56 protein-coding genes, 1 tRNA gene, 4 pseudogenes and 1 riboswitch (1 of these 62 running past the window's edge) are annotated in these 57,671 nt (G+C 45.4%); of the genes and pseudogenes, 11 read left to right on the forward strand and 50 right to left on the reverse strand.

What is annotated here, in order from left to right; genetic code table 11:
- Positions 1 to 511 precede the first annotated feature (511 nt).
- The 11 genes from DW085_RS13995 to DW085_RS14035 form a co-directional block, all read right to left on the reverse strand.
- Positions 512 to 3,433 carry a molybdopterin cofactor-binding domain-containing protein gene (locus DW085_RS13995; protein WP_022359117.1) on the reverse strand — a complete coding sequence of 974 codons (2,922 nt, stop codon included), beginning with the start codon at positions 3,431 to 3,433 and terminating at the stop codon, positions 512 to 514.
- A gap of 85 nt (positions 3,434 to 3,518) precedes the next feature.
- A complete protein-coding gene (locus DW085_RS14000; RefSeq protein ID WP_107000907.1) occupies positions 3,519 to 3,959 on the reverse strand; it encodes a DVU_1555 family C-GCAxxG-C-C protein in 441 nt (146 codons plus the stop codon).
- A gap of 193 nt (positions 3,960 to 4,152) precedes the next feature.
- Positions 4,153 to 4,272: riboswitch (molybdenum cofactor riboswitch) on the reverse strand.
- Positions 4,273 to 4,909: 637 nt separating this feature from the next.
- The gene (locus DW085_RS14005; RefSeq protein WP_118493254.1) at positions 4,910 to 5,617 is read right to left on the reverse strand and encodes an FCD domain-containing protein; all 708 of its coding nucleotides are present in this window, start codon (positions 5,615 to 5,617) and stop codon (positions 4,910 to 4,912) included.
- Between the two features lie 257 nt (positions 5,618 to 5,874).
- Positions 5,875 to 7,563, reverse strand: a complete 1,689-nt coding sequence (locus tag DW085_RS14010; protein ID WP_243034037.1) for a peptide ABC transporter substrate-binding protein — start codon at positions 7,561 to 7,563, stop codon at positions 5,875 to 5,877.
- Positions 7,564 to 7,756: 193 nt separating this feature from the next.
- Positions 7,757 to 8,695 (reverse strand): ATP-binding cassette domain-containing protein, encoded by a 939-nt coding sequence (locus DW085_RS14015; protein WP_118493258.1) that lies wholly within the window; start codon positions 8,693 to 8,695, stop codon positions 7,757 to 7,759.
- Positions 8,692 to 9,771 (reverse strand): ABC transporter ATP-binding protein, encoded by a 1,080-nt coding sequence (locus tag DW085_RS14020; protein ID WP_022359122.1) that lies wholly within the window; start codon positions 9,769 to 9,771, stop codon positions 8,692 to 8,694. Before DW085_RS14020 ends, DW085_RS14015 begins: the two co-directional genes overlap by 4 nt.
- Before the next feature lie 11 nt (positions 9,772 to 9,782).
- Positions 9,783 to 10,907 (reverse strand): oligopeptide ABC transporter permease, encoded by a 1,125-nt coding sequence (gene opp3C, locus DW085_RS14025; RefSeq protein WP_227589457.1) that lies wholly within the window; start codon positions 10,905 to 10,907, stop codon positions 9,783 to 9,785.
- 11 nt (positions 10,908 to 10,918) lie between these two features.
- Positions 10,919 to 11,407: an ABC transporter permease gene (locus DW085_RS19910; RefSeq protein WP_243015327.1), complete on the reverse strand. Its 489-nt coding sequence runs from the start codon at positions 11,405 to 11,407 to the stop codon at positions 10,919 to 10,921.
- On the reverse strand, positions 11,296 to 11,853 hold the full coding sequence (locus tag DW085_RS19915) for an ABC transporter permease (protein WP_243015326.1): 558 nt from the start codon (positions 11,851 to 11,853) through the stop codon (positions 11,296 to 11,298). The genes DW085_RS19910 and DW085_RS19915 overlap by 112 nt, the downstream gene beginning before the upstream one ends.
- A gap of 105 nt (positions 11,854 to 11,958) precedes the next feature.
- Positions 11,959 to 12,120, reverse strand: a complete 162-nt coding sequence (locus DW085_RS19920) for a hypothetical protein (RefSeq protein ID WP_243034038.1) — start codon at positions 12,118 to 12,120, stop codon at positions 11,959 to 11,961.
- On the reverse strand, positions 12,105 to 13,901 hold the full coding sequence (locus DW085_RS14035; RefSeq protein WP_243034039.1) for a beta-L-arabinofuranosidase domain-containing protein: 1,797 nt from the start codon (positions 13,899 to 13,901) through the stop codon (positions 12,105 to 12,107). Before DW085_RS14035 ends, DW085_RS19920 begins: the two co-directional genes overlap by 16 nt.
- Positions 13,902 to 14,348: 447 nt before the next feature.
- On the opposite strand from DW085_RS14035, the gene DW085_RS14040 reads away from it, so the two are divergent.
- Entirely contained in the window at positions 14,349 to 15,266 is a 918-nt protein-coding gene (locus tag DW085_RS14040; protein ID WP_118493260.1) for an AraC family transcriptional regulator, read from the forward strand.
- Between the two features lie 217 nt (positions 15,267 to 15,483).
- Positions 15,484 to 15,723 carry a helix-turn-helix transcriptional regulator gene (locus DW085_RS14045; protein ID WP_022359127.1) on the forward strand — a complete coding sequence of 80 codons (240 nt, stop codon included), beginning with the start codon at positions 15,484 to 15,486 and terminating at the stop codon, positions 15,721 to 15,723.
- A 195-nt stretch (positions 15,724 to 15,918) separates the two neighbouring features.
- Here DW085_RS14045 and DW085_RS14050 read toward each other — a convergent pair whose 3' ends face one another.
- The 4 genes from DW085_RS14050 to nrdD form a co-directional block, all read right to left on the reverse strand.
- Positions 15,919 to 16,335, reverse strand: coding sequence for a hypothetical protein (locus DW085_RS14050; RefSeq protein WP_118493262.1), 417 nt, complete (start codon positions 16,333 to 16,335; stop codon positions 15,919 to 15,921).
- Positions 16,278 to 16,892: a hypothetical protein gene (locus DW085_RS14055; protein WP_118493264.1), complete on the reverse strand. Its 615-nt coding sequence runs from the start codon at positions 16,890 to 16,892 to the stop codon at positions 16,278 to 16,280. Before DW085_RS14055 ends, DW085_RS14050 begins: the two co-directional genes overlap by 58 nt.
- Positions 16,893 to 17,101: 209 nt before the next feature.
- Positions 17,102 to 17,599 carry an anaerobic ribonucleoside-triphosphate reductase activating protein gene (gene nrdG / locus DW085_RS14060; protein ID WP_117796799.1) on the reverse strand — a complete coding sequence of 166 codons (498 nt, stop codon included), beginning with the start codon at positions 17,597 to 17,599 and terminating at the stop codon, positions 17,102 to 17,104.
- Positions 17,600 to 17,646: 47 nt separating this feature from the next.
- The gene (nrdD, locus tag DW085_RS14065; RefSeq protein WP_117796798.1) at positions 17,647 to 19,836 is read right to left on the reverse strand and encodes an anaerobic ribonucleoside-triphosphate reductase; all 2,190 of its coding nucleotides are present in this window, start codon (positions 19,834 to 19,836) and stop codon (positions 17,647 to 17,649) included.
- A gap of 735 nt (positions 19,837 to 20,571) precedes the next feature.
- Here nrdD and DW085_RS14070 point away from each other — a divergent pair.
- Positions 20,572 to 20,644, forward strand: a tRNA-Lys gene (locus tag DW085_RS14070).
- Positions 20,645 to 20,865: 221 nt separating this feature from the next.
- Here the strand turns inward: DW085_RS14070 and trxA are convergent.
- The 4 genes from trxA to DW085_RS14085 all read right to left on the reverse strand — a co-directional run bounded on the left by trxA (position 20,866) and on the right by DW085_RS14085 (position 22,936).
- Complete coding sequence (gene trxA / locus DW085_RS14075; protein ID WP_117796797.1) at positions 20,866 to 21,183, reverse strand: thioredoxin; 318 nt, start codon at positions 21,181 to 21,183, stop codon at positions 20,866 to 20,868.
- 61 nt (positions 21,184 to 21,244) lie between these two features.
- Positions 21,245 to 21,388 (reverse strand): hypothetical protein, encoded by a 144-nt coding sequence (locus DW085_RS19200; RefSeq protein WP_181986257.1) that lies wholly within the window; start codon positions 21,386 to 21,388, stop codon positions 21,245 to 21,247.
- Between the two features lie 66 nt (positions 21,389 to 21,454).
- A complete protein-coding gene (gene trmB, locus DW085_RS14080) occupies positions 21,455 to 22,090 on the reverse strand; it encodes a tRNA (guanosine(46)-N7)-methyltransferase TrmB (protein ID WP_117796796.1) in 636 nt (211 codons plus the stop codon).
- 153 nt (positions 22,091 to 22,243) lie between these two features.
- Positions 22,244 to 22,936 carry an HNH endonuclease gene (locus DW085_RS14085; protein WP_117796795.1) on the reverse strand — a complete coding sequence of 231 codons (693 nt, stop codon included), beginning with the start codon at positions 22,934 to 22,936 and terminating at the stop codon, positions 22,244 to 22,246.
- Between the two features lie 413 nt (positions 22,937 to 23,349).
- Here DW085_RS14085 and DW085_RS14090 point away from each other — a divergent pair, with 413 nt between their 5' ends.
- A complete protein-coding gene (locus DW085_RS14090) occupies positions 23,350 to 24,252 on the forward strand; it encodes an SH3 domain-containing protein (RefSeq protein WP_118493266.1) in 903 nt (300 codons plus the stop codon).
- Positions 24,253 to 24,392: 140 nt separating this feature from the next.
- Here the strand turns inward: DW085_RS14090 and DW085_RS14095 are convergent, their stop codons facing one another.
- Entirely contained in the window at positions 24,393 to 25,055 is a 663-nt protein-coding gene (locus tag DW085_RS14095) for an HAD family phosphatase (protein WP_118493268.1), read from the reverse strand.
- Positions 25,056 to 25,495: 440 nt separating this feature from the next.
- On the opposite strand from DW085_RS14095, the gene DW085_RS20650 reads away from it, so the two are divergent.
- Entirely contained in the window at positions 25,496 to 27,865 is a 2,370-nt protein-coding gene (locus DW085_RS20650; protein ID WP_347475103.1) for a TIGR01906 family membrane protein, read from the forward strand.
- Between the two features lie 158 nt (positions 27,866 to 28,023).
- Here DW085_RS20650 and DW085_RS14110 read toward each other — a convergent pair whose 3' ends face one another.
- A complete protein-coding gene (locus DW085_RS14110) occupies positions 28,024 to 29,007 on the reverse strand; it encodes a 3'-5' exonuclease (RefSeq protein ID WP_022359138.1) in 984 nt (327 codons plus the stop codon).
- Positions 29,008 to 29,461: 454 nt separating this feature from the next.
- Here DW085_RS14110 and DW085_RS14115 point away from each other — a divergent pair, with 454 nt between their 5' ends.
- Positions 29,462 to 30,709, forward strand: a complete 1,248-nt coding sequence (locus tag DW085_RS14115; RefSeq protein ID WP_347475105.1) for a RelA/SpoT domain-containing protein — start codon at positions 29,462 to 29,464, stop codon at positions 30,707 to 30,709.
- A gap of 191 nt (positions 30,710 to 30,900) precedes the next feature.
- Here the strand turns inward: DW085_RS14115 and DW085_RS14120 are convergent, their stop codons facing one another.
- The gene (locus tag DW085_RS14120; protein ID WP_022359140.1) at positions 30,901 to 32,091 is read right to left on the reverse strand and encodes an iron-containing alcohol dehydrogenase; all 1,191 of its coding nucleotides are present in this window, start codon (positions 32,089 to 32,091) and stop codon (positions 30,901 to 30,903) included.
- A 488-nt stretch (positions 32,092 to 32,579) separates the two neighbouring features.
- Here DW085_RS14120 and DW085_RS14125 point away from each other — a divergent pair, with 488 nt between their 5' ends.
- Positions 32,580 to 34,388: a phosphatidylglycerol lysyltransferase domain-containing protein gene (locus tag DW085_RS14125; protein ID WP_118493270.1), complete on the forward strand. Its 1,809-nt coding sequence runs from the start codon at positions 32,580 to 32,582 to the stop codon at positions 34,386 to 34,388.
- Between the two features lie 33 nt (positions 34,389 to 34,421).
- Here the strand turns inward: DW085_RS14125 and DW085_RS19925 are convergent, their stop codons facing one another.
- On the reverse strand, positions 34,422 to 34,655 hold the full coding sequence (locus tag DW085_RS19925; protein ID WP_243034044.1) for a hypothetical protein: 234 nt from the start codon (positions 34,653 to 34,655) through the stop codon (positions 34,422 to 34,424).
- On the opposite strand from DW085_RS19925, the gene DW085_RS14130 reads away from it, so the two are divergent.
- Positions 34,578 to 35,408: an alpha/beta hydrolase gene (locus tag DW085_RS14130; RefSeq protein WP_243034043.1), complete on the forward strand. Its 831-nt coding sequence runs from the start codon at positions 34,578 to 34,580 to the stop codon at positions 35,406 to 35,408. The two genes, DW085_RS19925 and DW085_RS14130, sit on opposite strands and share 78 nt — an antisense overlap.
- A 130-nt stretch (positions 35,409 to 35,538) precedes the next feature.
- Here DW085_RS14130 and DW085_RS14135 read toward each other — a convergent pair whose 3' ends face one another.
- From DW085_RS14135 to DW085_RS14195, 13 genes and pseudogenes are all read right to left on the reverse strand, one after another.
- Positions 35,539 to 36,375 carry a Tim44-like domain-containing protein gene (locus DW085_RS14135; RefSeq protein ID WP_118493274.1) on the reverse strand — a complete coding sequence of 279 codons (837 nt, stop codon included), beginning with the start codon at positions 36,373 to 36,375 and terminating at the stop codon, positions 35,539 to 35,541.
- 26 nt (positions 36,376 to 36,401) lie between these two features.
- Positions 36,402 to 36,887: a YbaK/EbsC family protein gene (locus DW085_RS14140; protein ID WP_118493276.1), complete on the reverse strand. Its 486-nt coding sequence runs from the start codon at positions 36,885 to 36,887 to the stop codon at positions 36,402 to 36,404.
- Between the two features lie 382 nt (positions 36,888 to 37,269).
- Positions 37,270 to 38,910 carry a hydroxylamine reductase gene (gene hcp, locus DW085_RS14145; RefSeq protein WP_118493278.1) on the reverse strand — a complete coding sequence of 547 codons (1,641 nt, stop codon included), beginning with the start codon at positions 38,908 to 38,910 and terminating at the stop codon, positions 37,270 to 37,272.
- A 279-nt stretch (positions 38,911 to 39,189) separates the two neighbouring features.
- Positions 39,190 to 40,422, reverse strand: a complete 1,233-nt coding sequence (locus tag DW085_RS14150) for an ATP-binding protein (RefSeq protein ID WP_118493280.1) — start codon at positions 40,420 to 40,422, stop codon at positions 39,190 to 39,192.
- Positions 40,423 to 40,742: 320 nt separating this feature from the next.
- Positions 40,743 to 40,961, reverse strand: a pseudogene (locus DW085_RS14155) (transposase); the annotation flags it as partial.
- A gap of 334 nt (positions 40,962 to 41,295) precedes the next feature.
- Entirely contained in the window at positions 41,296 to 41,499 is a 204-nt protein-coding gene (locus tag DW085_RS19415; protein ID WP_118493282.1) for a hypothetical protein, read from the reverse strand.
- Complete coding sequence (locus tag DW085_RS14165) at positions 41,496 to 42,212, reverse strand: DUF2971 domain-containing protein (RefSeq protein WP_118493284.1); 717 nt, start codon at positions 42,210 to 42,212, stop codon at positions 41,496 to 41,498. The genes DW085_RS19415 and DW085_RS14165 overlap by 4 nt, the downstream gene beginning before the upstream one ends.
- A 379-nt stretch (positions 42,213 to 42,591) precedes the next feature.
- Positions 42,592 to 42,849, reverse strand: a complete 258-nt coding sequence (locus DW085_RS14170) for a hypothetical protein (RefSeq protein ID WP_118493285.1) — start codon at positions 42,847 to 42,849, stop codon at positions 42,592 to 42,594.
- Positions 42,850 to 42,900: 51 nt separating this feature from the next.
- Positions 42,901 to 43,170: a relaxase/mobilization nuclease domain-containing protein gene (locus DW085_RS14175; protein ID WP_147353958.1), complete on the reverse strand. Its 270-nt coding sequence runs from the start codon at positions 43,168 to 43,170 to the stop codon at positions 42,901 to 42,903.
- Positions 43,157 to 43,468, reverse strand: a pseudogene (locus tag DW085_RS14180) (toprim domain-containing protein); the annotation flags it as partial. The pseudogene DW085_RS14180 and the gene DW085_RS14175, both read right to left, overlap by 14 nt.
- 169 nt (positions 43,469 to 43,637) lie before the next feature.
- Positions 43,638 to 44,684: a Fic family protein gene (locus DW085_RS14185; RefSeq protein ID WP_347475106.1), complete on the reverse strand. Its 1,047-nt coding sequence runs from the start codon at positions 44,682 to 44,684 to the stop codon at positions 43,638 to 43,640.
- Between the two features lie 175 nt (positions 44,685 to 44,859).
- Positions 44,860 to 45,255, reverse strand: a complete 396-nt coding sequence (locus tag DW085_RS19930; protein WP_243034040.1) for a hypothetical protein — start codon at positions 45,253 to 45,255, stop codon at positions 44,860 to 44,862.
- Entirely contained in the window at positions 45,212 to 45,652 is a 441-nt protein-coding gene (locus DW085_RS14195) for a CHC2 zinc finger domain-containing protein (RefSeq protein WP_118493291.1), read from the reverse strand. Before DW085_RS14195 ends, DW085_RS19930 begins: the two co-directional genes overlap by 44 nt.
- Positions 45,653 to 46,026: 374 nt before the next feature.
- Between DW085_RS14195 and DW085_RS14200 the strand changes: the two genes are divergently transcribed.
- The 3 genes from DW085_RS14200 (at position 46,027) to DW085_RS14205 (ending at position 47,791) form a co-directional block, all read left to right on the forward strand.
- Positions 46,027 to 46,326: a restriction endonuclease gene (locus DW085_RS14200; protein ID WP_118493293.1), complete on the forward strand. Its 300-nt coding sequence runs from the start codon at positions 46,027 to 46,029 to the stop codon at positions 46,324 to 46,326.
- A 179-nt stretch (positions 46,327 to 46,505) separates the two neighbouring features.
- A complete protein-coding gene (locus tag DW085_RS18905; RefSeq protein WP_147353959.1) occupies positions 46,506 to 46,733 on the forward strand; it encodes a hypothetical protein in 228 nt (75 codons plus the stop codon).
- 68 nt (positions 46,734 to 46,801) lie between these two features.
- Positions 46,802 to 47,791 (forward strand): hypothetical protein, encoded by a 990-nt coding sequence (locus DW085_RS14205; RefSeq protein WP_118493295.1) that lies wholly within the window; start codon positions 46,802 to 46,804, stop codon positions 47,789 to 47,791.
- A 272-nt stretch (positions 47,792 to 48,063) separates the two neighbouring features.
- Here the strand turns inward: DW085_RS14205 and DW085_RS14210 are convergent, their stop codons facing one another.
- The 14 genes and pseudogenes from DW085_RS14210 to DW085_RS14280 all read right to left on the reverse strand — a co-directional run.
- On the reverse strand, positions 48,064 to 49,152 hold the full coding sequence (locus DW085_RS14210) for an FUSC family protein (RefSeq protein WP_118493297.1): 1,089 nt from the start codon (positions 49,150 to 49,152) through the stop codon (positions 48,064 to 48,066).
- Between the two features lie 31 nt (positions 49,153 to 49,183).
- On the reverse strand, positions 49,184 to 50,227 hold the full coding sequence (locus tag DW085_RS14215) for a HAMP domain-containing sensor histidine kinase (protein ID WP_118493299.1): 1,044 nt from the start codon (positions 50,225 to 50,227) through the stop codon (positions 49,184 to 49,186).
- Positions 50,227 to 50,898 carry a response regulator transcription factor gene (locus DW085_RS14220; RefSeq protein ID WP_107000933.1) on the reverse strand — a complete coding sequence of 224 codons (672 nt, stop codon included), beginning with the start codon at positions 50,896 to 50,898 and terminating at the stop codon, positions 50,227 to 50,229. The genes DW085_RS14215 and DW085_RS14220 overlap by 1 nt, the downstream gene beginning before the upstream one ends.
- Before the next feature lie 18 nt (positions 50,899 to 50,916).
- The gene (locus tag DW085_RS14225) at positions 50,917 to 52,350 is read right to left on the reverse strand and encodes a phospholipase D family protein (RefSeq protein ID WP_118493301.1); all 1,434 of its coding nucleotides are present in this window, start codon (positions 52,348 to 52,350) and stop codon (positions 50,917 to 50,919) included.
- 115 nt (positions 52,351 to 52,465) lie between these two features.
- Positions 52,466 to 52,738 (reverse strand): annotated as a pseudogene (locus tag DW085_RS14230) (antirestriction protein ArdA); the annotation flags it as partial.
- Positions 52,739 to 53,311: 573 nt separating this feature from the next.
- The gene (locus DW085_RS14240; protein ID WP_107000935.1) at positions 53,312 to 53,470 is read right to left on the reverse strand and encodes a rubredoxin; all 159 of its coding nucleotides are present in this window, start codon (positions 53,468 to 53,470) and stop codon (positions 53,312 to 53,314) included.
- A gap of 90 nt (positions 53,471 to 53,560) precedes the next feature.
- Complete coding sequence (locus DW085_RS14245) at positions 53,561 to 53,935, reverse strand: desulfoferrodoxin family protein (protein WP_107000936.1); 375 nt, start codon at positions 53,933 to 53,935, stop codon at positions 53,561 to 53,563.
- Positions 53,936 to 53,979: 44 nt separating this feature from the next.
- A complete protein-coding gene (locus DW085_RS14250) occupies positions 53,980 to 54,294 on the reverse strand; it encodes a hypothetical protein (RefSeq protein ID WP_347475107.1) in 315 nt (104 codons plus the stop codon).
- A complete protein-coding gene (gene rbr, locus DW085_RS20220; protein ID WP_107000937.1) occupies positions 54,278 to 55,459 on the reverse strand; it encodes a rubrerythrin in 1,182 nt (393 codons plus the stop codon). The genes DW085_RS14250 and rbr overlap by 17 nt, the downstream gene beginning before the upstream one ends.
- A complete protein-coding gene (locus DW085_RS14260) occupies positions 55,452 to 55,859 on the reverse strand; it encodes a transcriptional repressor (protein WP_107000938.1) in 408 nt (135 codons plus the stop codon). The genes rbr and DW085_RS14260 overlap by 8 nt, the downstream gene beginning before the upstream one ends.
- Positions 55,860 to 55,986: 127 nt before the next feature.
- Entirely contained in the window at positions 55,987 to 56,736 is a 750-nt protein-coding gene (yaaA, locus tag DW085_RS14265) for a peroxide stress protein YaaA (RefSeq protein WP_118493303.1), read from the reverse strand.
- Complete coding sequence (gene bcp, locus DW085_RS14270) at positions 56,736 to 57,191, reverse strand: thioredoxin-dependent thiol peroxidase (protein WP_107000940.1); 456 nt, start codon at positions 57,189 to 57,191, stop codon at positions 56,736 to 56,738. Before bcp ends, yaaA begins: the two co-directional genes overlap by 1 nt.
- Positions 57,192 to 57,194: 3 nt before the next feature.
- The gene (locus DW085_RS14275) at positions 57,195 to 57,404 is read right to left on the reverse strand and encodes a DUF6219 family protein (RefSeq protein WP_015516636.1); all 210 of its coding nucleotides are present in this window, start codon (positions 57,402 to 57,404) and stop codon (positions 57,195 to 57,197) included.
- Positions 57,405 to 57,668: 264 nt separating this feature from the next.
- A pseudogene (locus tag DW085_RS14280) lies at positions 57,669 to 57,671 on the reverse strand (NifB/NifX family molybdenum-iron cluster-binding protein); its annotated part runs 300 nt beyond the window's last position; the annotation flags it as partial.

Here is a 57,671-nt window from a genome sequence, read left to right on the forward strand (position 1 = left end):
GTTACTGTTCACGCATACGTGCCCAGTAACGGAATTTGCCGTGGCTTCGCATTTAAATACGGCAAATTCCTGCTGCCACCACGTTTTCTTACGGCACTTTCGGTTCCAAAAGTGCCTACCCGTGAACAGTAACCATTTATCCTCTCCCAGAATCATTTATCCCGTCCTCCATCGATAAGTAAAAATTCCAGGAGCCAATTTTAATACTTTTTATTATACACCATAACCAAAGAATATGTCTTGGCACATTCTCGCGTCGAACGCGGTCGCTTGCGACAACCTACATCTTCGCGCGAGTGCGCATCATTGGCACGTTAGTGCCTTTTTGCGTAATAGGGAATTCCAAGGAATTTCCTATTACACAAAAAAGCCGCTGCAAAACCTACCTCTCTAAACATAGATTCTGCAGGTTCGCAGCAGCTTTTATTTAATTCTTATTTACAATCACGCGATACGCCTTGCCGCAGCTGCCCGCTTCATGTGCAGCCACGCATTCCTCTTCCGAATCGGATTAGAACGGACGCTCAGCTGTCGGATCATCCAGGGATACGTAGAAGCTCTGGGTTCCTACCTGTACCGGATTCTCTTTGATGTTCTCCAGTTCCTCATACATATCGGAACCAAGGAAGTATTTCTTCGGCTCGTACGGTTTCTCGCCCTTTGCGATTGCATCCAGACCAGCTTTTACTTTCTCCGGAAGTGCCGGGATCTCATGGATACGTACGCCGCAGGCATTGTAGATACCATTCAGAACTGCACAGTGGCCAGATGCCTGGAATGCCTCAGAAGCACCTGAAGAACCGAACGGACCATCAGAGATAGCGCCATCGATATGAATCAGGTTGATATCATCCGGAACATCCTTGATGTAGGAAGTACCAGCGCCAAACATGTTCGCATGTTTCTTAACATCTGCGTAGTCCTCTTTCAGGGCAAAGCCGATACCATGCATGATACCGCTGTATGCCTGACCGTTAACAGCATCGATATTACCGATACGTCCAACGAAGTCAACACAGGTGAATTTCAGAACGGTAGTCTTACCGGTCTTAGTATCAACCTCAACCTCTGCCAGGTTCAGGCAGTATGTGAATGCCGGAGTCGGGTCGCCGATACCGGTATTCGGATCCAGACGGCACAGACCCGGAGTTGTGTTGGTCTCGTAACGGCCAAGATACTTGGTCTCGATGCCTTCTGCCTTCATCTCATCATAGGTACGAAGTGTACCATCTTCTTTTCTCATAGCTGCCAAAAGCTTGTTAGCTGCGATGATGGTTGCATTACCATCCATGTACAGGGAACGGCTGGCACCAGCCATACCGGTATCCGGACAGGTCTTGGTATCATTCTGAATCAGCTGGATATCTTCTGGTGTCAGATGCATTTCTTTCAGAGCTTCCAGTGTTACTACCAGAGAACCGGTTGTAGCACCCTGGCCCATTGCATGCCATGTGTCGTATTTGCGGATCTTGTTGCCCGGCATAAGCTCAAGAGCAACCTCAGCGCTGTCGCCGCCGCCCTCAGTAACGTTGAAGCCGCCCCATGCGATACCAACGCCTCTTCTCTTCTCCGGTGTGTCAGCCGCTTTCGCATCAGCCACCGCCTTCTCATAGATTGGACGCATGGTATCCATGATCTTCTCCATCGGATACTGCGGATATACATAGCTGTTGATATTCTTATCGCCTTCACGGCAGATATTCTTATAACGGAACTCGAACGGATCCATGCCCAGTTCTTCTGCCATCATATCCATCAGCGGCTCGCTGAGTGTATATGCCTGCGGAGAACCGTAGCTTCTGTAAGCAGTACCAAATGCATGGTTAACGTTCGCTACACGAACCAGACCTGCTACGTTCGGTACATTGTACGGGAAGAAGGTGAAACGTGCCGGTTTGGTCATAACGTCGTCACCGCCCCAGGAGTAAGCGCCGTGGTCCATACCGATATCAAATTCAGCAGCCAGGATCTTACCTTCATTATCACATGCCAGACGGCCATTGGAGTATGCCGGGCAGCGTTTGCCGCTGAAGTGCTGATGCTCTTCATAGGACATGGACAGGGATACCGGCTCGCCGGTAACTACGGTACAAGCTGCACACAGTGCGATATCGCCTGCGTTGGTAGACCATCCAAAGCTTGCGCCGGTCGGGTTCATGATGATACGGTATTTATCCTTCGGTACACCAAGGCAGTTACCCAGACGTCCGATCGAGGAGTATACACACTGGGATTTACACTGAATGGTCAGCAGGCCATCATCGCCCCAGTAAGACTGAAGTACACAACCCTCGATGGAAAGATGCGGCTCACGTGAGGAGGAGAAGCTTCCTTCTACTACATGCGGTGCTTTGTCGATTAAGTCTCTTACCTCTTCTGCATCTTCCAGACCTGCTCCCTTTAATACCGGCTGCTCGCAGAAGATGTTCGGAGTATCCTCATGGATACGGATAGCATCCGGCATAACTGCATCCAGATATGTCAGATACTCTGGCAACTGCTCGTATTCCATCGTAACCTTAGCGGCTGCTGCACGAGCCTGACGATGTGTATGAGCTACTACCATAGCGATAACATCACCGTAACGATAGATCTTCTCATCCTGAAGAACTTTACGGGATGGTGTCATAACAGTACTTCTCTCATGGAACTGACCCTCAGCCATGATGTTAGTTCCGCCTGCTGCGATGAGGTCTTTTGCTGTGATAACCTTAACAACGCCCGGCATCTTCTCAGCTTCCTCAGTATGGATAGCCAGAATCTTTGCATGATGGGTAACCTTCGGCTGAACGATAGCTGCATATAAAACGCCCTGCGGCATCTTAAGAGCCTGATCATCGCCGTAGTCGGTCAGACCACAAACCTTACCAAGTGCATCCTGACGAACAACCGGTTTTCCGTAGTAGTTGCCATCTTCCGGATTGTGGAACTTGATATCCTCGATGCTGCACTCGCCACGCATAACCTTAGCTGCAGCCATAACTGCATCTACAATCTGTTTGTATCCGGTACAACGGCATACGTTTCTTGTCTTCTGGAACCAGTCACGAACCTCTTCACGGGTCGGATCCGGGTTCTGCTCTAACAGAGCATATGCGGAAACGATGAAGCCTGGTACACAGAAACCACACTGTACAGCACCGCAGTTCATCCATGCAACCTGTAACGGATGCAGATGCTGCGGAGTACCGATACCCTCGATGGTGGTAATCTTGGAATACTCTTCTACCTGGCTGATTTTCTTGGTACAGGAACGGATTACCTGTCCGTTCAGAATGATGGAACATGAACCGCAGACACCGGTTCCACATCCAACCTTAACACCGGTCAGACCGATCCGGCGCAGAACATCTGACAGTTTATCGTTTTCCGGATCGCACATAAACATACGATCCACACCGTTGATGTTCAACATCATTTTTCTTAATTTCATGCTGTTTCGTCCTCCTTCTTTAAAATAAATAGAGCCCTGATGCTTCCGACTATCCTTCCGCATCATACCCAATACTTACGATTCCTTAGTCATCCGCGTTTTCCAGCATCTCTGCCAGATCCGCCAGATCCACGCCATAGTCCTCCAGAAGTTCTCTGGCCTTGCGGTAGGTATTCTCTACCACCTGGGGACACCGAAGTGCCTTGTTGGCCATGTTATCTCCTAAAATCGAATGACAATCACTTCCTCCATAGATTTCACCATAGTTTTCCTGAAACCAGTCTGCCAGTTCCGGTATCATCTCGCTGTATGCCGCTTCCGGCTCAAAGAGCGCCATCATCATCGCCGCACCGGTCAAAGCTCCGCAGGTCAGCCCGCTTCTGACTCCCAGACAGAGTGCTGCAGATGCCTTCAGAAGGCTCGGGTTCTCCTCGCCCTTAAGGGTAAGTCCCAGCGAAACAAGTGCCTGACTGCAGCAGCTTCCCGATAAAAGCAGCTGGTTCAGTTTTTTAATATCCGGCTCCATCCGCACCTCCTGTTCTTAGAAACACAAAAAGAAAAGCGGCACCGCCTCTGAAAAGACAGTACCGCTTAACGTATCCGAGTTTGTATATACATCTGCACCTATAGATATGGATACACCTATATCTATACCTATCTGTCAGCACATATATACCCTATCTATACAAGAAGCCTGACAGCTTCCCGTATCCATCGATGTAAAGCGAATCTCTCTTTCTTTTCAAATGCGGAAGGCACTTCCATTTCCAGATGTACCCATTGGCCTGACTGCATACGGTTTCCCGCTTAGCAATTTCGGCTCGAAAAACAGATTGTTTCTATTTTGGTTTTGATACCTCTATGGTACTCTGCTTTTCATCGAAAGTCAATCTCATTTTTCATAATTTTGAAATTTTTTACATCGACAGGACACTTGTTCGCCCCTTATTTTACCTCAATACGGGATTTTCAACATGCTATTTTACCCTTGTAATATCTGTTTACTTACAGAATTTCAGCATAACTTCCGTTCAAATGTTGTATTATTTGAAGATTTGTATTCTTCCTTTCTACTATTTGATCGAGTATTTTTTAAAAAAATAACGGTTCACACGCTTTCATAATTTTTCATTTTCATTTGTTTAAACGTGAATTTTGTTCACTTGGATTTCACTTATATGAAATTTATATCTTTTTGATTCATAATCAAACATGAATATCTGTTATTTATCCGCTATAAATCCTTTTTGATTCATAATCAAACATGAATATCTGTTATTTATCCGCTATAAATCCTCACATTTTTAAGTATCCTTTTTTCATTTTCTTTTTCTGTTTTAAATTTTATTCTGCAAACCATTATTTTTTATTTCAGATAACGCAAGCATATTTAAGAACAGAATTCTTGCACATACAAATTCCGCATCGAAGATGTGATTTGCATAAATTTTTTCTTATTTATAATCTGTACAAATCCTACTTTCTCCCCGCAAAATACGCCTGCAGGTTCTCCCCTACATGCTCCAGATGCCGCTCCATCTCCCGGCGCGCCAGTGCCCCGTCTCCGGCTTCAATCGCTGCCAGAAGGCTTTCGTGTTCATTTTCCCGGACTTCGTCAGAGCGGACTGCTGCCTGGTTGAAGCGCGCATAAGCGTCCTGGTCAGTCAGGATGAGCTTTAACATCCGCAGGATAGACGGGCTGCCTGAGAGATGCGCGATCTTCAGATGGAACGCCAGATCTTCCTCGCTTCCCGCCCTTCCATGGCGGATTGCATAGAGATAGTCTGCCTGCAGATCTTTTAATTTCTGAAGTTCCTTCGGCTCAATCCGCTCTGCACATGCCTCCGCCGCATATCCCTCCAGGAGTTTCCGCACCAAAAGAATATCCTCCAGCCCGCTTTCTGTCTCCATCGACGCCGCCTCGATAAGCTCATTCGCTGCCTTCATCTTCTCCCGGCGTGACCGTTCTTCTTCCAGAAAGCGTTCGCCCTGCGGCGTCAGGATTCGCCCCTTGTTCTGCACCTTAACAAGCAGCCCTGCTTTCTCCAGCTCCAGAAGCTCCCGCCCGATGCTGGCGGACGGAAGATGCAGGATCTGTGCCAGCTGGAGTGCTCCCGCCGGGGTGTTTAAGTCCTGCATGGCTGTCAGTATTTCAAAGCTGCTGTTTCGTTTTTTCCCTGCCATTTTTCCACCTCAATACTCTGTACTATTTCTATGATTGTATCATCATTTCCGATTCGTGTAAATCATCCCTTACTGTATCGTACGGAATTTTCAGTTCAGAAAATTCCCACCTGTGAACCGTTACAAGCAGGCTGCAGTTTGACAGCGAAAATGCCATAAAATAACAAAAAAAGCGAACCGCAGGGTACATTTTCTCACTCTGCGGTCCGCTTTGAATCTAAAATCATTTCAGATTTTGATCCATCTGTTTTTATTTATTACTTTTTATCTACATTGATGAACAGATAAGGAAGCCCTACGGAGTAGTACTGGATACCGCTTACATCCGGATTGGTCATAACGGCTACAGACTGTCCGTAAATCGGGAACAGAACACACTGATCTGCCAGCGTCTTCTCACAGCCAACTAAAGCTTCCCAACGAGCATCCTGGTCGAGTGCCAGATCGCCCTTCTTTGCGGACTGGATGGTTGCATCGTAGTCTGCATCGGAGAACTGGGAGTAGTTGGTGGAGCTGCCGGTTATCCACATATCCAGATCAGTCATCGGATCTGCGTAGTCCGGACCCCAGCGGGTAAGACCGATATCATATTCACCTTTCTGCATGTATTCCAGACGGGCTTTCTTCGGAAGTACCTGAAGTTCGATGGTCAGACCCGGCAGATTGTTCTGCCACTCGCTCTGCAGGAACTGTGCAACAGCCTGTGCAGAATCGGTATCTTCACACATTAAAGTGAAGGATAAGGAATCTTTGCCAAGCTCGCCAAGACCTGTCTTCCACAGCTCTTTTGCTGCCTCTACATCGTAGGTCCAGCTGTCGTATGCGCTGCCTGCTGCCTCACGGAAATCTTCGCCCCTTTCATTGGTTGCAAGGCCCTGCGGTACGAAGTAATCCATCGGTGTGGAACCATCTTTCAGAACACGGGTTGTGATCGCTTCTTTGTCATACGATTTTGCCAGTGCCTTACGGATATTTACATTGTCAAGCCCCTCTTTCTTCATGTTCGGGGTCAGATACCAGTTGTAACCGTCACTTCTGGTGGAGAATCTCGGATCATCCTCATACTGCTCTACCAGGTTACCGCTTAAGGTTACAACGTCCAGATCGCCATTTTCAAAAGAAAGGGCTGCTGTCTGGCTGTCGGTAATGATCGAGAACTCAACACCGTCCAGTTTGACATCGGATGCACCGAAGAACTGATCATTCTTTACTAATTCTACCTTCATGGCAGACGGCTCATAGGAAGATACCTTGAACGGACCATCTGCTAACAGGGTATCTGCGGAAGTTGCAAAGTTGCCGCCGCAGCTCTCTACAAATTTCTGATTTAAAGGCAGGAAGCATGCGCCGGATGCCATCAGGTAATCAAAGATAGCACACGGGGAGCTTAAAGTTACGACTAATGTCTTATCGTCCGCTGCCTCTACACCCAGTTCCTCAACCGGTTTTTCACCTGTTGTTACCTCTTCTGCATTTGCGATGCAGGCGGTTGTGATAAAGAACTGGTAATCACTTGCAGTTGCCGGATCGGCTACTCGTCTCCATGCGTAAACGAAATCGTTTGCCGTTACCGGATCGCCGTTGGACCATTTTGCGTCGTCACGGATCTTGAAGGTCAGGGTCAGACCATCCTCGGACTTCTCCTCACTCTCCGCCACGCCATAAACCGGAGCACCTGACTCATCCTTGGTCATCAGACCCATCATAAACTGGGAGATAACACCACTGGATGTGTAGTCGTTGGAAAGTGCCGGATCCAGGGAGTCTACCAGAGTGCTTGCCTGATAGCGAAGCACCTTGCCGCCCTCAGCCGAGCTGCCGCCCTCTTCGCTTCCAGATTCAGCCGCTGCTGTCTCTGTTGTCTGGGTCGAGCCGCCACAGCCTGCCAAAAGCCCAGCAAACATGGCAGAAGCCAGCGTCCACGCCATTACTTTTCTTAGCTTCATAATACTTCCTCCTTTTTTGTTTTTTTAATAAAACCAAACCATTCCCGTTTCATGCTGCATTTCCTGGTCCCGGCTGTCTATCCTCAGTTGTCTGCTGGTTCGGCTCATCTATAAAATCACCCGCTAAACAGGTCATTTTATCACATTTATTTTAGTTGATTTTGTGCCGGAATGCATCGGCTTTCTTTTAAATCTACACCCATTTTTCCAAATCCGCATCGGTTCCGCGCACAAAATGTGTGCCCTCAATCTGATGCATCGTACCTGCGCCGTAATCCAGACCGCTCGTCTTATAATCATAGTGCAGCGCAATCCGGCTTCGCTCTACCACCGGGTTCGGGTTCGGGATCGCCGAAATCAGGCTTCGGGTGTACGGATGTACCGGATGGGAGAAGATCTCCTCCGTCGTGCCCGTCTCCAGAAGGTAGCCCAGGTGGAGAACGCCGATGCGGTCGGAAATATATTTAACCATCGAGAGGTCATGGGCGATGAAGAGGTATGCAAGCCCCGTCTCGTCCTGGATGTCCTTCATCAGGTTGACAACCTGCGCCTGAATGGACATATCCAGCGCCGAGATACACTCATCGGCAATGATCAGCTTCGGGTTCATGACAAGCGCCCGGGCGATGCCGACACGCTGCCGCTGACCACCGGAAAACTGATGCGGATACCGGTTTGCATGTTCCGGTGCCAGACCTACCTTATGAAGAATATCTGCCACCATCTCCGTGCGTTCCTTTAAGGAATGGCAGCGGTGATGGATATCCAGTCCCTGTGCAATGATATCCGCTACCTTCTGGCGCGGATTTAAACATGCCATCGGATCCTGGAAAATCATCTGCATATCGCTCCGAAGCCTTGCCTCCGTCTGGCGGCTCATTTTTCCGGAAATATCCATCCCATCAAAGGTAATCTGTCCCGCCGTCGGATCGTATAGGCGGATCAGCGCCCGCCCGATCGTCGTCTTTCCCGATCCGGATTCCCCCACAAGACCATAGGTCTCGCCCGGATTGATATAAAAACTGACATCCTCAACCGCTTTTACGGTAAATTTCCGGCTGACCGGAAAGTACTGCTTGAGTCCTTTTACTTCCAGAAGGGGCTTTTTGTTTGTCTCTGTCACTGTACTCATGCGATTCCCCCCTCTTTCTTCATTCTCTCAATTCGATCCCGAAGCTCCGGCGGCATATCGACCTTCGGCGCCTTCGGATGCAGCAGCCATGTCGCGGCGCTGTGTGTCTCCGATATCTTGAACATCGGCGGCTCCAGACGACTGTCAATGTTTAACGCATATTTATTCCGCGGTGCAAACGCATCGCCCGTTACCTTGTGAAGCAGGTTTGGCGGGCTGCCCGGGATTGTGTAAAGACGTTCGTCGTCCGTTCCCAAATCTGGCATCGCGGAGAGAAGTCCCCATGTGTACGGGTGGCGCGGATCGTAGAATACATCCTCGACCGTGCCGCTCTCGACGATCTTGCCTGCATACATGACGTTGACATAATCGGCAACCTTCGCAACGACGCCCAGATCGTGCGTGATATAGATAACCGACAGCTGCCGTTTTTTCTGAATCTCCTGAATCAGCTCCAGAATCTTCGACTGAATCGTAACGTCCAGCGCCGTCGTCGGCTCGTCGCAGATTAAAAGTTCCGGATCGCACGCCAGTGCAATCGCAATGACGATTCTCTGGCGCATACCACCGGAGAGCTGGTGCGGATAGTTTTTGATTCGCTTCTCCGCGTCGGTGATGCCGACCAGCTTCATCAGCTCCAGCGCCTTCTTATATGCCTCTTCCTTCGGTGTATGGTAATGCCAGATCATGCCTTCCATGATCTGTTTCCCAACCGGCATCAGCGGGTTTAAGGAGGTCATCGGATCCTGGAAGACCATCGCGATCCGTTTTCCGTTGATATGGCGGCGGATTTCCTCTTTTTTCATCTGCAGAATTTCTCTGGTGACCCGTTCCTCCGGGTTACGGTAATATGAAAATGTGATCTGTCCGCGGTCGATTGTTCCGTTCTTTGCCAGGATTCCCATGATCGCCTTCGCAGAAACCGATTTACCGGAACCGGATTCCCCAACGATTGCAACCGTCTCGCCCCGGTTTACCGTCAGGTTGACGCCCCGGACGGCATTGACCACTCCGGCTGTCGTCTCGAAGGAAATGTCCAGATTCCGCACTCGTAAAATTTCTTCTTTTTTCTCCATGCCATTTCCTCCTACATATCCTTCATCTTCGGATCCAATGCATCACGCAGACCATCCGCCAGCATGTTAAAGCACAGCATCAGAAGTCCCATGACAATTAACGGGAACACGATCATGTACGGATGGCTTGTAAAGTTCTGATATCCACTCGAAATCAGGGAACCCAGCGAAGCCATCGGCTCCGGCACACCCAGGCCAATAAAGGCTAAGAATGCCTCGGTAAAGATCGCATGCGGGATCGAGAACATCGTCTGTGTAATCAGAGGACCAAAAATATTTGGTAAAATCTCTTTGAAAATAATGCGGAAACTCTTTGCTCCCAGCGTCCGGGAAGCAAGCACATATTCCTGCTCTTTCAGCTTTAAGACCTCCGCGCGGGCGATTCGGCTCATGCCCAGCCACCCGGAAAACATCAAGGCGAACGTGATGGACATAAGACCCGGTTTCATGACTAACAAAAGCAGGGTAACCGTAATCAGGTACGGAATACTGTTTAGTATCTCGACGATACGCTGCATGATCATATCGACTTTTCCACCAAAATATCCGGATACAAGTCCATACGTCAGACCAAACGCAAGGTCGATGAATACCGCCAGCACCGCTACATAGAGGCTGATCCGCGTTCCGCTCCAGGTTCTGGTCCAGAGGTCGCGTCCCAGCGAATCAGAACCAAACCAGTAGTAGGTATCGGTCAGATCGTTGCTCTCATAATAGTTGATTTCTTTACTTCCGGTGGATGTACGGATCGTCTCAGAACCATCTAAGATACCCATATTTTCCAGCCCCGGCACTCTCGGCGCCATGTTCTGGTTGGTAATAATCTGCTGATCGTAGGTAAACTGGTTCATGTGAGGTCCGACAAGCGCCATCACAATCAGAAACAGAATACAGACAAAGCTGAACATTGCGCCCTTATTTTTCTTAAACCGTGCAATTGCCTCTTTCCAGTAGCTCTGGCTTGCAAAGTTTGTATCGACATGTTCAAATCCGTCTTTGTGCTGGAATTCAAAATCATCGTCCAGAAATTCGATCTGGCTTAAATATTCTTCGGGTGATAACACATGCTCCCGAACGGAAGCCGCATCCCCGCCTGTCATTTTCTCATCTGTCTTTTCGTCACTCCGTTTTTTCATGCCATCACCTCTCAATCCGATTTCTTCGCCAGACGGATTCTCGGGTCGATAATTCCGTACAGGACGTCAACCACCAGCATCAGGACAATGTACATGACACTGTAGATAAATGCCAGCGAAATCGTCACGTTGTAATCGTTGGACTGAATCGCTGCAATCATTAAACTTCCGATGCCCGGAATCGAGAAGATCTTCTCGATAACCAGAGAACCAATCATCAGATCGACAACCAGCGGCGCCAGTACCGTAATGATCGGGATCAGCGCGTTTCGAAGTGCATGGCGCACCAGAAGCGGGCGTCCCGTGATTCCCTTGCTCTCCGCAAGCAGCATGTAGTCGCTGTCCAGCACCTCCAGAAGGGAGGTTCTCGTAAATCGAGCCACCGTCGCTACCGTAAACATCGACAGCGCCAGCATCGGCATGATCGACGATGCGAAGAACTTCTTGCCGTCAAACAGAAGCGGCAGCCACTGTGCCTTGTAGCCGATGAAATATGCCATAACCAATGCAAAAACATAGGACGGAAGCTGACGCCCAGAACTGAAATCACAGTACAGATGGTATCAAGCCAGCTATTTTTCTTGAGCGCTGCCAGAATACCTAAAATCAGTCCGACTACCGCACCGAAGGAAACTGCCTCCAGTCCGATTCCAAAGCTGACCGGCACACGGTTCTTTAACAGAACCGAGATGGAGGTATCCTTGGAGATAACATACGATACACCAAAATCGCCCTGCAGCAGGTTCTTCACATACGTGAAAAACTGTACGATCAACGGTTTGTCCAGTCCATATTTCTTCGACATCATCGCAATCTGATCCGCGGTCAGCTTTTCATCGTTGAACGGAGATCCCGGCATCAGCTGCAGCAGCATAAAAAGTACCAGGATGATGATCAGAAGCGTGACAAGAGAAATCATGATACGTTTTCCGATATATTTCTTCATGTCCGTACTCCCTTCTTTCTTATATAATACGTCTCTCTCCTTCTCTTATAGCCCGGATATTCTTTCAACTCCGAAGTATAAAATAAGACAAACGGTTTTATCTCTCTATTCCTGCATCCACACGCGCATATGCGTCATGCCGCGGTTACACCATGCATAGTACGGAATTGCCTGCAGGGTTACCACCTCTTCCGGTGCCGCATCTTCTGCATAAAGCGCCGGATTAACCGCCGCCTTCTTCCGGCAGCCCGTCACGCGCAGCGCCACGATGCCTCCCAGCAGATCCGCCTGATACGGAAGCGCTCAATCTTCGCCTCCCGCGGAATCTGCAGTGTCTGAAGCTCCTCTCCGTTATCCACGCCCTCAAAGGTGTAGATAATTGGTCCGCGTCTGAGTGCCACGCATCCGGCATCCGCCCGCACCATCGGGTGTGCATAGACCCGCTCCGGCTCCATCTCCATCTCGCAGGAAACAGTATCACCAGGCTGCCAGCTTCTCTGGATCATCCAGTAGCCCTTGTCTGTCTTGACTGCCCCGGGAACCGGTATGCCATTGACCTTCACCTGCATCTGATGGCACCAGCCCGGATAACGGACTGCCAAAGTAAATTCTGCTCCCGCCTTCTCCGGTTCTACCGTGTAGGTAACGGAGCCGTTCCACGGATATTTCGATGTAAGCGCTATCTTCACGCCGCCCGCTGTTTCAAAGGAAGCCGTTCCCCCGACAAACAGGTGGGAATAGATCGTATCTTCACTTGAAGACCATACATAAGAACCAAGTGAAGTCATCAGACGCGCCAGGTTCGGAGGGCAGCATGCACAGTCATACCAGCCGATCCGCTCCGGCGTGTACTCTTCCTCGCCGTATGCGTTGGTCGGCATGCCCGGATTGGCTTCAAGCTGATTGATATAAAAGAATTTCGTTCCGTCTAACTGCATGCCGCTGATGGTTCCGTTGTAAATCTCCCGCTCCAGAATATCTGCATACCGCGCGTCCGGATCCGCCTCCAGCATCTGTTTCGCGAAGAAGCAGACCCCCACCGCCGCACACGTTTCCGCGTAAGCGGTATCATTCGGCAAATCATAATCCACGGTAAATGCCTCGCCGTAATAGGTGGAACCGATTCCACCCGTTATGTACATCCGCCGGTCTACCATGTTGTCCCACATCTTCCGGCAGGCTGCCATCAGCGCCTCATCATGATTCTGCGCTGCCAGGTTTGCCGCCGCCGTCAGAAGATACATACAACGGACCGCGTGTCCTTCCACCGTATCCTGCTCACGCACCGGCTTGTGGTTCTGCATGTAGGACGGCGGCTGCTTGTCCATGTAATCGGTGCGGCTCCAGCTTCTAGCCGACGCTTCTTTATGGAAGAACTCCGGATCCCGTCCGCGCTCATCGATAAAATATGCCGCCAGCTTCCGGTATCTCTCTTCCCCGGTTGCCTGATAAAGCCGCATCAGTGCCAGCTCGATCTCCTCATGTCCCGGAATGCCGGTTACTTTGCCTGCTTCCCGTCCGAACCGCCGATCGATATGATCGCACAGCTTGCAGCAGATATCTAAAAGCTTCGTCTTTCCCGTCGCCTGATAGTACGCGACGCCTGCCTCCGTCATATGTCCGGCACAGTACATCTCATGGCAGTCCGTCAGGTTCTGCCACCTATGTTCCGGCTCCGCCGCAATGAAATAGGTATCCAGGTAGCCATCCGGCTGCTGCGCCCGCCCGATCAGGTCGATGATCGCATCGGCACGCGCCTCCAGCTCTGGATTTGCCTCGACGGTCAGTGAGTACGCCACCGCCTCCAGCCATTTCGCCAGGTCGCTGTCCTGAAATACACGCCCGTAATACGTTCCTTTCTCATCTCCCGCTGCAATGCGGAAGTTTTTAATCACATGGCTCTTTCGGATTCCGGACACCTCATCGTGAAGCACCCGTTCCTGATACGGAAGCATCGTGTGAATTACCACATTCTGTACCCGCGAAAAGAACGGGTCGTCTATCTTTACCTGTTTCAAATCAATGAAACTTGTCTCCTTTTTTATCATTCACAGAAAACCTCCTGATTTATTATTCACTTATCCGTAAGCGCCTATCAATAATCTGAAAAAGACTTCTTTTTTTGTATGTTTTCTTATAAGTATACCATTCAAATAGTGGAAAAGCGATCTAACACATTTTGCATATTATAGAAAAGAATACGCGTATTTTTATAGAACAAAATCAGCCTGATTTCATTCCTTCTTTTTCTCTGATTTTTCTTTATTCTTCATTCATCCCCTCTTATTTTCCCAAGTAGAGTGTTTTGTTTCTGCAAATATAAGAGATTTTCCAAACAGATTCTTGCTGTTTTTCTCTCTATTTGATATAATAAAATTGATATTTTAAATTTGTTTAACAACCTGACAAAGTTGTCCTGTTTTTCGTTTGCTTCTCTGCGGTTCAGACAGGATTCCTGTTACGTGGCTGTTTTTTTTAACGGGAGTACATACATCATGAATTTTATTAATTTAAACTGTCCGCCCCTTCCTTATTTTATCGTCGGAGGCGGATGTGTTTACCGCCCCGGCGATATCCATGAGCGCCGGACGATCCGAAATGTCTTTGATCTTATCTATGTTCACAGCGGAACTTTATATCTCGAACAGGATCCGTTCCGCGTTGAACTGAATGCCGGGCAGTTTTTTATCATTACCCCCGATACCCCGCACCGCGGCAGCCGCGTCTGCCAGGAAAAGACCACGACGAGCTGGGTGCATTTCTATACCAACGGCAAATACAGCCTGTCCGATGAATTTTACCCGGACAACATAACCCGGCGCGCCGCGCCGAAATTTTACTATTCGCCGCAGAATTTCATTCTCTCCCTGCCGCGCACCGGCACCGTGCCGGAAGCCAACCGGGAGAAGCTGGAAAAGTATCTGCAGCGGATGAACCTGGTTTCTTTCAGCAAATACACACAGAAAAAGAGCTTTCCATCCTCCGTGCGGACACCGTTTGAGATCCAGAATGATTTCATTGAATTTCTCCAGGTTCTCTATGCGCCGTACTGCTACAGCCGCGAGAAGGAAAGCATCGCCCGGACGCTGCGCGACTATCTGGATGCCCACTACACGGAGGAGATCTCCTTAAACGATCTGGCGCGCCAGTATTCCTACAGCCCGTCCCACTTAATCCGCAGTTTCCACCAGGCATACGGCGCCAGCCCGATGCAGTACCTGAAAAAACTACGCATCGAACACGCCTCCCAGCTTCTCCTCCACTCCGACGCGGCGATCCAGTCGGTCGGTGAGATGGTAGGACTGCGGATCCCCTCCTATTTTATCCGCGTATTTAAGCAGGAGATCGGCATCACCCCGGCGCAGTACCGGATGTTTTACGCAGAAGAGAATGGGGGGAGTGAGACGCCTTAGAGGCGATTCACCGCTGATGTTTTTTTACTATACTATTTGTTTTCGTAAGAACTGTCATGAGCGTGGCAGTTCTTTTTTTATACCCAAACCAGTGAATCGTTTCTAATGTATCTATCAGTTCCTCTACATCAGCTATTGTTTAAGCCAGTTATCCGCACATTGAAAATCCTTTATATTTAAGGTAACACTGTGTGTATACAAAGGAGGAAATTCCGAATTGAAAACTGTCACGATTAAACTTCGCATTCATAAACTTTTGGCTGAAAAGCGTCTGACGAAATACCGTTTTATCGCCATGACCGGGCTTGGCTATAAAAATGCCAGCCGAATTCTGGACAATGAAACTGAATCCATCCGCTTCAGCACCATCGCCCGCATCTGCTCCGCACTGGACTGTACGCCCGGCGATCTATTTGAAGTTCATGAGGAAGAAGATCCTTACGATGGAATGTATTAAACATTCGGAAACAAGTGATTTCATGTGCGGATCGCACGCCAAAAAAGAGCTGTCAACCGACGGTTTGCACCGGCTTTTGTGACAGCTCTTTTTGGTGATCCTATTTTTAAAAACAGAAGCGGTACCGCCTCTGAAAAGACAGTACCGCTTAACCTATCCGAATATTATATATAAGGTGTCCACCAGCAAGATACCTTACCAGTCATCCCGTCCATACTCTTCCCGCTCATCCAGGGCATCATCTACACCATCGGCATATTCTGAATCCCGGCGGTAGCGATCCCAGTCATAATCATCGCCTTCCATAACATCATCATATCCCGCATCATACGCTGCATATGGATTCTGGAGCTTCTTTTGCACCGGTGGTATTCCCCTCTGCGCAGGTGTGTTTTTACGACTCCGTTGTTTCAGTTCCCACAAGGGATCCTCTTCTATCCGTTTAAGATATTCCTCATGGCTTCTGGATTCCTCTTCTTCTTTTTTCTTCTGTAATTCTATCAGCTCAGCCCGTTCTCTTTTTTTACGTTCCTCTTCTTCCCGTTTACTTTCTTCTATCTTCTCTGCCCAGTGCTGTTCACAGTATAAGTCATCGAGGCCAGATTGTAACATCCTTCCTCCCGGCACTTATACGGATATAGCAGAACCACGAGAAGTCCACAGCCCATCGCACAGATAAGCAGCGTACAGAGAGTCTGGCGATGCTTTCCAAACCAGTTTTTCATTCCTGCTGCCAGACGGTTTTCTTTTTTCTCTGTTTCCTTCTCAGATTCAGGACTCTCTTCTTTCTTTTTCTTCCGGGACTCCATCCACCAGGTCAGTTCGGCATCCAGCAAAAACAACGGTATCAGACATGTAAAGGTGCCAACAAACAGCATCAAAGCATTGCCCGAATCTCCATGCACGCTTCTCGCATACTGGTAATGGCACTCTTCGTCATACCAACTATACAGACTCCAGGCATATGCCCCCAGAATGCCGATCAGAACTATCCATTTTATCTGCTTTTCTTTCCGCAGGATTCTCATGACGAGAAGTGCTCCTGCCATCGCAAACAGGAAACCTATCTTTAGATACACCGGTGCCGCCACCAGAGAAATCCAGGCTGTATATACCGGATAAAAGACACCAATAACCACTATCACAATCATCAGAATTCCAGACTCCATAGCTATACCCCCTATTAAGTCCATCTTACCACAAATGCGGATGCTTAGGTGGGTTATTTATGCCCCTTGAAGAAAATATCCACTTATGATAGCCTGCCCCGGATTACAAAGGCACGTATATGCTTGCTGTATCTCCCTTGTAATGCAAAAAGCTGCCGCAGATCAGAAAGTTTTTTTCCGATCTGCAGCAGCTTTTTATCTCATTCTTATTATTTTCTTCCTATTCTCTTAAGCTCCAGAATCCTCTGGTTCCGGCTTCCGCGAAACTGCAGGGTCAGATCCTTCTCCGCTTCCACGAACTCTCCGTCCACCAGCACATCCACATAGGACAGCATCTCGTCTGTCACCTCTGTATGGACCACGCCGCCGGCTGCCAGATCCCGATCCCACAGATAGCCGCTGTAGCACCAGATATCCTTCTCCGGATACGTCTCGCGCACCTTCTGAAGTAAATGTACCAGCTCCACCTGGTTTTCCGGCTCAAACGGTTCTCCGCCGAGCAGCGTAAAGCCCTGTATATATCCCGGCTCCAATGCCGCTAAAATCTCTTTCTCCGTCTCTTCTGTATATAACTGTCCATATCGGAAATCCCACGTCTCCGCATTGAAACAGCCCTTGCAGTGATGGCGGCAGCCCGACACAAACAAGCTGACGCGCACGCCAGGACCGTTGGCAATATCATACTTTTTGATGGTTCCGTAATACATATCTTCCTCCCCTAGACCAATGTACTCTCGGAGGCTTTCACCACATCCTACAGATGCAGCACCCGATCGCGGATCTCCTGGGTACGTCCCTGGTTCCAGAACTGGGTTCCGATGTAGCCGCAGGTACGGCGTGCGACAAAGAGCTTGTTCTGGTCGCGGTTGCCGCAGTTCGGGCACTCCCACACCAGCTTGCCAGCCTCATCCTCAACAATCTTGATCTCGCCGTCATAGCCACACTTCTCACAGAAATCACTCTTGGTGTTCAGCTCCGCATACATAATATTATTGTAGATAAACTGCATCACAGAGAGAACTGCCGGAATATTAGTCTGCATATTCGGCACCTCGATGTAGCTGATCGCACCGCCCGGGGAGAGCTTCTGGAACTCTGCCTCAAATTTCAGCTTACTGAACGCGTCAATCTTCTCGGATACGTGTACATGGTAGCTGTTCGTGATATAGTTCTTATCCGTAACGCCTGGAATGATACCGAAGCGCTTCTGCAGGCATTTTGCAAATTTATAAGTCGTAGACTCCATCGGCGTGCCGTATACAGAATAGCTGATGTTCTCCGCCTCTCTCCACTCTTTGCATTTATCATTCAGACGCTGCATAACTTTCAGTGCAAATGGCTTCGCCTCCGGATCGGTGTGGGATTTTCCTAACATCCGCATACACATCTCATACAGACCTGCATATCCCAGAGAAATCGTAGAATAGCCGTTGTACAGGAGTTTGTCGATCGTCTCACCCTTTTTCAGGCGGGCAAGCGCACCATTCTGCCACAGAATCGGCGCCACATCGGAGATCGTGCCGAGCAGCCTCTCATGACGGCAGCGGAGCGCACGATGGCACAGTTCCAGTCTCTCATCGAGAATCTGCCAGAAACGGTCCATATCTCCCTCCGAAGAACAAGCCACATCGACCAGGTTAATCGTGACAACACCCTGGTTGAAACGTCCATAGAATTTATGCTTGCCGTTCGGCAGCATCTGGGAATCCTCTACCGTCAGGAAAGAACGGCAGCCCATGCACGGGTAAACCTCGCCCTTCTTTAATTCTTTCATAATCTTAGCAGAAATGTAGTCCGGAACCATCCGTTTCGCGGTACATTTCGCTGCCAGCTCAGTCAGGTGCCAATATTTCGAACCTTCCGTAATATTGTCCTCATCCAGCACATAGATAAGCTTCGGGAACGCCGGTGTGATCCAGACGCCCTTTTCATTCTTGACGCCCTGCATTCTCTGCAGCATCACTTCCTCGATGATCATCGCAAGGTCATCTCTGGTCCGTCCCTCCGGAACCTCGTCCAGATACATAAATACCGTGACAAACGGAGCCTGTCCGTTACAGGTCATCAGGGTGATAAGCTGGTACTGGATCGTCTGGATGCCGCTCTTAACCTCCTCGCGCAGACGGCGTTCGGTCACGCGGTTGATGATATCCTCATCCAGTGCCTCGCCGCACTCGGTGCGCTCTGCAATCACGTTCTTGCGCAGCTTCTGACGGCTGATGTCCACAAACGGTGCCAGATGCGCCAGAGTAAAGGACTGTCCGCCATACTGGTTGCTGGCTACCTGCGCCACGATCTGGGTAGTCACGTTGCAGGCCGTAAAGAAACTGTGCGGCTTCTCGATCATCGTCTCACTGATCACAGTGCCATTCTGCAGCATATCCTCCAGATTGATCAGGTCGCAGTTGTGCTCCTTCTGTGCAAAATAGTCGGTATCATGGAAATGGATGATGCCTTCCTCATGCGCGCGGACGATCTCCTCCGGCAGCAGCACACGCTTGGATAAGTCCTTGCTGACCTCGCCCGCCATGTAGTCACGCTGGGTCGAGTTGATGACCGGGTTCTTGTTGGAGTTTTCCTGATTCACTTCTTCATTAATATGGTCCAAAAGTGCCAGGATGCCGTTATCGGTCGTGTTGGACTTGCGTTTTAACTCCCTGCGGTAGCGGTAGCGCACATATTTCTGTGCAACCTCATAACCACGCATCTCCATAATGCTGGTCTCTACCATATCCTGGATATCTTCCACATTCACCGCGTGCGGCATCTCCTGCACCTGCTCGGCGATCGTATCTGCAATCGCTTCAATCTGGTACGGGTTCATCTGGTGAATACGCTCCACATTGCCGTTCGCTTTCGTGATCGCATTTACGATCTTCGCCCGGTCAAAATGTACTTCTTCTCCATTTCGTTTGATTACATTGGTTGTTACTGTGTCTTCCATCCCTGTTCCCTCTCCTTACCCTTAAGCCCGTTTTATGACTTGTCTTCTATAATCTATAAATTGACTCGCCGGTTCCTGTTTCTGTGATTTCTCTTTCTACTTTTATGGCATACATCGAACATCCATCTGTATCCATTTCCCGTCCCCCAGCTTACTCTCATTTCCTCATTCATGAGAGCTGCGCCTTCTTCTGACAGGCTATTGTTCATGTCCGGATGCCTTCACTGACAGGATTCTTTTCCGTTCCGACTTGTCTTACGATTGGCTTTATTTTTGATTTGTATTTAGGTAATTTTTAGAATTACACACAAAATATTGAACTCGTTTTCTTTCATAACACAATATATAGTGTGTTCGTCGTGACGTATTTAAGCATACACCAATTAGATTAAAAATGGAAGAGGATTCCCCTATATTTTTTCGAATCAGAATTTTGCACAAAAATCATTTTCTCCCTTTACAAACACCCAAATCTGTGATCCCCTTTCCACGACGTTCTTTCCAGACTTATCCACCGTCCCATGTGCAAAACCCACCTCGTCATTTCTCCCATGGCTGCATCCCATATACCCTCTGCGTCTCCTTCGCCCATACCCTTATCTGTTTTAAAAATACCGAAAATAATGCTTTTTAAAATATTTTTAAAAATATTTAAAAAACTGTTGACATTTTATTCTGGATGGAGTAGAATAACACATGTCTTACGGATGAGGCATCCGCAAGAAAACAAAATAAGCGCCTTTAGCTCAGTTGGTAGAGCAGTAGACTCTTAATCTATTTGTCCAGGGTTCGAGTCCCTGAAGGCGCACTATCAAGTGCTTGTTTCGCAGACCGAGAGCTGTGGGGCAGGCACTTTGTGCGTTAGCAATGAGGCGTACAAAGAAAAAAAGAGATGGCGGATGACGCGTTGTGCTTGCACATAAGCAGCATCCGTTATCTCTTTTTTTCTTTATAGGGCGAATGCCCGACAGCGAGGAAAAGCGCCAGCTTTTTCGAGCTGCCGCACGCCGGACTCCAAAGACGCAGCTTTTACAGCGCCCGCCCAATCGCCTTCTCCACTTCCTTCTTTGAACTAGCGCCGACTTCCTTGCTGAACACTTCCCCATTCCGGAAAATAATCATCGTCGGGATCGACATGATTTTATATTCAGCCATAACCTCCGGGTTCTCATCGACATTCAGCTTTCCGATCTTCACTCTTCCCTCATACTCGCTCGCCAGCTGCCCGATCACCGGCGCCATCATCTGGCACGGACCGCACCAGTCTGCGTAAAAATCAACCAGTACCGGAATCTCCGATTTCAGTACCTCCTCCTCAAAATTCGCGGTCGTAAACTTCATCTCCATCACTCATTTCCTCCTTTCGTTCTATCCATATAGGCAGTCAACAGAAATGCCCTGTTTCTCTTTACGACGGCTTCTTTTTACCGCCTCCCAGTGCCTTTGCTGCCTCTTCCATCGATTTTTTCCATTTTAATGCCTGTTTATTCAATTCCACTTTATCGCTGGTCGCCTGAATGAGTTTCCGTGTAATCTGCTTTTTAATATCCATTCCGCTATCCAATTTTTTCATTATAACTAATATATACAGCGAAATGCCTTTGCAGCACTCTTTTCCCTACCGCACCGCCACCAGCTTGCAGATCGGCTTGCCCTGCGCCGAGAACTTTGCCTCGTACTCGGTCATGACATTGCCCTCTGCCATCTTGCTGTGGTGCAGGTCACGAGTATATTCTGTGATGCGCCAGCCCGCCTCCGGAATCGCCTCCAGGGAATAGGAAAATAAATCCTGGTTGTCTGTCTTGAACTCGACTCTTCCATCCTTCTGGAGAATCTGATCGTACACTGCCATAAATGGCGGCGAGGTCAGTCTCCGTCTCGCATGGCGGTCTTTCGGCCACGGATCCGAAAAATTCAAATAAATCCGCTCTACTTCCCCCGGTCCAAAAATCTCTGCCAGTTCTCTGGCATCCTCACATAAGAAATAGACATTGGACAGTTCCATCTGTTCTCTCTTGCGGATCGCCTTTAAAAGAACCGTCGAATATTTCTCAATACCCACAAAATTCACATCCGGGTTGCGGGACGCCTGCTCCAAAATAAACTGACCTTTTCCCATTCCCACCTCGATACGGATCGGATGGTCATTTCCAAAAATCTGCTGCCAGGTTCCCTTCTTCTCCTTCGCCTCGTGAACCACGTGCGGGTTTTCTTCTATCATCTGCTCTGCGCCCGGTATATGGCGTAATCTCATCTTCGTTCCTCCTAGTTATCTGTATAAATTAATTTTTTTCATCTATTATCTAAATGAAATATCCTATATTTTTTAGCTTTTCTCTAATATCTAATCTTAGCATTCATATGTTGTTTTCGCAAGATAAATCCTCCTATTCTCACATCTATAAAATTAACACCTATTTGATTTTTTTCCATTACATTTTGAACAAAGGACCTGTAAATTAGATACTATTGTCTTTCCGCCTTTAGAAACAGGAATAATATGATCTATATGCAAACCAACCTCATCAGGCATATATTTTCCGCATATTTGACATGTATAATTATCTCGAAGCATAATTTCCTTTCGCAATGCTTTTGTCATAAGTTTTCTTTGATTTTTACAATGATACTCATTTAAGGTACATTGAAAATCGATTTTTTGTAGCATTATATACCTGTCTATTAACGACTGATAATCGCAACTATACTCTTTATCTTGCACATTTAATTTATATGAAAATTTTTGGTAATTAACCTGTTTATATCGTGTCTGTTGACGAATAAACGTAAAACAAAACATATGCTCATCGTCAATGCATTCAAAAAACTGTTTTTGTCGCAAATCTTTAAATATTGCCCTATCTACTATTTGTTGACTACTATCCTTCCATTGCTGAACCTTTCGATAATGTGTTTCAAAAGCTCCTATTCCATTATTATTTATATATGCATCTATAAAATCTTCAATATTGGGTTTTCTTTTACCCGAAACATCAAAGCAATATTCAAAATACGGATAGCGAAATGGAGATTCCCTAACCTTAGATATTATGTAAAACACCAAACCAATCAATAATATTAAAATTAACAGCTCTCCCATAATTCCTTTCAACCTTTTCTAAATAACACTTTCTTGACAAAATCCTCAAAAAACATTCGTGTTTAAATAAATACTATATTTCTATGATACCACACAAAATACTCTTTCGTATGACTTTTATTATACTTATTTTCGCATCTTTTGCCCCTTACCCATACCATAAAGCTCCCATCCGTCCGACTTTGTGTCCTTTTCTTACGAATTTCATAACTTTTCCAATTTTTATCATTTTATAGATGAATAATTCAAGCGATTATATTATAATAATTTTAGAACAAAACCAAACATACGGTCACGAAATGACTGCCGTCTTTTCACCCGTTCGCCGGACATCCAAAAGTCAGTATCCGTCCGGGAACAGCCGCCGGCACGCCGGTTTCGGACCTGCATCATATACACAGGAGGATATGCCTATGGGAACAACAGCTAACACAGGTCAGAGCACCTGGGAACAGATCCACGGCGGGGTCCGCGAGACCGAGCGCCTGATCGGACAGAAGAATTATAACCTGGCGATGGTGAAAGCCCGCCAGACCCTTGAATACATGGTCAAATGCCTCTGCGAGCGGTATGGCATTCTGGAAACCGGTCTTCTGGAGATGATCGACGCCCTCTACAGCGCCGGAAAAATCAGCAAGACCACCTGCGAACATTACCACAAGATCCGCACGATCGGCAACAAGGCGATCCATGAGGGAGACAACAGCGCCTACAACGCCAATCAGGCGCATCACCTTCTGTCGCAGGAGGTCTACACCTTCGCAAATGACTACAATAACACAAAAAAATCCACCCGGGCTTCCCGAAGTGCAGCTCCAACCCCCGCTTCTTCCCGCCTTCGCGGGAACAGCCGACATTCCTCTGCCAGCTCTGGAAACGGAAAACCTGCCGGCACACGTTCCGGCAGCTCCGAGGGACGCCGTCCGCGCGCCTATGCAGGCGGTCCGTCTTTTGAATTTCGAAGCATTATTAAACCAGTGCTTCTGATTATTATTATCATCCTGCTGCTTTTGATCATCAAGATGATACGCCCTGCGACGGATGCCAAACCGGATTCTACTGCAGCCGTCAGCACCGAATCGCTGGCTCCAGAAACCGAGGCAGAGACCGTTGCCGCAGAATCGACCGTTTACCGGACCACCGACACAGTCAATGTCCGTCCGGAACCATCCACCGACACCGACAGGATTGGCGTTCTAGCACCAGATACCGATGTGGAATATCTCCGTGATTACGACGAAAAATGGGCAGTAATCAGCTACAACGGACAGGAAGCCTACGTTTCCAGAGACTTTATCCGGCAGGTTTCGCAGTAATCAGCCAAAAAAGGAACCATACATGCAGTGATTCTTCTCCCTGACATACATGGTTCCTTTTCATTTTCTTTGTACAATGGTTCATCACTTTCGCAATTATACTTTCCGCAATGAATCCCTGAATTTACTCAACTCAAATTTTACTTCAAATCCCGAATTTTCTCCGCCAGCGGCACAATCTCCTCCAGCGAATTTAACTCATAGTCCGCCAGACTCCGGTCAAAGGAAAAACGGTTATCGATGAGCGCCGCCACTGTCATTCCCGCGCAGTGCCCCGCCGTGATGCCGACCGTCGAATCCTCAATCACAAGGCACTCCTCCGGCTGCAGGTCCATCTGCTCCGCCGTATAGAGGTAAACCGCCGGATCCGGCTTGCTGCGCTTGAACGTACTCGCACTGATCATCCGCTCCAGACGGGACGCCACGCCATTTTCCTTTAAAATGCGCTCCACCTGCTCAATATTCGTCGCGGATGCGACCGCCAGCCGGAAGCCCTCTGCTTTCAGGCGATCCATCACATCCAGAATCTCCGGGCGGAAGATCGAGAGATAATCAATCGAATTAAAAATGTCCGTCCAGCGCCCCAGATACTCGTCATGCAGCTCCTGCCAGGTCTGACCATTGTGGATCGCCTTCTCCACAACCATCCAGCAGTCCTGCTTCGTCGTCCCCACCGTTCCGTGCAGACTCTCCAGAGTCACCTCCGGATTTTTCGTTTTTGCATATTCATACAAATAATTCAGATAAATTCCTTCACTGTCAATGATGACCCCATCCATATCAAAGATGACTGCCTTTATCATATTCGTATCCTCTCTCTTTCTGCTCCAGATTATAACATCTTCCCCCAGTATACAGGAATCCCCCGCCAGCTGACAAGCCCCTATTTCATCCTCCCGCCATTCTTTCGAAAAATTTATTACTGTTCACGCATCGTGCCCAGTAACGGAATTTGCCGTGGCTTCGCATTCAAATACGGCAAACTCCTGCTGCCACCATGTTTTCTTACGGCACTTTCGATTCCAAAAGTGCCTACCCGTAAACAGTAACAAAAATTTCACATATTTTTCCATTTCGCGCCTTTTCATGCTTCCCCGAAACTGTTATACTGGATAACGAAACGGAAACTTTAACATACAGAGCCGTTTCAAGGAAAATAGAACAAACGACCTCTTTACAAATTTATCACATAAAATGAAAGGCTGCAGCTGTACCACAACCCGACAGCCGCGAAAGGTTTTATATGACACAGAAAAAAACATATTTAAGCTGGCTTCTGGGGCTTATCTGTGCTTTCAGTCTGATGATCGTGTTTCTGATCACTTCGGTGGAAGCCGTCGCCTACTGGACGCCGCATTATTATGAAAATGAATACACCCGCTACCAGGTTGCCGATGATGTCCATATGGAGATGGACGACCTGCTTTACGTGACGGACGAGATGATGGCGTATCTGCGCGGCAGCCGCGACGATCTGAACATTGACACCGTCGTAGACGGGACGCCGCGCGAATTTTTCAACGCCAGGGAGAAGGCGCACATGGCGGATGTCCGTAACCTCTTTCTCGGAGGACTGGCGCTGCGCCGCCTCTGCCTGTTTCTGGCAGCGGCATCGGTTGCACTGCTGGCACTTTTCAAGGTTCCGTTAAAACACCTGCTGCCACGGATGCTCTGCGCCGGGACGGTTTTATTTCTGGGCGTGACCGCCCTGCTTGCCGGGATCATTTCCACTGATTTTACGAAATATTTTATTATTTTCCACAAAATCTTCTTTACCAATGATCTCTGGCAGCTCGATCCGCGGACCGATCTTCTGATCAACATCGTGCCGGAACCATTTTTCATGGACACCGCCGCCCGGATCGGCATCACCTTCTGCCTGATGACCGGCGCCCTGTTTCTTCTCTGCCTTGCATGTATCCTGCGGGAACACCGCAGGGGCAAATCAGGGGCAGAAAATTCCGGAAATTCCGGAGGCGTCAGCTCTCCAGGTAGTTCCAGCCACCCGGCTGCTCCGGATTTGAAGACGAAAATAGCTGGCAGCACAGGCAGCAAGTTGTCCTTGTTTTTAATTGGTACACTTTTGCTGTCCCTGCTCGCCGCCCCGATGCAGGCGCTTGCCTCCACTGAATGGCCGTCGGACATTTCGATTGACTCCGATGCCGGGATCGTCATGGACGCCAACACCGGAGTCGTTTTATATGGAAAAAACATCCACGAAACCTACTCTCCTGCCAGTATCACGAAGGTTCTGACCTCCCTCATCGTTCTGGAGCACTGTTCCCTCGATGAGACAGTCACCTTTTCCGAGAGCGCGGTCTACAACGTGGAATCCAACAGCAGCAGCGCCGGATACGATACAGGCGATACTGCCAGCGTCAAGGACTGCCTCTACGCCCTGCTTTTAAAATCAGCCAATGAGGCTGCCAACTCACTCGCCGAGCACGTAGCTGGCTCCGCTGATGCATTTGCTGTTTTGATGAATGAAAAAGCCGCCGAGCTTGGGTGCCAGGATTCGCATTTTGCAAATCCGAGCGGTCTGAATAACGAGGAACACTATGTCAGCGCCTACGACATGGCGCTCATCACGCGGGCGGCATTTGAAAATCCTACGTTTGCCAAGATCGTCGAGACAACCTACTATAAACTGCCGCCGAACCAGAAAAATCCCGAGGGACAGGGCATCTCCCCGGGCAATAAGCTGGTCAAAAAGAACTGGCCGCAGTACTACCGTCCGGACGTCCTCGGCGGCAAAACCGGTTATACCTCCATCGCCCTAAACACACTGGTCAATGGTGCCAGACAGGGCGATACGACACTGATTACCGTCATCCTGCACAGCAACAACACGCAGTATGAGGATACCAGCCGGCTGCTCGACTTTGGATTTAACAATTTCCAGTCGGTCAAAATTGCAGATTATGATCAAACTTTTTCAAATATCGGAAAAGATTTGAAAATTGCAGATGTGTCTACCGCCGGAGGCGAATCCCTGTCCATCGACCCAGATAGCCGCGTGGTACTTCCAAAAACAGCGGATTTCTCGGAAACAACGACCTCCTTCGACTATGAGATCCCGGCTGGCGCACCGGACGGCACGATCGCCTGTGTCACTTATTCGCTCGGCGATCACAAGGTTGGCCAGGCATATCTGACCCTCACCGACAGCAGCCAGACAGCGGCAGATATTCCTGAAAAGCTCGTATCCCAGGCGGCAACAGCTACCGCGCAGGACAGCTCCGACACTGCCCTCTCAAACGGCTCCTCGGAGGCCTTGCCGCTCTCCAATCCGCCCGAATCGGCTGCTAATCAGGAAAATAGTTCCACCGGTAAATCCTTTGGACAGCTGTTTCATATTTCCGTCCGCGTTCCACCGGCATTCATCGCCGCACTGACCGCCATTCTTGTCGTGATCGGCGCGGTCACCGCCGGCATCCGTTTTCTCCAGATGCAGCGCCGCCAGGAGGAGGACGCCCTCGCAGAACGCCGCAGACGGCGCGCGGAACGTCTGCGCGACAGCGGAATGTCCGAAGCAGATTTCGACCTGATGATGCAGGACCGCCGAACGGCGCTGGCGAAAAAAAGGAAGAAACGATCGCATAAAATCCCATAACTGACACAAAAAGAGTTACCAGATGTGGAAATTCTCTTCTTTTACCTTACTCTAAACAGGCAGGAGAAACATTTCCATATCCAGTAACTCTTTTCTATGAATTTTTTCTTTTCTCTAATTTCTATTTCATACGCTCCATCCGCTCGGCTGCCTTCACCCTACTCGGCTGCTTCTGCCGCCTTTCCAGACTTCTTCGCCTTGTTGCGTTCCGCGCGCTTCTTCTTCGTTTCCTCCTTCTTCTGCTCCACGTAGGCCGCTCCCTCTTCACCGACCAGCTTCGTCGTCTTAACAGCAAAGAACGAGCCGTCCTCCGACTTCTTCATCCGGATCTTTCCCTTCATATAACCGTGCTCCGGGCAGACCGCCAGACAGAAGTAAAATTTCTGGTTTGAGGAAAACCAGCGGATCTTTTTCCGCAAGGTCCGGCGGCATTTGTAACAAACCATCTCCGCCACACGCCGTTCCTCCAAAATCTCTTCCTTCGTCTCATGCTCACGCGACACAAATTTCGCATATTCTGGAAATTCCAGGTAGATCTCTTCCTCCTCCGTCAGCGGCGGCTGGTAATAATCCACTGAAACATACTCCATCATGCTGTAAAAGTCCATCTCACTCATGACACGCCCCGTGTAGTACGCATCATCCAGCGCCCGGTGGAACGGGCGGTCTTCCGTGAGGTGCAATTCCTCTACCACGGTATCTAACGACTCCTTTTGCTTGGTGCCGTGGATCAGAGCATAGATTTTCTGCAAATCATAATAGAGAAGCGGCGATGGAAACTGCAGCTCCATCCCGTGATATACCATATTCCGCTGCAATTCGGTCAGATCCATCGAGCCCCACGTACAGAACCGGTAATCATCCCCGCACCATTCTAAAAATTCGGTCATCGCACGCACAAAATCCTCGCCTTCTGTGTCAAGCTGCTCGATCGACATATGCGTCACTTCTGATATCTTATAATGCATCTGCCGGTACACCCGCGGGCGGATCAGACGGCGAAATTCCGAAATGATTTGAAGATTTTTATTTAATTTTACCGCGCCTATCTCAATAATCTCAAATGGAAGCCGGTTCATCGAGCCTTCCTTGCCCGCCGGACTCTGGTTCCATTCCAGATCCAATACTATAAACTGTCCCATAATTCTCGTCTCTTTGTAACGGTTCCGTTTTCTCCGCGTTACCTCTTACTTTTCTTTCTTCACGTTGTCACTGTCCATAACTTTACCACAAATCTGTGTATAAGTCCATATTAGGTTACCGGGCACACATGCGGGGACAGTAATATTTTTGTTACTATACACGGGTAGGCACTTTTGGAACCGAAAGTGCCGTAAGAAAACGTGGTGGTAGCAGGAATTTGCCGTATTTAAATGCGAAGCCACGGCAAATTCCGTTACTGGACACGTATGCGTGTACAGTAACATATTTTTTACATAGAACCACTGGCAGAGTGCCTCCATCTTTGCTATACTTCATGATAGAACGAAGAAGCATTTCTTTTATCAGAATGCTTTCTTCTAAGCTTTATTATGCACCTTGGGAGGGGCTGCTTATGGATTTAATACAACAATTTATCGATACATACAAGATGAAATGGACATTCTACGACGCAGCCGGGCGCTCGCGGCAGAGAAACTCCAGCTCGCCCTGCAAAATGCCGGTATCCGGGCGATCGTGACCTCTCGCGCCAAGAATCCCGCCAGACTCCGCACAAAAGTGCAGCGGCGCAATTCCAGACGTGAAGAACCATACCAGACACTCGAGGAAATCTACGACGACATTGCCGATCTGTCCGGTGTACGCGTCTCCCTGTATTTCCCCGGTGACCGCGGCAAAGTAGATGCGATCATCTCGGAGCTTTTCAACATCCTGGAATTTAAACAGTTCCCGGAACAGTCGAAACCCCCGACTTACCACAAACGGTTTTCTGGCTATTGGGCGAACCATTACCGCGCGCGGATGCGCGATGAAATTTTGAATGAATCACAGAAAAAATACGGATCGGCGCGCATCGAGATCCAGGTGGCGTCCCTGATCATGCACGCCTGGTCCGAGGTTGAACATGATCTGATTTACAAGCCAATGCAGGGAACTTTATCCGAGGAAGAGCTGTCGATCTTAGATGAGTTAAATGGTCTGGTCCTTGCCGGCGAGATCGCGCTGGAACGCCTACAGGCAGCCGGAAATGAGCGGCTCCGCAGCCGCAATGCCGCGTTTGGAAGCCAGTACGAGCTGGCGTCCTATCTCTATAATTTCCTGAGCAGCCATCTCAAAACCGAGGACATCGAGCTTCGAATGGGAAATATTGCCCTGCTCTACCGGCTTTTGCAGCGTTTACAGCTCACTGGTCTCAAAGATATTACCCCGATTCTGCGGTCTGTCAAATTTGAAAAGGATCGGCGCACCATTTCCCAGCAGATCATCGATCAGATTATCTCCGGCAATGAAAAGCGCTACCAGTGCTATCAGGAGCTGCGGACGGAACCGGAGACCGCCTCACCGGAAACCCTGCAGGCAGTCAACCAGTTCCTCGAGGAGTGGGTACCATTAGAGCGCCTGCTCAACAAAACTGCACGGCGCACCTCGACGCGTTCCCGCGGTGCCTTCAATATCAATACACTCAAGCGGATGGATCTCTTTGACAAAGAAATGATCAACCAGATTGTCCAGCTCCGCAAGCTGCGGAATGTCCTGATCCACGACATCGAGCTGCCGGACCAGGCACAGATTCTCCGCTGTACGGAGGAAGCGAAAGCACTTCTGGCACAGCTGACCGGACAGCATGACGCAATGGCAGACGGAGAAAACGGTGAGAAAAACAGCCACGCAGAAAACACATAGGACACAAACGCGCCATTCACCAAAAATGCAAAACACCAGATAACAAAAAAACACAACGATAAAAGCCATCCAGTTTTTAGCCGGATGGCTTCTTTACTTTACATATTTGATTCTTTTCAGAACCGCTTCCAACATCGAAACACGATGTTTTACATTCTAATTTTGCATTCTAAATTCAGAAGCTTCTTAAATTAGAAATCAACCTCTGTATCATAGAAGCAGCAGGTCAGAAGTTTCGCCATCTGCTCCGGATTGATCGAACGCGGGTTGGAACCGGTACATGCATCGCCAACTGCCAGCTCTGCTACGGTTGCCAGTTTGTCATTGAATTCTTTCTCGTCAATGATTCCGCCCTCATAGAGCTTAATGCTCGGAGCGATATTTAACTGCTTGTTCATCTCTTTGATCTCGGCGATCAGAGCGTCAACCAGAGCCTCGTCGCTGTCTCCCTGTAAACCGATGAACTTCGCGATATCTGCATAACGGGAAGCTGCCTCTGGTTCCTTGGAGTTAAATTTAATAACCTTCGGAAGATACATCGCATTTGCTGCACCGTGAACGATATGTCCGCCGGAGTAAGCTGCACCTGTCTTGTGTGCCATGGAATGGACGATACCAAGCAGTGCATTGGAGAATGCCATACCTGCCAGGCATTGTGCGTTGTGCATACGTGCTCTCGCTTCTTTGTCGCCATTGTAAGATTTAACCAGATAGGTATGAATCATCTTGATTGCGTGAAGTGCCAGCGGATCGGTGTAATCACAATGAAGTGTGGATACATACGCCTCGATCGCATGGGTCATCGCATCCATACCGGTGTTTGCGGTCAGCTTCTGCGGCATGGTCTCAGCCAGCTCCGGATCCACGATCGCTACATCTGGTGTGATATTGAAATCTGCTAACGGATATTTGATACCCTTATGATAATCGGTAATAACGCTGAATGCCGTAACCTCAGTTGCTGTACCAGAAGTAGACGGAATCGCGCAGAATTTTGCTTTTGTACGCAGTGTCGGGAAATTGAACGGAGTGATCAGATCCTCAAACTTGGTATCTGGATACTCGTAGAATGCCCACATCGCTTTCGCTGCATCAATTGGAGAACCACCGCCGATCGCTACGATCCAGTCCGGACCAAATTCCTGCATAAGCTTTGCGCCCTTCATAACGGTCTCAACGCTCGGATCTGGCTCTACTCCCTCAAACAGAGCCACTTCCATGCCAGCTTCTTTCAGATAATCTTCTACTTTCTGAAGGAAACCGAAGCGTTTCATGGAACCACCGCCAACGACAACGACTGCCTTTTTGCCTTTCAGATTTTTCAATTCCGCTAAAGATCCTTCTCCATGATAGAGATCCCTCGGTAATGTAAATCTAGCCATATTGATACTACCTCCTGTTAATTTTTTAACCACCCTATGTCCAGATTATAGCACGCATTCTGGTGGATTTCAACTGTTTTAACTATTCACTTTTGATATATTTGTGTATTTTTCAAAAATTTTACATTTTATTACTTTGATTTCCATAGAACTGCGTTCTTCGCTTGTCAATCATCCAACAAACTGCTTCTTTTCTCCATTTTGAACCGTTCCTTTTCTGTCTGCATAATACCCCTGTGCCTTTGCCTCTATCATAAAGAATTCCTGCTGCCACCATGTTTTCTTACGGCACCTTCGGTTCCAAAAGTGCCTACCCGTAAACAGTAACGGAATTTCTCCACACCTATTTCCATGCAAAATCTTATCTTGACATCCCTGTTTTTCCGTACTATAACAAGGGCAAGCATAAGCCGCCTGTGCGCTTATGCCCGTTTCATAGCACCTTACAGATTATATCTGTACAAGACTGACACGGAGGACATTATAATATGAAACAGAACTCACGAATCCAACTGGAAAACACCTTGATCGGCGCACTTGGCGTTCTTTCCCTTGTACTTTTTATTCTCAGCTTCCTGCCAGGGCTGGGACTGGCAAACCGCGTCGGTATCCTTCTGGAAATGGGTCACATGGTACAGCGTGCTTTTTCTGTCGTGCTCTTCATCCTGACCTTCCAGCTTTGGAAACGGAAGCGCGCCGCCTGGAACATTGCTGTTATCCTGCTGTTTTTAAGCTTTTTACGCGGGCTGACAGCACTTTCTTCGCCTTTGTATCTTCCGTTCCACCTGGCAGAAGCCGTATTATTTCTGCTTCTCCTGTGTTTTCGGAAGGACTTCTGCTGCCCGTCTGACCGGCGCAGCCTCGGACGCTCTCTCCTGTTTCTGCTGCTGGCACTGGCAGGCATCATCGTCAATGCCGGTATCAGCTATCATTTTTCGGTAAAACCGCTGGGAGAAACCTCTCTTGACTCGCTGATGGATAGTCTCATTCAGGGAACTGCCATGATTTTCGGCATGGGAAATCCGAGCAATGTTTCACGTGAAACACATGTAGTCGAACTGGTTACATTCTGGTTCAGCTGGGGCTGCATCCTCGCCTCCATTCTGTATGCGGTCCGCCCATGGCTGCTGCATCCAGTCAGCCATGCTTCGGATTTGATGCATGCCCGCACCCTCGTCAACCTGTACAGCCAGAATCCCAGCGCCTACCTGACGCTGGAGGATGACAAACTCCTATATTTCGGTCAGAAGGTAGACGGCGTCATCCCCTACGGAGTCGTCGGCAGCACCATCGTCATCAACGGCGATCCCATCTGCGCGGACAGCGATTTTCCGGTTCTCCTGGCAGAATTTAAAGAATTTTGCCAGCGCAGCGCTCACAACTTGTTTTTTATCAGCGTCACTGACCATTTTCTGGAAGAATATAAAAAGCAGGGCTTTGGATGGGTCAAAAACGGGGAGGAAGCCCGTTTCCACCTTGCGGACTATGAGATCTCTGGCAAGAAGGGTGCCAAGATGCGGATGAACATCAACCACGCCCGGAAAGCCGGGGTCGTCGTCCATGAATACTGCCCGCTGAAACAGCGGAATGCACAGATTGAGACCGATCTGAACCGCATCACGAACGAATGGCTGCAGCAGAAAAAGAGTTCGATGCTGACTTTCGTTATGGGAACTGTCGGGCTGGAAAATCCGATGGACAAGCGATATTTCTACGCCACCGACGCCGACGGAAAAATCGTGGCATTCATCGTGTTTGTCCCATTTCTCGGCAAAAGAGGCTACATGGCGGATGTCACCCGCCACGGAACCGGTGCACCGAGCGGCGTGATGGAGACTATCCTTTACGACGCGTTTCAGGTTTTCAAAGACGAGGGCATTGAGTACGGCAGCCTCGGTGTTGCCCCGCTCGCTGGTCTGGAAAATGACAGCTCTAACCCGGTCGAAAAGCTGCTCTGCTTCGCTTACGACCACCTGAATGACTGTTATGGATTCCGCGACCTCTACCGTGCCAAGGAAAAATACAGCCCGACCGAATGGGTTCCGTCCTACTATATTTACCTGCCGAAGATTCCAACACCAGACATGTTTTATGCCCTTGTGACGATTCAGAATCCGCATCAGATCCGCGAGGCAGCGGAGGATCTGGTAAAAGGATGGGCGCAGCGACTGAGAAACAAGAGGACTTCCCCGACACATCAGAGTAAACCATCTCGCCAGGTAAGTTGGGCTGCTTCTTCCAGAACGAAGCAGCCCGACACAAGAAAGCAGACAGATGCAGATAAAAAGGCAGACTAAACTCAGCTTTTATCATGCTGGATGCAGTAAAGTTCATTTTTTTACCAGAAAAGAGGCGCTCTTACGATGAAACATTCCGGCTATCTCACCACCTCCGGCGCAGAAATCTACTATGAACAGTACGGCAGCGGCACACCGCTCCTTATCCTGCATGGAAACAGCCAGTCCCTTGCCGTCTTTTACCCATTTCTGCGCACGTTTCTGCCCGATTTTCAGGTGATTCTGATGGACAGCCGGGGACATGGGCGTTCCCGGCTGTCTGTCCACACAGCGCTCCACGGGTTCTCTACAGAGGATATGGCAGACGACGTTATCGCCCTGCTTAACCACTTACATCTTTCCTCCGTCCACCTGCTGGGATTCAGCGATGGTGCCAATATCGGGCTAGAGATTGCATGCAAATACCCGGAGCGGCTGAAAAAGCTCATCTGTATCAGCGCCAACGCCTCACCGGACGGGCTGCTCACGCCGCTGCACCTTGCCGCCCAAATGCTGCACAGCATTTTAAATCTCCTGGGGAATCTCCTGCTGCCTGTTTTAAAATGCAGCTTCTCTTCTGCCTCTGCATCCTCCGGGTCCTCTGTGGTCTCTGCACTGTCCACCCCGAAAGTTTCCCTGCCATTTCAGAAGAATTTCTCTGTTTCCGCCACATCCGCAGTTTGTGCCGACAAAGAAAGGCAATGCCATTTCGGGTCAATTTTCCCCCGGATTCCGGCAGAACAAAAAAAGAAGCCTGACTTTCTTACCCGGCTGACGCACCGCGTCCTCCGCCGCCGAAATCTGACTTCTCTTTTACTTCACTCGCCCCGTTTAAGTGCCCGGAAATTGCAAACCATCTCCGTTCCTGTGCTGCTGATCGCCGGAACCCGGGATCTCATTAAGCCCTCACACTCCCGCTGGTTAGCAAGGCAGATTCCAACCAGTCGGCTTCTTTTAATGACCGGGGGACGGCATACTTCCATATTCCGTACACCGGCACCTTATCTGCGCGCAATTCTGGCATTTCTGCGCCGCAGTTAAAGTCTCCTCACTCTTCCTGCTGCTCCGCCTTCCTTGCTCCATTCACTTTTAGGTTCTATACTTTTCCTCTTCAAACATCTCTACCGGACAGCATCCGCAGCTGCCGTGTTTCGAGCACTCAAAGCACCTCTCAGCACAACTTCCGCCCATTATCCACTTCTTCCTTCTGGCAGATCTCATCCAGCACCCAGTTTCCATCTTCCAGAACAAACCTCCAATATTCAAAGAAATCTTCCATTTTCCGGGATCCCTTCAAAAGTTCTCCGGTTTCTTCGTGATACACATAGTCGATCATCTTTCCATGGATCAAATACCAGATATAGTCGCGGTCGTCGCCGTCCTCATTCTCCGCTTCCACCAAAATCGCATCCAGAAGCTGGATCCCTTCCATGACAAACACCTCATGGCGCATCCTGCTCCACTCAAATTTCGTCTGAAACTCCTGCTGCATCTTCTGGCTCAGGTAAGGATGCCCTTTTTCCAGATCTCGATCCCGCCAGCATTCCTGAATCCGGTAATATGATTCCCGCACCCGCTCCTGTATCTCACTCCGATCCCAATGATCTTCTCCGATGGAAAATTCTTTCAATTTTTCACGGGCTGCCGCCTGTTTCTTTTTTGCCCGGTGCAGGTATGTAATAGTTCCGGCACTTCCCAGAATCACAAAGGTTCCCGTAAGCAAAAGCGCCTGAAACGCACCCGCCCGTCCGCCTTGTCCCCGGCTGCTGCTTGTATGATGATGGGAAGAACCACCTCCGCCACCTCCGCCGCCTCCGCCGCCGGAAGCACCTCCCGCTCTGGCAAAGGCGGTAAAAGATCCAAGAACCATCATAGCTGCTGTCAGGCAAAGCAGGCGGACGAACGTTTTCCGGCACAGGCGACCTTTCTTTCCCAATCTGGAACCCACCCCGATTCCGCCGTTTTCATTTTCTCCCCTGCTTCTCCCCGTTGCTTTCACATCTCTCATATGAATTCTCCTAAAATCTCCCACACCTACTCGCGCTGCTGATCCTCCGGCTCCCTGCAGACATCCACCCAGCCTTTCGCTCCGGACACTTCTTCCAACTCCGGGATCGTGAGACGTACCGCACTGTGGTCGTCTCCCGCTGCCGGATAAACCGTCTCAAAACGCTTCAGGCTTTCATCCAGATACACTTCAATTCCATCCTTGATACCAAACGGGCAGACCCCACCCGGCGCATGACCGGTAACCTCCTCCACCTGCTCAAACGGGATCATCTTTGCTTTCACGTGAAACATATCTTTATATTTCCGGTTATCCACTTTCGCAGTACCTTCTGTCAAAATCAATACCGGCTGTTCTCCCTGCAAAAAAGACATCGTTTTCGCAATCATCCCCGGCTCCACGCCTAATGCCTCCGCTGCCAGCGCAACCGTCGCTGTGGACTCTTTTAACTCAATAACATGATCCAAAAATCCGGCTTCCTTTAAGTAACTTTCTGCTTTTTCCAGTGACATGATTGTTTTCCTCCCGCATCCTCTATCGATTGATCTGCCGTATCAATTTCTTTTATATTTTAGAACTCATTCATCTTTCCCATCATATCACACTTTCATTTTCCATATCAATATTTCTATAAATAAAAAAGAATGCTCATCATTGGCACGTTAGTGTCTTTTTGTGTAATAGGGAATTCCAAGGAATTTCCTATTACACGAAAAAGGCAGTTCCCTGCATTTGCCAGAGAACCGCCCCCTATTTCACTAACTGCCATTTTCAAGATCGTTCCGACCGCTTTTTGTAAAACCAACACAGATTTTTTGCAAATCTATCTCCAGATTTCAGATCCAAATTCCGACTTTGTTCGATTCCCTCTTATCCAGTTCCGTCCTGTATTTATCACTTCTCCCCGAAAAATAATTCCACATCGCTCTCCACGCTGTCAATTCCCGCGATTCCAAACTTTTCCACCAATACATTTACCACGTTCGGACTTAAAAATGCCGGAAGCGTCGGTCCAAGATGGATATTCTTGATACCGAGTGAGAGAAGCGCCAGAAGAACAATGACCGCCTTCTGCTCATACCAGGCAATGTTGTAAATAATCGGCAGGTCGTTGATGTCATCCAGCCCAAAAATATCCTGCAGCTTCATCGCAATGACCGCCAGGGAATATGAATCATTGCACTGCCCCGCATCCAGGACACGCGGAATTCCTTCAATATCGCCCAGATTCAGCTTATTATAGCGGTATTTCGCACAGCCAGCCGTCAGAATTACCGTGTCCTCCGGCAGCGCCTTTGCAAAATCGGTGTAGTAAGTGCGGCTCTTAGCACGCCCATCACACCCCGCCATGACGACAAACTTTCGGATTTTTCCCGCTTTGACCGCATCCACTACCTTATCTGCCAGCGCCAGCACCTGTGCATGGGCGAAGCCGCCGACAATCTGCCCCTGCTCAATCCCGGTCGGCGGTTCACAGCGCTTCGCATGCTGGATGATCACTGAAAAATCCTTCTTTCCTCCGATTCCACCGTTGATATACGTGCAGCCCGGATATCCCGCCGCACCGGTTGTGTAGAGGCGATCCTTGTAGCTGTCCTTCGGCGGCACGATGCAGTTCGTTGTCATCAGGATCGGTCCGTTGAACGTCTCAAATTCCTCCCTCTGGCACCACCACGCATTGCCGTAATTACCCTTAAAATTCGGATATTTCTTAAATGCCGGATAATACTGCGCCGGAAGCATCTCCGAGTGCGTATATACATCGACGCCGGTTCCCTGCGTCTGCTCCAGAAGCATTTCCATATCGCGCAGATCGTGTCCCGAAACCAGAATACCCGGATTACTTCCGACACCGATATCAACCGTAGTAATCTCCGGATTTCCATAAGTCTCTGTGTTTGCTCGATCCAAAAGCGCCATTCCCCGGACACCATATTCGCCAGTTTCCAGCGTCAGGTGAATCAAATCATCCACACTCAGGCTGTCATCCAGCGTCGCCGCAAGCGCCCGCTGTAAAAATGCATCCGCCTCCCGGTCCTCCTGCAGCAGGACGTTCGCATGCCGGGTATAGGCAGACAAACCTTTCAAGCCATACGTAATCAAGCTGCGAAGGGAAATAATATCCTCGTTCTGCCCGATCAGAACGCCCGCTTCCGACGCTTTTTTTATAAATTCAGACGGCTCACCTGTCCAGCCAGCCGCCTCCGGCAGATTGTCCCGACGTTCCAGCTGCTCCCACAGTGCCGTCTTCATTTCCAGCGTCTTTTCAATTCTTTTTTCAATCGCCGCCTTATCAAAATTGGCATTCGTGATCGTCGTAAACAGATTTTCGGTAACCAGATGATTGACCTCATCTGCCACCGCACGTCCCTCCTCGCGAAGCCGTGTCGTCACCGCGCTGATACCCTTCGTCACCCACACAAGCAAATCCTGCATTGCCGCCACATCCGGCTGCTTACCGCAGACACCGACCACCGTACAGCCCTTGCATCCGGCCGTTTCCTGACATTGATAACAAAACATTTTCTGATCCATTGTTCACTCCTCCTATCGCATCTATCGTGTCTTATATAATCTGCATTTCTCGTGATTTATATTCTTGATAGGGATAGATAACGAAGCTGCCTTCCATATTATCAGCGCCATGATTAGCGCCATCAGCATCAAGAATAGCATCATCCGTGGTGCTATTTGTCATCTGATTTAAAAGTTCCGGAAGGATTTTTGCAGCCTAATACAATTTTCTGTAATCTCCGCCATAATAAAAATATCTCCATCATTTCAAAAGAGAATGACGGAGATATTTCGCCCTGCTTATTCTTGTAGCAACCAATCGGCTATATCATGGATTTCGATTCCTTCATAACTATATTTTGGATGTTTGGTTCTGGCAATAATCATTTTCGGATAAGCATCTCGGATCTGAAGCAGAGGAGAGCATTCTCTCTCAAATGTTTCCTGCCCGGAAATGTTGTCACTGACCTGAATATAAATCTTCTCGCTGCCTCTCTGAGCAACAAAGTCGATCTCCTTTTGATAGAGCTTGCCGACATAGACATCGTATCCACGGCGAAGAAGTTCGATGCAAACGATGTTTTCATATACTCTGCCGTAATCCATATTTCTGCTTCCCAGTATTGCATATCGAATACCGCTGTCACACAAATAGAACTTTTCAGAGCTTTCAAGGTATTTCTTGCCTCGGATGTCGTATCTCTTAATATCATAAAATACAAAAGCATTGCACAAATACTTAATGTACTTGCCGACGGTTACATGATTGGTCGGAGTCTCATTTGCTGTCAGCAGCTGACTGACCTTATTAGGAGAAGTCAGGTTGCTGATATTATCCATAAGGAACTCGCTCAGACGCTGTAAAACCAAAGTGTCCGGGAGCGCATATTTCTGCACCAAATCCCTTGTAACAATCGTTTCGTAGACCTCTTTGATATAGTTTGTTCTGTCTTTTTCGGTTCTGTAAGCGTAAGAACCTGCTAAACCGCCCTTGATAGCGTAATCATCAAAGAGCTTATCTTTATCACTAACATCATCATAATATTGGCAATATTCCTGGAAGCTGAAAGGAAACACATGAATTTCAATATAGCGTCCGGTAAACAGCGTTGCCAGATCCGCACTCAACAGGAACGCATTGGAGCCTGTTACATAGATGTCGTATTTTCCCTTAGAGTACAGGCTATTGATTGCCAACTCAAACTTGGGGCACATCTGCACCTCGTCTACAAACAGGTAGTTCGTTTTACCTTCCTGATAATGTTCTTCCACATAGGCGTGTAAGGCATGATATTCCTTGATTTCCTCATACGCCAAATCCATGAAGTCAATGAAGATAATATTGATGTTTTCAAAATGGCTTTTCAGATACTCAATATACGCCTGCATCAGCTTGGACTTACCGGATCGACGAATGCCCGTGATGATCTTGATGTCAGGAGTGTCATTCAGTTCAATGATTCTATTGAGATATTTTGCTCTCGTGATTGTTTTCATATCGTCACCCGCTTTCAAAAATTGAAATTTTTTCATTTCTCGAAACCGATTCACTGTACTTATTATACTGTCTGCTAATAGTATATGCAAGATGTCGCTTTCAAAAACATAAAATTTTTTATTTTTTGAAAGTGGAAATTATGTAAATGCTGCCCCAGGCATCAAGCCTATCCTGTTTACACAGGTTCATTATCATCTTCATCGACGGAGCTATCTGCATCATCGTTCTCAAACTCCGCATGTACATAACGATATTCAATTTTATCCGCTATAACAGCATGGCACTCAAAACATCTGCCTTTTTTGATTAGCTGGATTTTTGGCACGATTTTGGGGCTGATTAGCTGGAAGGGTGATTATTCCGGAAGCCTATTCTCATACATAATACTCAACTCCCCATAAACCTGCCCCCAATTTCGAATTGTACTGGTCCAGCGTTTCGTTGCTTCAAATGTCGCTAAATACAAGGCTTTCAGCAATGCTGTATCGCTCGGAAATACGCTTCTTTGGCGATTTAGCCTCCGATAGGTGGAATTTAAGGATTCAATATCATGAAATGATTCTCCTACCTCTTCCATCACCTGATCAAGAGTAAAACTCTCTTTCTTGGAGAAGGTCTTTCCTGCGTCCTTTGTTTCATCTGCATCCAGAACATACTCAGCTATTCTTTCCGCATTTTCCACATAGTTCAGACTAATATATTCATCTAATAATTTTCTGAATTCTTCAGTAAACATTTATTCCAACCTCCATTATTTGCATGCGTAAGTAAATCTCATATTCTGACAGATTAATTCCAAAGTGCTTCTGAATGATTCCTTCGTGACCTTTAATTTACCAGATTTACTTCTTGCGTCTGCAGTGTAAGGCATACTCGGCTTATTCTTTATCTTTTCACTAAAGATTAAATCAACATATTTTCTTATATCTTAATTTTAATTTTTCGTCTGGATATATCTGCCACACGGTGGCAATCATTTCCATATCTTTCAATTCTTTGTACATTATAGTTTTATCTATTTTACTACGACCAGTTGCTTTTCTTACCCTATTATCGTTAATTACCTTTATTGTCTCTATGATTTTATTTCTGTTTTCTTCTGTGCAATTCATTCCCAAATATATCTTAGATAGCTAAGGCCAAACTCTTTCGTTTTGTGCAGGCTTCCCTTTTGATTTTTATACGAATCAAGCATATCATTTTCAATATCTTTATGATTTCTGGTTACTATCCTATACTCTTTTTCATATTTCCATACGCTATCTTTTGTATACATAATTTTTCCACATGAATGCATCTGTCTTCTTTGTATACCATTCATTCCTTTTTGCTCCACCATCTGTTCTAATGCCTGCCCCTTATTCTCAAGCCATGTTTTTATTTCATCATCGTAAGATTGTCTATTTGCTACATACGCAACAGGAATCACTTGTTCCTTCCTATTTCCCTGTAATGTGTACTCTACACACATTCCTGCATGAGACTCAGCATAATGAGCCCACATCAGTTTATCATCCCATTTTCCACTTAAACATATAATTTCATTTCGATCCAATACATCTTCGTAAAATTCTCTTATTTCATCATTTTCTTGACTCGCATATAACATCTTAAATTCAAATGGATCATTCAAATATTTTACCCTAGATGCCCAAATCTCTTCTTTCTTAATTGTTTGAATTCTCTTTGTTCTCATCATTCCTGAACCTATAGGTTGATACTTGTAAAGATGATTTGGAATAAATTTATTCTTATACTTATCTGCCTGCCATTCACTTTTTTCAATTAAATCTAAAAATTCATTATATGAAAATTTTTCTCTCATAAAAATACCCCCTTATATTAATATAAAGTTTGCTATTTTTTTATTGTATCCTAATCGTTGTTGCTGCGCAAGTTAGCAAGCAGTGCCCTTGTGAGCACACAGGGCGTCTTTGCTCGTTGGAGGCACATCCCCAATCACCTAAAAATGTCATCTTCGATGCCAAGCTGCGCCCACACTTTGTGTGTGCTGATTCATTCCAGATTTCCGGAAATAAAAAAAGAGGGGTAGTCGCAATTCTTTGGCTTTGCTAACTACCCCTGTGATTATCGCTGCTGTTGTCGTTTCTTTTTCAGATCCTCTTCCTGGTTCCATCTCTGCTGTGCCGCATAGAACGATTCCACGTTTTGCTTTGCAATCTGATAATCCCGCATCTCTTTTTTTATTTTTTGTACTCGCTGTAAGCGCTCTTTTTCTCGTATAACAGCCTGACAAATTCTTCATTCAGATCTTTTACCTTCGGAATCTTTCCAGCTGGTAGTTTTGAAAATGATTCCTTTGCTGCTTTATGAAGTGTGATTTCATCACGACGGGCTTCATAAAATTTCTTGCTGTAGCCGGATTTTCGGTAAGCGATATAGGTATCCCTGGTCTTGGAATAATTGATAATGCGGGTTTTGATTACCTTGTTTGCCGCCATCTTTTCCTAAATATCCACAACCAGATCAAATTTTCTTTTCGCTGTTTTTGCCTACTCCGGCATATTGGGTTTTTCATTTTTCGTCGGTGGTGCCATCTCTCCGGCAATCACTTTTTTCAAATTTCCTTCTGAGAATTCTTCTCCCAGAGACCGGAACCGGATGAACCGTTTCTGCTCTTTTCCACGGATTGCTGTATGCTTTCCGCGCTTGATTTCATATCCCTTGTCATTCATCATTTCCAGAAGGTTGTTGAAATCTGCTGGATGTTTTTGCAGACAATTCAAGATATCTTCTCTGATTCCGTCACGCATCTGTCGCACAAACAAGGCTCTCCACATCGTCCCTTGCCATAAGTTTTTTCAGAATACCGAACTGCTTTTTCGTACCGGAAGATCCCTCATACTTCCAGTCAGAAGGAAAAATAGGCAAATCTGTACACTTCCATTTGGCATATCGTTCATCGTAGCGTTCCGGCTGTGCCAGTTCCACCAGATGACCAACACACCAGCTGACAATATAGCCATTTCCTATGAGAAAACCATCTTCACGTTTATTTTCACCAAGCACCTTTGCAATGCTTTGGGCAATCGATGGTTTCTCCGCCAACACCAATTTCATTTGCATCTGCTCCTTTCTCAAAATTAGCAGCCACACACAAGAACATGCATGACTGCTATGTATCCATTTAGAAAAGATTTTTGCAACCTGACACAGTTTTCTATTCCGAAATCTCCATCATCATAAAAATATCTCCATCATCCCATGGAAAAATGATGGAGATATTTGCTTAAATACGGACATAGCCGGTAGATGGACCTGCACCAACTTTTGCGACATACCCACTCTTAACCAGATCCGTCAAAGTCCTTTCCACGGTAACTCTGCTTATATCAGGACAAAGCTCCATGATCTCTTTCTTTGTTATCTTGCCAACCTTGTTATCAATAACTGCTTTAATTCTATCAGGCTTAGAAAGACTGCGATGCTTCAAATGCTCTACACGACTTTCAAATTCATTATATGCTTTCAGCATGATACCCAGATAATACTTAACAAAAGGCTCATAGCTGTTTTCGCCCTCATGCCAGCCAGTAGAACTTGCTTGAAGAGCTTCATAATATGTTTCTTTTGTCTTTTCAATCAGCATTTCCATACTGACATATTTCCCAACGATGTATCCAGCCTTATAAAAAAGCAGTAAAGTGAGCAACCGACTCATTCTACCATTTCCGTCATTGAAGGGATGAATACACAGAAAATCCAGAATGAACATGGGAATTAGGATCAGTTTATCAATGCGGTCAGCTTCCCACGCTTCAAGGAAGCGAGTGCAAAGTTCTTCCATCGCTTCAGCAGTCTGAAATGCAGGGACCGGAATAAAACGTGCTTTCTGATGACCCTCGGCATCTGTTTCTGCAATTACATTATCGGAGTTCTTATAACTTCCACCGGCAGTCCCCTGTGAATAGGAGTACAGATCTCGATGTAACTGCAAAATAATGTTCGGTCTTGGAGTGATATATTCATAGCCTTCGTGGATTGTAGAAAGCACTTCACGATAACCGGCAATTTCCTGTTCAGATCGGTTGCGGGGTTCTGCTTTTTGGCTTACCAATTCTTCCAAACGCTTATCGCTTGTAAAAATACCTTCGATTCGATTGGATGCTCCTGTACTCTGAATCAAAGCAACTTCTAAGAGTGTTTTCAGTTCATCTACATTGGCTTCGAGAAATAATTCCTGTTTGCCTTTATGTTCGTGGATGCTGCTAACCATCTGAACAATTTCAGGTATCAGCAACTTCGCAGGACTTACAATATAATCAAAATCTCTCATAGGAATCTCCTTCATTTCAGATTTATCTCCATCATTTTAGCATCAAATGATGGAGATTTCATAGGTATGATGGAGATAGACTCCCCACACCCACAGGGAATATACTCATTTTAGAAAAGTTTTTTGCAACCTTTAACTCTTTTCCTCTCCAGAACGGTTTTTGCATCAATAATTCCTATGTAAAAGCAACCCGAAGGCTGCCCCAGGAATCAAGCCTATCCTGTTTACACAGGTTCATTATCATCTTCATCGATGGAGCCATCTGCATCATCGTCCTCAAACTCCGGATCGTACCCACAGTCCTCGTCATCGTCCACATAATCAGCATCCGGATCAGGCTTTGCCGCTTCCTGTGCCTTCTTCTTTTCCTGGACTTTCTTAAATACGAAGAATCCACCACCACAGGTAGCACAATCAGAGTAAGAATCGCTGGGAGCATATTCGTGGATTTCGGCTTTTCCTCCGGTGCCGGTTCTATAATTTCAGGAACCGTTTCAACCACTTCTGGCTTTGTTTCTTCAACCGGCTTAGTGAACTCTGCAACTTCCTCCTCGTCCATCAGCTTGAGCAACCAGAGCCCTCTTTTCCTCAGCTGTGCCATACAAAAGAACATCCAGCAGATATTCGATATGGCTTTCTCGTTGCAGGGCTTCCACGAACAGAGGATGCCATTCGTCCTCCGGCTGCTTTGGTGCGTATTGCTGCTTCCATGTCCTGAGATGATGGAAGTAATCGGACAGCACCTTGTAGCACCTGCTTTCTTCCTGGCTGTATCTCTGTTCCTGGGTAGGCTCTCGGATATGGGGCTTGATTCTGTGCTTCTGCCTGTTGTCGTAGCTGATACTGAAATCGTCAGCCAGCTTCATAGCGGCGGCTTTGCTGGGCAGTCCGAACAGACGGGAAACAAAATCAACTGCATCTCCGTCCGCTTGGCAAGCGAAACAATGGAAACGCTTGTCCACCTTCATGCTGGGATTAGCCCATACCCTTCCCTCCTATTCTTTTCATCTCAGATCGTCATCTGGTTTTTGGCAACAAAAAAGCGCCATGCCCATCACCGGTACGGCAATGAGCTGACGCTATATTTTGAATCCATATTCTTTTGCAAAAGAAAACAAATGAGAGATTATTGTTGTGTTTCATCTCTAATTTGTCTATGATAATATTATCACACCGTAAAACAGAAAAAAAGATTTTTATGGTTAGTACTTAGTTAGTTTTTGGTTATGGATGGTCAGTTTTAGGTTAGTATGAACTCCATCCAGCAGTTTGCGTATAAAAAATTAAAATATGCATAATAGCCAATTAACGCTTTGATTGAAATTTTTTACAGGAGAACATTATGGACGGGCACGAATATGAATATGCATGTGCACAGTATTTAAAGAGAAATGAATTTACTAAAGTTCAGGTCACAAAAGCCAGTGGTGATCAGGGCATAGATATTATTGCTACTAAGGGAAAAAAATACGGCATCCAATGTAAATACTATTCCGGCGCTGTCGGTAACAAAGCAGTTCAGGAAGCATATGCCGGTTCCAAATTTTACGGATGTGATGTAGCAGTCGTAATGACTAACAATACCTTCACAAAATCTGCAAAAGAATTAGAACCGTTTATGATACATTGGCATTCCTTCTAGTATTCCCAATTTTGTTTTTCGCAGTTATGTGTGTATTATCATCTCTGTGGTCCAATAGACTTGATGTTGAATTGTTACTAATTACTCTTTCCATATTTTTACTGGATTTCTGGATCATATATCGAAATACTTGGCAGAATATATGCAAACGCAATTCTGATTTATTGATATTTATAGGTGTGGAAGAAACCGATTGGAACAAGAAAAAATTGTCTGTTGGAGATCTTGATTCTATTCTGCAAAAAATGGATGATAAACGCAACCTGCTGTCTGATAAACAATATAAGGCGCTTCGTACAGTAGAAATCGCACTCTGTAATTTCCGCAACGGCATCATCGATGATTATTATAATAAGCATCCTGAGTTGTCCATCAGTGAGGCAGATTATCGTATGCCAAAAGGATAATAAACATCCAACCATTTTATGATAGAATGAATCATATGAAAGAATTAACTGGACATTGGAGGATTCTGATGAAAAAACGAAAGAAAATTATTTTATGGATTGCAGTTATTGTACTGGTATTATGTTCGATAACAGCACTATCGATAAAGCCAGATATAGATGCTTCTGGCAAGGATTTATTCTTGTATAGAACGAGTGGCTTCTCATTGTTTTTGATTTGGCTGTTCGGCCTTATCATAGAATTAGATATATTCCATATTAAAAAGAATATCCCGCTGGTAAAAAGTGATCGTATCAGTCTGCATATCATCTTCTGGATTATTTTGATAATTCTATCGCTTATTGTATTCGGGGTATTCTACAACTCTACAAGTCAAGATTTCAAAAATGCTTTATCAGAAGTAACCGAAAATGAGACTGATTCAAACAAGGTTGAAAAATTCGAACCAATAGCCTCGGATAATGTTACAGAAAAAGCTGACGATGCAGAATATGAAGAAAATATATCCACTTCTGAATCTTCCTTTGAAATTCAATCTGATTCTACAAGTGAAGAAAACAATTCAGACATTTCTTCAAGACTAATAGAGGATGAAACTTATTATTTTGATGATGCTTCATTTATAGTCAATGGCATACAGCTGACCGTGAATAATATAATACTTCACAGAGAATATAAGCCAGAAGGATATAGCTTGGAAGTAGAATATTCCTTACTGAATCAAAATGACACAGATGCTACATTTGAATTTTCATCTCAATCCGGAAATAATTTCGTTCTGAACGGTCAAAAGGCAAGGATGACAAAACAAGCATCTCATTCCCAAAACCATTGTACTGAGTATCACCTGAATTCTAAAGAAGAAACAGAAGCATTTATCGGTGATTTTTATGCACTTTCAAGTTCTGCCGGGAAAATGATCGACGGTGAAAATTTTGAAGCAGTTGACATATCAAATCTTTATTCCGGTCAGCAGCTAACAATCAATTTTCAGATCAATGGTATATGCAACGATCAAACCGAAACTATGACAATCTCATTTGACATTGATCTATGATAATCTCAAAAAGCTGAGGTGGAAATTTAAAAATCCACCTTGGCTTTTTCCTTGCCTCTATTTCAGAGACTTATTTTTTGTTTCGGTTTATCGCTCATCCAAGCAAATTATAAAAATGGCCGCACACATCTCCAATACCATACTCAATTACATTCCATTGTCTGTGGGTGAATTATCTCTTATCGTAATATACTTCTGACCGGTTCAATGTAGTTCTGTTTTACAGTTATCATCTTTATGCAAATACATCATCCAAAGCTGCCATCTCCGGATTAACCTTTTTTCTTTCTAACCCACGTTATTTTACAGCCACGGTTACCACTGTTTCCTTTTTTCGACATAAGCCAATAAAACATAGAACAAAATATTAATGCAAATACAACGCCAAAAACATTCTGAATCACTCTAAGGCCAACTGCTCCTTTTAGTCCATAACTCTCTGTAGCAATGGCCAAAGCACCAAATGTGTTAAATACTGCCTGCCAGCCATATTTTGCAGAAAGTCCTACACCGATTCCACCAAGGATTCCTATATATGCATAGATTGACGAAGGAAGCAGAAAATATAATACTGTAAAACATATAACACCTGCAATATTTCCGACAATCCTTTTACGGACTCTGTAGTGCATATCTTCCATAAACGGCAAAATCGCGGACATGGCCGCAATACCAGCCCACATTGCACGTGGCATATTACAAAGTTCTGCAATGCAAAGGACAATCGGTACGCATAAAATCTGACATATCTGCCATTTTGTTCTGGAAGAAGATATATCAAATTCCTGTACCAAATCATTCAAATTTCTTTTATACGTTCTGTTTTTATGATTTCGATAAAATACGAAGCAGGTAAGTGCTGCACCTAATGCCATTCCGGTTAATCGCATCTGATAACTTTTTCCTGTTACATCATATCCATACAATAACAGATAACCAAGAACCAATGTGGATTGGTTAAACATGAATGGGTTATGACATCCGAACAGAATCAGCACTGCCAGTGCAGCAATGTTTAACAGCATTCCAAGTACCGGTGAAAGCTGGTTTGCTAAATGCGGACATACGGTTATAATTACAAAGAACAAAGCCAAAAGCATCGTAGATTGTCCGGTGTGGATCCCCAGATCCGCATTCCGAAATACCATAAGGCATAATAAAACTACTACACCCACAATACTATTCTCATTTCCAAATAAGATACTGAAAATAGTAACAAATAAAAAACAAAATGCCATTGTAACAGCTATCTTCACCAGATATACCCACATATGATATAATTTTTCTTTCACTGTTTCACTCTTTTTCAACAGATTTTTAGAACCTGCCTGATTTAACTGCAATTCCTGATAAAATGTCATGTAATTCCTCCTCTATCTGTTTTTCTTAAACTTATATGGCCTCATCTTTCTGTATTGGAAGCTCTACAACAAATCTACATCCACCATATTCCCGGTTTTCTGCCTTGATCGTCCCGCCAGCACTATCTACGATCCGTTTCACAAGTGCAAGGCCGAGACCATTTCCTTCTGCTTTGTGAGAACCGTCTGCCTGATAGAACTTGTCAAATATTCTGGTTTTCACATCATCCTCTATTCCCGGTCCTTCATCTTCCAGAATAAACATTACAGAATCCTTTTCCTGCTTCAGAAACATCGTAATTGTCCCCTTTGCAGGACTGAACTTAATCGCATTATCTAAAAGATTCATCCATATATGCATAAAAAGTCCTTCATTCCCAGTATATTTAACTTCCTCCAGCTCTACCTGGAAACCAATTTCTTTTTCTGTCCATTTTGTCTCCAGGGAAAGAAATGCCTGACGGATCTGTTCATCCAAACGATATTCTGTTTTTTTCATTGGTATGTTCTGATTCTCTAACTTGGATAACAGCAAAATATTACCAACCAATCCAGAAAGTCTTTGGGTGTTAAATAAGATTTTTTCTACATATTCCTCTTGATCCGGAGACAGTTCTTCTCCCTGAAGCAGCATTGTATATCCTTCAATGGCATTGATCGGGGTCTTAAACTCATGAGAAACATTGGAGACAAAATCCATCTGCAGTACTTCTGTTGCACGAAGCTCTTTTGTCATCACATTAAAACTCTGGTAAGATTCTCCAACTTCTGCGATACGGCTGTTCGTTTCCAAGTGCTGTTCAAAATCTCCCTGCGAAACTTCCTTCATTGCTTTACTAAGTCTGGTAATTGGTTCCAGTAACTTTGCATTGATAAAGGAAGTGATCAGCCCTGCAATCAATGTATTGAAAATCAAAAGCCAGCCAAGCACAGGTATGCTACCAGGCAGATTAAAAAAATGATTCAAAAAAGCAAATAATAACGCAGATATGACTGTTGAAAATACAAGTGCCAGCCAGATTGCACCAGTCAGACAGGATCGGATCCGCAATCCTTTTTCTTTCTTTTGTTCCATTATTTTTTCACCACCTTGTATCCAATTCCACGCATTGTTACGATTTCAAAATCCGGGTTATCTTTCAAACGCTCCCTGATTCTTCCTATATGTACCTCTATCGTATGTGGGTCTGCCTCCGTCTCGTATCCCCATACTTCATCCATCAACTGTTGTTTTGTAAATGTTCTGCCTGGCGAAGCTGCAAGCTTATATAAAAGCAGGAATTCTTTTTTAGGCAAAACAAGACTTTCCTTATCAGTTGTAACCGTCATTGCATCATAATCAAACTCTGTTGAACCGATCACAATTTTGTGTTCATTCAATATCTGTGCACGGCGAAGCAGTGCTCCGACTCTTAAAACCATTTCATTCACATTTACCGGTTTTACCATATAATCGTCACTTCCCGAAAGAAATCCCTGGCGCATATCATCAAAGGAACCTTTCGCAGTGATCATAAGTACCGGTATCTGATATCCTGCTGAACGGAGTTTCGACACCAGTTCATAACCATCCATAACCGGCATCATAATATCGGAAATGATCAGATCAATATACTCTTTATCCAATATTTCTAATGCCAGTGCTCCATCCGATGCACTTTTGACCTGATATCCATTCTTCTCAAGCACTTTTTGGAATAGCTGGCTTAATTCTTTATCATCTTCTACAATTAATATTTGAAACACGATCTTCTTCCTCCTTTATCAGAACAGATATCTTGCCCATCCAAGCAGATGCTGTACCAAAAGTACGTTTCTCTGACGCTTCTTTGTCAATTCAATTGGCTCTACATGATACGGATCACGATAGGTTCCATCTTCCAATACCTGTCGGGACACTCTTTCATATTCCATCATGCCTTCTTCCAACTGTTTATTAATCTCTTTGCTACGTATTACAAGCATCAGTTCCGTATCCAGATACGTGCTTCTCATATCCATGTTAAAGGAACCGATTACGGATAGATCATCATCGATCAGGATGCTTTTTCCGTGGTAAGAATAGCCGCCTTCATACTCCCAGATATCAATTCCTGTATTTAAAATTCTGTTTCTGTTTCTCGCATAATCAGCAGAACCAAACGGATTTCCATTGTTGGCAACCGAATTGGTCATGATAGAAAAATCCGGAACTCTCTCCGCAATCTCTTTCCATGTATTATACATCATATCATTGCAGATAATATATGGTGTATGAATTTTCACGCGCTCTTTTGCATTTTTCATTAGTTCTCCCAGTTGATACCAGACTACTGGTTCCTTGGGACCTGTGTGGATAGGATTTGAAACTAATGCAATCTTTTCTGTCTCAAAAGTTTCGTCCGTGTAATCGGTATCGCAGATTCTTTCCTTATTCTCTTCAAAATATTTCTGATAGCCGTTCTGCAGCTCTAAAACTGCGTTCTTTACAGATTTTCTATTTACCAGTTTTTTATTGTTATGAAAATAACCACTGTCTTCCTGATTCCATATGGTTTCAAAATACTCTGACAACTGGTTAACTGAATTTTCTTTCTCAGGTTCATCGCAAACCACTAACACGTCTCTGTCATAGTTCTTATGTCCCGGAAAATCACCCAGGAAATAATTGTATGTATTTCTTCCCCCAAGAATATATCTCTTTCCATCTGCAATCAAATATTTATCATGCATTCTACCCATCATTTTCCACGGTTTCAACGGATTGGCCTTATTATACAGTTTAATTTCAACATTCTCATGGGAAGATAATCCATAGAAATACGGATTTCCTTCCATATCAATCCAGCTCTCCATTCCATCTACTAACAGACGAATATGTACACCTCTGTCTGCCGCATCATGCAGTGCTCCTAAAATCAATTTTCCACTTTCATCGGATTGAAATGCAAAAGTAGAAAGAATAATTTCCTTTTTTGCATTCTTGATCAAACGCACTCTTTGTAAAAGCGCTTCTGGATTCTTTTCTATGATTACTGCCCGTTCTGTATTTTCACTGCATTCGTTCCATGACCCATTTTTTGTTTCTTTTTTGGTTGTATTGGACACCTCCGGCTGCTCTTTATATGCAACGCAGATTCCGAGCAATTCATAAAAAGCCACACATAAAAAAATTGCCAGTATAACAAGAAGGATTTTACATATTTTATGCTTTTTCATTGTACAGCACCTGATTCCTTTTTATTTCATACTTATACAATACAAAGTCAATCTCAATTTAACCTCAACAAAATTTATTTTTCATAAAAAATATGACCGGCTTCTTTTTAAAGAAAGCCAGATAATTGAGTTCATCCAGACTTTCGTATTCTCCCAGCATTTCATACAGCCCATCGACATAACAGTCATAATCACTTATGAACCATTCTTCATAAGGATTACCAAAGTCATCTTTTGAACCGATTCCAATTCGTTCAAATACTTTTTTCAGATCTTCTGATGTGGTAGGAAACTTTACCCATTCGCCTACCAACTCCCCTTCGTTATATTTTCCGAGATTCGTGATGTAAGCTTCAAATGGGCAATCGTGGCCATATTCATATGCCATGCTATTTCCTCCTGTTTCATTTTTCAGGTCATCACCCGGTTTTCGGCATCAAAAAAAGCGCCATACTCATCACCATTCCGGCAATGAGCAGACGCTTTATATTTTGTCCGTATTCTTTTGCAAAAGAGAAACAAATGAAATGTAAGTTTGTAGCTCATGTCTCATTTGTCTATGATAATATTAGCACAGGTCAATTCTGAAAAAAAGAGGTAGAATGGTAGCAAAAGGATAGCAATTGGTAACAACATGGGAGTAATACGGAAACATGCTGCACATTCCCCTATCCTCTATCCGCAGACTCTACACATATAACCATAATCTGTTCATCTTGATCTTCTATCTCATCATTATGATGTTCTATAAATTCATCAAGTTTGTGTATAAATTTCAGATGTTGAACTTTCTGTGTAAATAACTTCTTATAATTAATAGATTCCATATACTGCTCTTCATCAGTAAAGTGTTTTACTGTATAATCACGAAGATTTTCCAATATTATGTCAATTCTATCATATTTATTCCATTATAATATTCTGGTTTCATTTCATACATCCATTAGTCCTGCTTTCATTTTTATTCAGCCTTTGAAAACTGGTCTTTGCCTACAAAACATAACGGACATTCAAAATCTTCCGGAATATCCTCCCACTTTGTACCAGGTGCAATACCACCTTCTGGATATCCCTTCTCCTCATCGTATTCCCATCCGCAAACATCACATACATATTTCATTTGTTGTTCCTCCTTGTAAATACATTAATACACAGCCTATATTACGGTTATATTTGTGTTGTTCTTAAATCTTAATATGTATAAATGCTTTTAGCATTTCCATAATCCATGCAGGTTACAATATGCATATACTTCTTCTACCTGTTCACCATCGCAAAGACAAAAATCTGCTATCGGCTCCTGCCCTGGATTTAACTGTTTTCTGTATATTCCCTGATTGGTATTTAATGTAATCCACTCAATGAAATGTTCTTCAAGCATTGGATGTTTTGTCTCTCCGACCACGACATGAACATAATTGCCTTCCACTGTATATACAGGCACGTGCTTCTCAACAGCCGCATCTGTCACACCGGCTTTTAATTCCTGCATAGGTTCTCCGCAACAAATTACAGGAACACCTTTATCCTTTACCTTTTCAACAATGTTTCCACAATGCTTACATATATAATACTTTACTTCCATGCTTTTATCTCCTTCCATGTGTATAATTTATAGTTCAATCGTCTCTATAATCTTTTCAAAGAATCTGCAGATTTCTTAAGCTTTAATGCTTCCTCACCACTTAAATTAATAGGTATATTAGACTCAATACCATCAACACCTACAATAACTGGCATACTTAACGATACTCCGTCAATATCATATACGCCATGAATTATGTGCGATACCGGAAGTATTGATTTTTCATTTCTCATAATTACTTCACAGATTCTTTTTACAGACATTGCCATTCCATAATATGTAGCGTGCTTTTTATTTATTATTTCATAAGCACTGTTCTTGACTGCTAATAATCTTATCTCCTTAATAATTCTCTTCATGTACTTCAAAATAGCTTTGTGGATGGTTACATACCGGACATACCTCAGGAGCCTTTGTTCCTACCACAATATGTCCGCAGTTACGGCATTCCCATACCTTAACTTCGCTCTTTTCAAATACCTGTGCAGTTTCAATATTCTTAAGAAGTGCACGATATCTTTCCTCATGGTGCTTCTCAATCTCACCTACTGCCCTGAATTTTGCTGCAAGCTCAGGGAATCCTTCTTCCTCAGCTGTTTTAGCAAAGCCGTCATACATATCTGTCCACTCATAATTTTCGCCTTCTGCCGCTGCCGCCAGGTTTTCCTTTGTATCACCAATTCCTGCTAATTCCTTGAACCACATCTTTGCATGTTCTTTCTCATTATCTGCAGTCTTTAAAAACAATGCTGACATCTGCTCGTAACCTTCCTTTTTCGCTACAGAAGCAAAATAGGTATACTTATTTCTTGCCTGTGATTCCCCCGCAAATGCCTCCTGTAAATTCTTCTCTGTCTGTGTTCCTACATATTTATTTTCTGCCATCTCTTTTACCTCCGTTTTCTTTACTACTTTTTCAAAATCTGATGCCGGGTGCTTGCACAAAGGACATATAAAGTCATCCGGTAATTCCTCGCCTACATATTCATATCCGCAAATTCTGCAACGCCATATTGTCTGACTGTCCTCTGTTTTTCCAACCTCCTGTGGCTTAGGCTTAATGTTATTCTGATAATAATCATATGTTACTGAAGGAACATTGCTTAAAACTTCCATATCGGTTATCTCACCGATAAACATCGTATGTGAACCTAAGTCCTCTGTTTTAGTAACTGTCACAGAAATGTATGCATTTGTACCTTCTGTAATATAATAAATACCATTCGTGCCCCTGGCACACTGCTCAAATGCTTCAAACTTATTGGTATCTCTTCCTGATTGGAAGCCAAAATGTTTGAACAATTCAAATTGTGCCTTCTGACTTAAGACTGATACAGTAAATTTTCCGGTTCTTTGAATCATATCATGCGTATAATTTGCCTTATTTACACAGATACTTAACTGGTTTGGTTCCGAAGCTGCCTGAATGGCTGTATTAATGATGCATCCGTTATCTTTTTCTGCTTCTTTAGCGGTCAATATAAACAGTCCATAACTCAACTTATACATTGCTTTCCTATCCATGCTGTTCCTCCTTTACCTTCTCCCTGCATTTCGGGCAAATGCCTTTAAATGAAATATCGTAATCCACAAATTCAATTCCATGAGTGTTATGAATTCTTTCCAGCAAATCCGGTATTTGATCCATATCCACATCAAAAATTTCACCGCACTTTATACATCTTACATGGTAATGATTTTTCAATGTAAAATCAAATCGGTTCGGTCCATTCGGAACTTCAACCTTTCTTAATGCACCTTCCTCTACCAATATATCAAGATTTCTATATACAGTTCCTTTTCCAATTGATGGATATGCTTCTTTTATAAATTCATACACTTCAATTGCCGTAACGTGTCTTCTCATTTCGTATACGGTATTTCTTACGAGATCTTTTTGAATGGTATTTCTCCTACTTGTCATCCGTCCTCCTTATTAGGATTAGTTCTTAATAAGAATTATATACCGCTATCATCCTGTTGTCAATAAAAATAGTAATGATTCTCATTATTATAAAAGGTGCTAAACTGAGCATCTTTTACCTGAATAACTATTTTATTTTGCGTTCAAATATATATTCTGAATCTGAAGATAAATCAGACCTAAACGAATATCCGAGTCTGTCAAATTTCTGAATCTCCACCGGATTTTCAATATTATTTTCCGCTATGAATCTGACCATTTCACCACGAGCCATCTTGGCATAGGTACCTTTTGTTACCAATTTATCTCCGGATAACTCACAAAATACAATCGTAATATATCTGTCCTGTGGTGTCAGATACTTTTCTATACATTTCGAGTATTCTTTTGATGCAAGATTAATGATAATCCTGCTGTCATCAATTACTGAATGATATAACCGGTCCCCCCAGTAATCATATAGATTTGTTGTTTCTTCAATCTCAGCTTTTGCCTGCATTTCAAGGCGATAAGGAGTCACACCATCCAGTGGTTTTAAAATGCCATAAAACGCAGACAAGATTCTTAAATGATTTTGCAGATACTCAAACTGCTGGATTTCAAACACAGCTGGTGCCATATATTGAAATGCAATTCCTTCATATGCTAAAACAGCCGGAGTAAGTCTGTTATAAAGATCCATATTTTCCAATCTGTTAACGTTCTGCTCTGCAATCTTGTCATTACATTTCCAGATAGCTTTCAGTTCCTCTTTTGATTTGCTTTTCATCCAGCTTAATATCTCTGCTGTCTTATCAATAAAGGTAGGCAGTTCAACCGGTGCTATGTTATCTGTATCTACAATCATCTTTTTTGCAGGTGACAATATAATCTTCATCAATTTAATTCCTTAAGCATATTTTCAGGATCATCTGCCGCCTTGACTTTATCATTTGCCTTTCTAATGATTCCCTGCTCGTCAATAAGATATGTGGTTCTTACCACACCCATAGAAACCTTGCCATAGTTTTTCTTTTCTTTCCAGACATCATATGCTTCGATCACCTTACGCTCCGGATCTGCCAAAAGTGTAAATGCCAATCCATATTTTTCCTCAAATTTCTTGTGAGAGGCTACAGAATCCTTACTGACTCCAAGGATCACCGCACCTTTCTCGGTGAATTGTGGATAACGCTCAGAAAAGCCACATGCCTGCTTCGTACATCCTGGTGTATTATCCTTTGGATAAAAATATAAAATTATTTTTTTACCTAAATAATCACTTAATTTATGCACTTCTCCGTTCTGAGCCGGCAATTCAAAATCCGGTGCTTTTGTTCCTATCTCTAACATTTACTATTCCTCCGCTTTTGTATTTTCCACCTGTTTTCTTGTTCTTTTATTACCTGAAATCATTTTATGACCAGAATAGACTGCCATAATCATGCATATCAGAGAGCCAAATGCAAAGTATTTGTGTGCTGCTTTTAACCCTTTATATCCTGTATAAAAAGTTCCAACCATTGTAACTATTGCTCCGATTGACCAATATTTATGTGCTTTCATTTTATACCTCCAAATTGATTAAGCTGTTTCCAAAATAAATATCTCTGGATCATTAACAATATTATACCTTCCATTCATCACTTTCTACAAGTAAGAAAAGAAAAATACTCAATCCATGTAGAGATCGATGTAGCATTCACAGTTTTTAACCGCCTTATTGAAAATGTAATCTGCCATCTTATCAAATAATACAAAAGGATGTATCACGATAATTCTCCCATTACCTTGACGCATCCTTTCGTATTGTATTTTTTTCTATTCTTCTTA

It is taken from the genome of Clostridium sp. AF50-3 (assembly GCF_003477445.1).
Classification (GTDB): Bacteria; Bacillota; Clostridia; order Lachnospirales; family Lachnospiraceae; genus Otoolea; species Otoolea fessa.

Excerpts from the sequence above, each read along its gene's own strand:
- bcp (WP_107000940.1), bottom strand. The coding sequence starts at position 57,191 with ATGTTAGAGATAGGAACAAAAGCACCGGATTTTGAATTGCCGGCTCAG.
- DW085_RS14040 (WP_118493260.1), top strand. The coding sequence starts at position 14,349 with ATGAATTTTATTAATTTAAACTGTCCGCCCCTTCCTTATTTTATCGTC.
- DW085_RS14000 (WP_107000907.1), bottom strand. The coding sequence starts at position 3,959 with ATGGAGCCGGATATTAAAAAACTGAACCAGCTGCTTTTATCGGGAAGC.
- nrdD (WP_117796798.1), bottom strand. The coding sequence starts at position 19,836 with ATGGAAGACACAGTAACAACCAATGTAATCAAACGAAATGGAGAAGAA.
- DW085_RS14250 (WP_347475107.1), bottom strand. The coding sequence starts at position 54,294 with ATGAAGAGAATTATTAAGGAGATAAGATTATTAGCAGTCAAGAACAGT.
- DW085_RS14020 (WP_022359122.1), bottom strand. The coding sequence starts at position 9,771 with ATGGAGAAAAAAGAAGAAATTTTACGAGTGCGGAATCTGGACATTTCC.
- hcp (WP_118493278.1), bottom strand. The coding sequence starts at position 38,910 with ATGGATCAGAAAATGTTTTGTTATCAATGTCAGGAAACGGCCGGATGC.
- DW085_RS14205 (WP_118493295.1), top strand. The coding sequence starts at position 46,802 with ATGAAAAAACGAAAGAAAATTATTTTATGGATTGCAGTTATTGTACTG.
- DW085_RS14140 (WP_118493276.1), bottom strand. The coding sequence starts at position 36,887 with ATGTCACTGGAAAAAGCAGAAAGTTACTTAAAGGAAGCCGGATTTTTG.
- DW085_RS14225 (WP_118493301.1), bottom strand. The coding sequence starts at position 52,350 with ATGAAAAAGCATAAAATATGTAAAATCCTTCTTGTTATACTGGCAATT.
- DW085_RS19915 (WP_243015326.1), bottom strand. The coding sequence starts at position 11,853 with ATGAAGAAATATATCGGAAAACGTATCATGATTTCTCTTGTCACGCTT.
- opp3C (WP_227589457.1), bottom strand. The coding sequence starts at position 10,907 with ATGAAAAAACGGAGTGACGAAAAGACAGATGAGAAAATGACAGGCGGG.
- rbr (WP_107000937.1), bottom strand. The coding sequence starts at position 55,459 with ATGGATAGGAAAGCAATGTATAAGTTGAGTTATGGACTGTTTATATTG.
- DW085_RS14185 (WP_347475106.1), bottom strand. The coding sequence starts at position 44,684 with ATGAGAGATTTTGATTATATTGTAAGTCCTGCGAAGTTGCTGATACCT.
- trxA (WP_117796797.1), bottom strand. The coding sequence starts at position 21,183 with ATGGAGATGAAGTTTACGACCGCGAATTTTGAGGAGGAGGTACTGAAA.
- DW085_RS14085 (WP_117796795.1), bottom strand. The coding sequence starts at position 22,936 with ATGGGAGAGCTGTTAATTTTAATATTATTGATTGGTTTGGTGTTTTAC.
- DW085_RS14035 (WP_243034039.1), bottom strand. The coding sequence starts at position 13,901 with ATGATAAAAAAGGAGACAAGTTTCATTGATTTGAAACAGGTAAAGATA.
- DW085_RS14170 (WP_118493285.1), bottom strand. The coding sequence starts at position 42,849 with ATGGCGGCAAACAAGGTAATCAAAACCCGCATTATCAATTATTCCAAG.
- DW085_RS14210 (WP_118493297.1), bottom strand. The coding sequence starts at position 49,152 with ATGACATTTTATCAGGAATTGCAGTTAAATCAGGCAGGTTCTAAAAAT.
- DW085_RS20650 (WP_347475103.1), top strand. The coding sequence starts at position 25,496 with ATGACACAGAAAAAAACATATTTAAGCTGGCTTCTGGGGCTTATCTGT.
- DW085_RS14095 (WP_118493268.1), bottom strand. The coding sequence starts at position 25,055 with ATGATAAAGGCAGTCATCTTTGATATGGATGGGGTCATCATTGACAGT.
- DW085_RS14090 (WP_118493266.1), top strand. The coding sequence starts at position 23,350 with ATGGGAACAACAGCTAACACAGGTCAGAGCACCTGGGAACAGATCCAC.
- DW085_RS14110 (WP_022359138.1), bottom strand. The coding sequence starts at position 29,007 with ATGGGACAGTTTATAGTATTGGATCTGGAATGGAACCAGAGTCCGGCG.
- DW085_RS14260 (WP_107000938.1), bottom strand. The coding sequence starts at position 55,859 with ATGACAAGTAGGAGAAATACCATTCAAAAAGATCTCGTAAGAAATACC.
- DW085_RS14115 (WP_347475105.1), top strand. The coding sequence starts at position 29,462 with ATGGACATTCTACGACGCAGCCGGGCGCTCGCGGCAGAGAAACTCCAG.
- DW085_RS14120 (WP_022359140.1), bottom strand. The coding sequence starts at position 32,091 with ATGGCTAGATTTACATTACCGAGGGATCTCTATCATGGAGAAGGATCT.
- DW085_RS19415 (WP_118493282.1), bottom strand. The coding sequence starts at position 41,499 with ATGAATTGCACAGAAGAAAACAGAAATAAAATCATAGAGACAATAAAG.
- DW085_RS14240 (WP_107000935.1), bottom strand. The coding sequence starts at position 53,470 with ATGAAATATGTATGTGATGTTTGCGGATGGGAATACGATGAGGAGAAG.
- trmB (WP_117796796.1), bottom strand. The coding sequence starts at position 22,090 with ATGAGATTACGCCATATACCGGGCGCAGAGCAGATGATAGAAGAAAAC.
- DW085_RS14135 (WP_118493274.1), bottom strand. The coding sequence starts at position 36,375 with ATGAGAGATGTGAAAGCAACGGGGAGAAGCAGGGGAGAAAATGAAAAC.
- DW085_RS19200 (WP_181986257.1), bottom strand. The coding sequence starts at position 21,388 with ATGGATATTAAAAAGCAGATTACACGGAAACTCATTCAGGCGACCAGC.
- DW085_RS14015 (WP_118493258.1), bottom strand. The coding sequence starts at position 8,695 with ATGAGTACAGTGACAGAGACAAACAAAAAGCCCCTTCTGGAAGTAAAA.
- DW085_RS14195 (WP_118493291.1), bottom strand. The coding sequence starts at position 45,652 with ATGAAGGTGGACAAGCGTTTCCATTGTTTCGCTTGCCAAGCGGACGGA.
- DW085_RS14245 (WP_107000936.1), bottom strand. The coding sequence starts at position 53,935 with ATGGAAGTAAAGTATTATATATGTAAGCATTGTGGAAACATTGTTGAA.
- yaaA (WP_118493303.1), bottom strand. The coding sequence starts at position 56,736 with ATGAAGATTATATTGTCACCTGCAAAAAAGATGATTGTAGATACAGAT.
- DW085_RS14165 (WP_118493284.1), bottom strand. The coding sequence starts at position 42,212 with ATGAGAGAAAAATTTTCATATAATGAATTTTTAGATTTAATTGAAAAA.
- DW085_RS14150 (WP_118493280.1), bottom strand. The coding sequence starts at position 40,422 with ATGAAAAAATTTCAATTTTTGAAAGCGGGTGACGATATGAAAACAATC.
- DW085_RS14050 (WP_118493262.1), bottom strand. The coding sequence starts at position 16,335 with ATGTTACAATCTGGCCTCGATGACTTATACTGTGAACAGCACTGGGCA.
- DW085_RS14010 (WP_243034037.1), bottom strand. The coding sequence starts at position 7,563 with ATGAAGCTAAGAAAAGTAATGGCGTGGACGCTGGCTTCTGCCATGTTT.
- nrdG (WP_117796799.1), bottom strand. The coding sequence starts at position 17,599 with ATGTATTACGGAACCATCAAAAAGTATGATATTGCCAACGGTCCTGGC.
- DW085_RS13995 (WP_022359117.1), bottom strand. The coding sequence starts at position 3,433 with ATGAAATTAAGAAAAATGATGTTGAACATCAACGGTGTGGATCGTATG.
- DW085_RS14200 (WP_118493293.1), top strand. The coding sequence starts at position 46,027 with ATGGACGGGCACGAATATGAATATGCATGTGCACAGTATTTAAAGAGA.
- DW085_RS14055 (WP_118493264.1), bottom strand. The coding sequence starts at position 16,892 with ATGGAGTCTGGAATTCTGATGATTGTGATAGTGGTTATTGGTGTCTTT.
- DW085_RS14215 (WP_118493299.1), bottom strand. The coding sequence starts at position 50,227 with ATGGAACAAAAGAAAGAAAAAGGATTGCGGATCCGATCCTGTCTGACT.
- DW085_RS19910 (WP_243015327.1), bottom strand. The coding sequence starts at position 11,407 with ATGGCATATTTCATCGGCTACAAGGCACAGTGGCTGCCGCTTCTGTTT.
- DW085_RS14125 (WP_118493270.1), top strand. The coding sequence starts at position 32,580 with ATGAAACAGAACTCACGAATCCAACTGGAAAACACCTTGATCGGCGCA.
- DW085_RS14275 (WP_015516636.1), bottom strand. The coding sequence starts at position 57,404 with ATGAAAGCACATAAATATTGGTCAATCGGAGCAATAGTTACAATGGTT.
- DW085_RS14005 (WP_118493254.1), bottom strand. The coding sequence starts at position 5,617 with ATGGCAGGGAAAAAACGAAACAGCAGCTTTGAAATACTGACAGCCATG.